Origin of the sequence: Methanococcoides orientis, assembly GCF_021184045.1 — an archaeon.
Classification (GTDB): domain Archaea; phylum Halobacteriota; class Methanosarcinia; order Methanosarcinales; family Methanosarcinaceae; genus Methanococcoides; species Methanococcoides orientis.
On record NZ_CP073710.1, the window covers coordinates 1,726,360 to 1,783,399 of the forward strand.

65 protein-coding genes, 3 tRNA genes and 1 pseudogene (1 of these 69 cut by a window edge) are annotated in these 57,040 nt (G+C 44.7%); 45 read left to right on the forward strand and 24 right to left on the reverse strand.

Annotated elements, in window-relative coordinates; all coding sequences use genetic code 11:
- The 10 genes from J7W08_RS08300 to J7W08_RS08345 all read right to left on the reverse strand — a co-directional run.
- Nucleotides 1-489, reverse strand: the 5' portion of a protein-coding gene (locus tag J7W08_RS08300) for a replication factor C small subunit (RefSeq protein WP_233084045.1). It extends 483 nt beyond the left edge of the window; the window shows 489 of its 972 coding nt (coding positions 1-489); it begins with the start codon at nt 487-489; its stop codon lies beyond the left edge, outside the window.
- A 149-nt stretch (nt 490-638) separates the two neighbouring features.
- On the reverse strand, nt 639-971 hold the full coding sequence (locus tag J7W08_RS08305; RefSeq protein WP_233084046.1) for a DUF4870 domain-containing protein: 333 nt from the start codon (nt 969-971) through the stop codon (nt 639-641).
- 16 nt (nt 972-987) lie between these two features.
- Entirely contained in the window at nt 988-1,785 is a 798-nt protein-coding gene (gene rnfB, locus J7W08_RS08310) for an Rnf electron transport complex subunit RnfB (protein WP_048195472.1), read from the reverse strand.
- Nucleotides 1,782-2,372, reverse strand: coding sequence for an Rnf electron transport complex subunit RnfA (gene rnfA / locus J7W08_RS08315; RefSeq protein WP_048195474.1), 591 nt, complete (start codon nt 2,370-2,372; stop codon nt 1,782-1,784). The genes rnfB and rnfA overlap by 4 nt, the downstream gene beginning before the upstream one ends.
- 1 nt (nt 2,373) lies before the next feature.
- Nucleotides 2,374-2,985 carry an Rnf electron transport complex subunit RnfE gene (rnfE, locus tag J7W08_RS08320; protein ID WP_048195476.1) on the reverse strand — a complete coding sequence of 204 codons (612 nt, stop codon included), beginning with the start codon at nt 2,983-2,985 and terminating at the stop codon, nt 2,374-2,376.
- An 11-nt stretch (nt 2,986-2,996) separates the two neighbouring features.
- Entirely contained in the window at nt 2,997-3,569 is a 573-nt protein-coding gene (gene rnfG, locus J7W08_RS08325) for an Rnf electron transport complex subunit RnfG (protein ID WP_233084047.1), read from the reverse strand.
- Entirely contained in the window at nt 3,562-4,491 is a 930-nt protein-coding gene (gene rnfD / locus J7W08_RS08330; RefSeq protein ID WP_233084048.1) for an Rnf electron transport complex subunit RnfD, read from the reverse strand. The genes rnfG and rnfD overlap by 8 nt, the downstream gene beginning before the upstream one ends.
- Nucleotide 4,492: 1 nt before the next feature.
- A complete protein-coding gene (gene rnfC, locus J7W08_RS08335; RefSeq protein ID WP_233084049.1) occupies nt 4,493-5,851 on the reverse strand; it encodes an Rnf electron transport complex subunit RnfC in 1,359 nt (452 codons plus the stop codon).
- A 13-nt stretch (nt 5,852-5,864) separates the two neighbouring features.
- Complete coding sequence (gene mmcA, locus J7W08_RS08340; protein ID WP_233084050.1) at nt 5,865-7,340, reverse strand: methanogenesis multiheme c-type cytochrome; 1,476 nt, start codon at nt 7,338-7,340, stop codon at nt 5,865-5,867.
- Between the two features lie 11 nt (nt 7,341-7,351).
- Nucleotides 7,352-7,753, reverse strand: a complete 402-nt coding sequence (locus tag J7W08_RS08345) for a hypothetical protein (RefSeq protein WP_048195484.1) — start codon at nt 7,751-7,753, stop codon at nt 7,352-7,354.
- Nucleotides 7,754-8,010: 257 nt separating this feature from the next.
- On the opposite strand from J7W08_RS08345, the gene J7W08_RS08350 reads away from it, so the two are divergent.
- Entirely contained in the window at nt 8,011-8,907 is an 897-nt protein-coding gene (locus tag J7W08_RS08350; RefSeq protein WP_310742483.1) for an FAD:protein FMN transferase, read from the forward strand.
- 136 nt (nt 8,908-9,043) lie between these two features.
- On the opposite strand, the gene thpR is transcribed toward J7W08_RS08350, so the two are convergent.
- A complete protein-coding gene (gene thpR / locus J7W08_RS08355) occupies nt 9,044-9,589 on the reverse strand; it encodes an RNA 2',3'-cyclic phosphodiesterase (RefSeq protein ID WP_233084052.1) in 546 nt (181 codons plus the stop codon).
- A 123-nt stretch (nt 9,590-9,712) separates the two neighbouring features.
- Between thpR and J7W08_RS08360 the strand changes: the two genes are divergently transcribed.
- The gene (locus tag J7W08_RS08360; protein WP_233084053.1) at nt 9,713-10,606 is read left to right on the forward strand and encodes a DNA integrity scanning protein DisA nucleotide-binding domain protein; all 894 of its coding nucleotides are present in this window, start codon (nt 9,713-9,715) and stop codon (nt 10,604-10,606) included.
- Between the two features lie 20 nt (nt 10,607-10,626).
- Here the strand turns inward: J7W08_RS08360 and J7W08_RS08365 are convergent, their stop codons facing one another.
- The gene (locus J7W08_RS08365) at nt 10,627-11,670 is read right to left on the reverse strand and encodes an mRNA surveillance protein pelota (protein WP_233084054.1); all 1,044 of its coding nucleotides are present in this window, start codon (nt 11,668-11,670) and stop codon (nt 10,627-10,629) included.
- Between the two features lie 49 nt (nt 11,671-11,719).
- Nucleotides 11,720-13,717, reverse strand: a complete 1,998-nt coding sequence (rqcH, locus tag J7W08_RS08370) for a ribosome rescue protein RqcH (RefSeq protein ID WP_233084055.1) — start codon at nt 13,715-13,717, stop codon at nt 11,720-11,722.
- Nucleotides 13,718-13,859: 142 nt separating this feature from the next.
- Between rqcH and priS the strand changes: the two genes are divergently transcribed.
- From priS to J7W08_RS08415, 9 genes are all read left to right on the forward strand, one after another.
- Nucleotides 13,860-15,032: a DNA primase catalytic subunit PriS gene (gene priS / locus J7W08_RS08375; protein WP_233084056.1), complete on the forward strand. Its 1,173-nt coding sequence runs from the start codon at nt 13,860-13,862 to the stop codon at nt 15,030-15,032.
- The gene (locus J7W08_RS08380) at nt 15,022-15,732 is read left to right on the forward strand and encodes a hypothetical protein (RefSeq protein ID WP_233084057.1); all 711 of its coding nucleotides are present in this window, start codon (nt 15,022-15,024) and stop codon (nt 15,730-15,732) included. Before priS ends, J7W08_RS08380 begins: the two co-directional genes overlap by 11 nt.
- A 29-nt stretch (nt 15,733-15,761) precedes the next feature.
- Nucleotides 15,762-16,040, forward strand: coding sequence for a 50S ribosomal protein L44e (locus J7W08_RS08385; RefSeq protein WP_048195501.1), 279 nt, complete (start codon nt 15,762-15,764; stop codon nt 16,038-16,040).
- Nucleotides 16,037-16,222, forward strand: a complete 186-nt coding sequence (locus tag J7W08_RS08390) for a 30S ribosomal protein S27e (protein ID WP_048195503.1) — start codon at nt 16,037-16,039, stop codon at nt 16,220-16,222. Before J7W08_RS08385 ends, J7W08_RS08390 begins: the two co-directional genes overlap by 4 nt.
- A gap of 11 nt (nt 16,223-16,233) precedes the next feature.
- On the forward strand, nt 16,234-17,034 hold the full coding sequence (locus J7W08_RS08395; RefSeq protein ID WP_233084058.1) for a translation initiation factor IF-2 subunit alpha: 801 nt from the start codon (nt 16,234-16,236) through the stop codon (nt 17,032-17,034).
- 7 nt (nt 17,035-17,041) lie between these two features.
- On the forward strand, nt 17,042-17,212 hold the full coding sequence (locus tag J7W08_RS08400) for an RNA-protein complex protein Nop10 (protein WP_233084059.1): 171 nt from the start codon (nt 17,042-17,044) through the stop codon (nt 17,210-17,212).
- A complete protein-coding gene (locus J7W08_RS08405; protein WP_233084060.1) occupies nt 17,205-17,978 on the forward strand; it encodes a proteasome assembly chaperone family protein in 774 nt (257 codons plus the stop codon). The genes J7W08_RS08400 and J7W08_RS08405 overlap by 8 nt, the downstream gene beginning before the upstream one ends.
- Nucleotides 17,979-17,987: 9 nt before the next feature.
- Entirely contained in the window at nt 17,988-19,211 is a 1,224-nt protein-coding gene (locus J7W08_RS08410) for a TIGR00375 family protein (protein ID WP_233084061.1), read from the forward strand.
- Nucleotides 19,212-19,262: 51 nt separating this feature from the next.
- Nucleotides 19,263-19,381 (forward strand) — tRNA-Ser (locus J7W08_RS08415).
- A 45-nt stretch (nt 19,382-19,426) separates the two neighbouring features.
- On the opposite strand, the gene J7W08_RS08420 is transcribed toward J7W08_RS08415, so the two are convergent.
- Nucleotides 19,427-19,768 carry a DUF3795 domain-containing protein gene (locus J7W08_RS08420; protein WP_233084062.1) on the reverse strand — a complete coding sequence of 114 codons (342 nt, stop codon included), beginning with the start codon at nt 19,766-19,768 and terminating at the stop codon, nt 19,427-19,429.
- 136 nt (nt 19,769-19,904) lie between these two features.
- Between J7W08_RS08420 and J7W08_RS08425 the strand changes: the two genes are divergently transcribed.
- Nucleotides 19,905-20,867: an ATP-grasp domain-containing protein gene (locus J7W08_RS08425; RefSeq protein WP_233084063.1), complete on the forward strand. Its 963-nt coding sequence runs from the start codon at nt 19,905-19,907 to the stop codon at nt 20,865-20,867.
- Between the two features lie 25 nt (nt 20,868-20,892).
- Here the strand turns inward: J7W08_RS08425 and J7W08_RS08430 are convergent, their stop codons facing one another.
- Entirely contained in the window at nt 20,893-21,741 is an 849-nt protein-coding gene (locus J7W08_RS08430) for a protease inhibitor I42 family protein (protein ID WP_233084064.1), read from the reverse strand.
- Between the two features lie 120 nt (nt 21,742-21,861).
- Nucleotides 21,862-22,569 carry a DNA alkylation repair protein gene (locus J7W08_RS08435; protein WP_233084065.1) on the reverse strand — a complete coding sequence of 236 codons (708 nt, stop codon included), beginning with the start codon at nt 22,567-22,569 and terminating at the stop codon, nt 21,862-21,864.
- Nucleotides 22,570-22,659: 90 nt separating this feature from the next.
- Here J7W08_RS08435 and J7W08_RS08440 point away from each other — a divergent pair, with 90 nt between their 5' ends.
- Nucleotides 22,660-23,769: a hypothetical protein gene (locus tag J7W08_RS08440; RefSeq protein WP_233084066.1), complete on the forward strand. Its 1,110-nt coding sequence runs from the start codon at nt 22,660-22,662 to the stop codon at nt 23,767-23,769.
- 15 nt (nt 23,770-23,784) lie between these two features.
- Complete coding sequence (locus tag J7W08_RS08445; protein WP_233084067.1) at nt 23,785-24,942, forward strand: ABC transporter permease; 1,158 nt, start codon at nt 23,785-23,787, stop codon at nt 24,940-24,942.
- Between the two features lie 490 nt (nt 24,943-25,432).
- On the opposite strand, the gene cofD is transcribed toward J7W08_RS08445, so the two are convergent.
- Complete coding sequence (gene cofD, locus J7W08_RS08450; RefSeq protein WP_233084068.1) at nt 25,433-26,353, reverse strand: 2-phospho-L-lactate transferase; 921 nt, start codon at nt 26,351-26,353, stop codon at nt 25,433-25,435.
- A 64-nt stretch (nt 26,354-26,417) separates the two neighbouring features.
- On the opposite strand from cofD, the gene J7W08_RS08455 reads away from it, so the two are divergent.
- The 8 genes from J7W08_RS08455 to J7W08_RS08490 all read left to right on the forward strand — a co-directional run bounded on the left by J7W08_RS08455 (nt 26,418) and on the right by J7W08_RS08490 (nt 30,417).
- On the forward strand, nt 26,418-27,614 hold the full coding sequence (locus J7W08_RS08455) for an HD domain-containing protein (RefSeq protein ID WP_233084069.1): 1,197 nt from the start codon (nt 26,418-26,420) through the stop codon (nt 27,612-27,614).
- A gap of 18 nt (nt 27,615-27,632) precedes the next feature.
- Nucleotides 27,633-27,983 carry a prenylated flavin chaperone LpdD gene (gene lpdD / locus J7W08_RS08460; RefSeq protein WP_048196265.1) on the forward strand — a complete coding sequence of 117 codons (351 nt, stop codon included), beginning with the start codon at nt 27,633-27,635 and terminating at the stop codon, nt 27,981-27,983.
- Nucleotides 27,983-28,552, forward strand: a complete 570-nt coding sequence (locus J7W08_RS08465; RefSeq protein WP_233084070.1) for a UbiX family flavin prenyltransferase — start codon at nt 27,983-27,985, stop codon at nt 28,550-28,552. The genes lpdD and J7W08_RS08465 overlap by 1 nt, the downstream gene beginning before the upstream one ends.
- A gap of 250 nt (nt 28,553-28,802) precedes the next feature.
- Nucleotides 28,803-28,880 (forward strand) — tRNA-Pro (locus J7W08_RS08470).
- A gap of 132 nt (nt 28,881-29,012) precedes the next feature.
- Nucleotides 29,013-29,291 carry a ubiquitin-like small modifier protein 1 gene (locus J7W08_RS08475; protein ID WP_310742484.1) on the forward strand — a complete coding sequence of 93 codons (279 nt, stop codon included), beginning with the start codon at nt 29,013-29,015 and terminating at the stop codon, nt 29,289-29,291.
- Nucleotides 29,292-29,332: 41 nt separating this feature from the next.
- Nucleotides 29,333-29,725 (forward strand): fluoride efflux transporter CrcB, encoded by a 393-nt coding sequence (gene crcB, locus J7W08_RS08480; protein ID WP_233084072.1) that lies wholly within the window; start codon nt 29,333-29,335, stop codon nt 29,723-29,725.
- Nucleotides 29,715-30,074: a fluoride efflux transporter CrcB gene (gene crcB / locus J7W08_RS08485; protein WP_233084073.1), complete on the forward strand. Its 360-nt coding sequence runs from the start codon at nt 29,715-29,717 to the stop codon at nt 30,072-30,074. The genes crcB (J7W08_RS08480) and crcB (J7W08_RS08485) overlap by 11 nt, the downstream gene beginning before the upstream one ends.
- A 22-nt stretch (nt 30,075-30,096) precedes the next feature.
- Nucleotides 30,097-30,417, forward strand: a complete 321-nt coding sequence (locus tag J7W08_RS08490; protein WP_233084074.1) for a DUF190 domain-containing protein — start codon at nt 30,097-30,099, stop codon at nt 30,415-30,417.
- Nucleotides 30,418-30,431: 14 nt separating this feature from the next.
- On the opposite strand, the gene J7W08_RS08495 is transcribed toward J7W08_RS08490, so the two are convergent.
- The 3 genes from J7W08_RS08495 to J7W08_RS08505 all read right to left on the reverse strand — a co-directional run bounded on the left by J7W08_RS08495 (nt 30,432) and on the right by J7W08_RS08505 (nt 32,252).
- Entirely contained in the window at nt 30,432-30,698 is a 267-nt protein-coding gene (locus J7W08_RS08495) for a YhbY family RNA-binding protein (protein ID WP_233084075.1), read from the reverse strand.
- Nucleotides 30,699-30,787: 89 nt separating this feature from the next.
- Nucleotides 30,788-31,489 (reverse strand): RAD55 family ATPase, encoded by a 702-nt coding sequence (locus tag J7W08_RS08500; protein ID WP_233084076.1) that lies wholly within the window; start codon nt 31,487-31,489, stop codon nt 30,788-30,790.
- A gap of 229 nt (nt 31,490-31,718) precedes the next feature.
- Entirely contained in the window at nt 31,719-32,252 is a 534-nt protein-coding gene (locus J7W08_RS08505) for a MogA/MoaB family molybdenum cofactor biosynthesis protein (RefSeq protein WP_233084077.1), read from the reverse strand.
- A gap of 322 nt (nt 32,253-32,574) precedes the next feature.
- On the opposite strand from J7W08_RS08505, the gene J7W08_RS08510 reads away from it, so the two are divergent.
- The 6 genes from J7W08_RS08510 (at nt 32,575) to pheS (ending at nt 38,211) form a co-directional block, all read left to right on the forward strand.
- Complete coding sequence (locus J7W08_RS08510) at nt 32,575-33,093, forward strand: 50S ribosomal protein L16 (RefSeq protein WP_233084078.1); 519 nt, start codon at nt 32,575-32,577, stop codon at nt 33,091-33,093.
- Between the two features lie 32 nt (nt 33,094-33,125).
- Complete coding sequence (locus tag J7W08_RS08515) at nt 33,126-33,737, forward strand: translation initiation factor IF-2 subunit beta (RefSeq protein WP_233084079.1); 612 nt, start codon at nt 33,126-33,128, stop codon at nt 33,735-33,737.
- A 113-nt stretch (nt 33,738-33,850) separates the two neighbouring features.
- On the forward strand, nt 33,851-34,087 hold the full coding sequence (locus J7W08_RS08520; RefSeq protein ID WP_233084080.1) for a DEAD/DEAH box helicase family protein: 237 nt from the start codon (nt 33,851-33,853) through the stop codon (nt 34,085-34,087).
- Nucleotides 34,088-34,127: 40 nt separating this feature from the next.
- A complete protein-coding gene (locus J7W08_RS08525; RefSeq protein WP_233084081.1) occupies nt 34,128-35,339 on the forward strand; it encodes a radical SAM/SPASM domain-containing protein in 1,212 nt (403 codons plus the stop codon).
- Nucleotides 35,340-35,407: 68 nt separating this feature from the next.
- On the forward strand, nt 35,408-36,706 hold the full coding sequence (locus tag J7W08_RS08530; RefSeq protein ID WP_233084082.1) for a tryptophan--tRNA ligase: 1,299 nt from the start codon (nt 35,408-35,410) through the stop codon (nt 36,704-36,706).
- A 23-nt stretch (nt 36,707-36,729) separates the two neighbouring features.
- Nucleotides 36,730-38,211: a phenylalanine--tRNA ligase subunit alpha gene (pheS, locus tag J7W08_RS08535; RefSeq protein ID WP_233084083.1), complete on the forward strand. Its 1,482-nt coding sequence runs from the start codon at nt 36,730-36,732 to the stop codon at nt 38,209-38,211.
- Nucleotides 38,212-38,281: 70 nt separating this feature from the next.
- Here pheS and J7W08_RS08540 read toward each other — a convergent pair whose 3' ends face one another.
- The 4 genes from J7W08_RS08540 to larE are packed head-to-tail and all read right to left on the reverse strand — an operon-like array spanning nt 38,282 to nt 41,252.
- Nucleotides 38,282-39,424 carry a DUF362 domain-containing protein gene (locus J7W08_RS08540; RefSeq protein ID WP_233084084.1) on the reverse strand — a complete coding sequence of 381 codons (1,143 nt, stop codon included), beginning with the start codon at nt 39,422-39,424 and terminating at the stop codon, nt 38,282-38,284.
- Nucleotides 39,425-39,429: 5 nt separating this feature from the next.
- Nucleotides 39,430-39,990, reverse strand: a complete 561-nt coding sequence (locus tag J7W08_RS08545) for a DUF531 domain-containing protein (RefSeq protein WP_233084085.1) — start codon at nt 39,988-39,990, stop codon at nt 39,430-39,432.
- 3 nt (nt 39,991-39,993) lie between these two features.
- Entirely contained in the window at nt 39,994-40,428 is a 435-nt protein-coding gene (locus J7W08_RS08550; RefSeq protein WP_233084086.1) for a GNAT family N-acetyltransferase, read from the reverse strand.
- Nucleotides 40,429-40,430: 2 nt separating this feature from the next.
- The gene (gene larE, locus J7W08_RS08555; RefSeq protein ID WP_233084087.1) at nt 40,431-41,252 is read right to left on the reverse strand and encodes an ATP-dependent sacrificial sulfur transferase LarE; all 822 of its coding nucleotides are present in this window, start codon (nt 41,250-41,252) and stop codon (nt 40,431-40,433) included.
- Between the two features lie 117 nt (nt 41,253-41,369).
- Between larE and J7W08_RS08560 the strand changes: the two genes are divergently transcribed.
- The 17 genes and pseudogenes from J7W08_RS08560 (at nt 41,370) to J7W08_RS08640 (ending at nt 57,000) form a co-directional block, all read left to right on the forward strand.
- A complete protein-coding gene (locus J7W08_RS08560) occupies nt 41,370-41,828 on the forward strand; it encodes a hypothetical protein (protein ID WP_233084088.1) in 459 nt (152 codons plus the stop codon).
- A gap of 43 nt (nt 41,829-41,871) precedes the next feature.
- Nucleotides 41,872-42,996 (forward strand): magnesium chelatase ATPase subunit I, encoded by a 1,125-nt coding sequence (locus J7W08_RS08565; protein ID WP_233084089.1) that lies wholly within the window; start codon nt 41,872-41,874, stop codon nt 42,994-42,996.
- A gap of 13 nt (nt 42,997-43,009) precedes the next feature.
- Nucleotides 43,010-44,605 carry a VWA domain-containing protein gene (locus J7W08_RS08570; RefSeq protein WP_233084090.1) on the forward strand — a complete coding sequence of 532 codons (1,596 nt, stop codon included), beginning with the start codon at nt 43,010-43,012 and terminating at the stop codon, nt 44,603-44,605.
- A 56-nt stretch (nt 44,606-44,661) separates the two neighbouring features.
- Nucleotides 44,662-45,234 (forward strand): hypoxanthine/guanine phosphoribosyltransferase, encoded by a 573-nt coding sequence (gene hpt, locus J7W08_RS08575; protein ID WP_233084091.1) that lies wholly within the window; start codon nt 44,662-44,664, stop codon nt 45,232-45,234.
- On the forward strand, nt 45,221-46,216 hold the full coding sequence (gene dph2 / locus J7W08_RS08580; RefSeq protein WP_233084092.1) for a diphthamide biosynthesis enzyme Dph2: 996 nt from the start codon (nt 45,221-45,223) through the stop codon (nt 46,214-46,216). The genes hpt and dph2 overlap by 14 nt, the downstream gene beginning before the upstream one ends.
- A 7-nt stretch (nt 46,217-46,223) precedes the next feature.
- The gene (locus J7W08_RS08585; protein WP_233084093.1) at nt 46,224-46,829 is read left to right on the forward strand and encodes an METTL5 family protein; all 606 of its coding nucleotides are present in this window, start codon (nt 46,224-46,226) and stop codon (nt 46,827-46,829) included.
- 149 nt (nt 46,830-46,978) lie between these two features.
- Nucleotides 46,979-47,770, forward strand: a complete 792-nt coding sequence (locus tag J7W08_RS08590; RefSeq protein ID WP_233084094.1) for an exosome complex RNA-binding protein Csl4 — start codon at nt 46,979-46,981, stop codon at nt 47,768-47,770.
- Between the two features lie 33 nt (nt 47,771-47,803).
- Entirely contained in the window at nt 47,804-48,079 is a 276-nt protein-coding gene (locus J7W08_RS08595; RefSeq protein WP_233084095.1) for a DNA-directed RNA polymerase subunit L, read from the forward strand.
- 87 nt (nt 48,080-48,166) lie between these two features.
- Entirely contained in the window at nt 48,167-49,321 is a 1,155-nt protein-coding gene (gene pscS, locus J7W08_RS08600) for an O-phospho-L-seryl-tRNA:Cys-tRNA synthase (protein ID WP_233084096.1), read from the forward strand.
- Between the two features lie 130 nt (nt 49,322-49,451).
- Nucleotides 49,452-49,523, forward strand: a tRNA-Gly gene (locus J7W08_RS08605).
- 429 nt (nt 49,524-49,952) lie between these two features.
- On the forward strand, nt 49,953-51,308 hold the full coding sequence (locus J7W08_RS08610; RefSeq protein ID WP_233084097.1) for a tetratricopeptide repeat protein: 1,356 nt from the start codon (nt 49,953-49,955) through the stop codon (nt 51,306-51,308).
- A 144-nt stretch (nt 51,309-51,452) separates the two neighbouring features.
- On the forward strand, nt 51,453-51,920 hold the full coding sequence (locus J7W08_RS08615) for a tetratricopeptide repeat protein (RefSeq protein ID WP_233084098.1): 468 nt from the start codon (nt 51,453-51,455) through the stop codon (nt 51,918-51,920).
- Between the two features lie 59 nt (nt 51,921-51,979).
- Nucleotides 51,980-53,242: a rhodanese-like domain-containing protein gene (locus tag J7W08_RS08620; protein ID WP_233084099.1), complete on the forward strand. Its 1,263-nt coding sequence runs from the start codon at nt 51,980-51,982 to the stop codon at nt 53,240-53,242.
- 14 nt (nt 53,243-53,256) lie between these two features.
- Nucleotides 53,257-54,201: pseudogene (gene egtD, locus J7W08_RS08625) on the forward strand (L-histidine N(alpha)-methyltransferase).
- Complete coding sequence (locus J7W08_RS08630) at nt 54,198-55,379, forward strand: aminotransferase class V-fold PLP-dependent enzyme (protein ID WP_233084100.1); 1,182 nt, start codon at nt 54,198-54,200, stop codon at nt 55,377-55,379. The pseudogene egtD and the gene J7W08_RS08630 overlap by 4 nt, the downstream one beginning before the upstream one ends.
- A complete protein-coding gene (locus tag J7W08_RS08635) occupies nt 55,376-55,792 on the forward strand; it encodes a SufE family protein (protein WP_233084101.1) in 417 nt (138 codons plus the stop codon). The genes J7W08_RS08630 and J7W08_RS08635 overlap by 4 nt, the downstream gene beginning before the upstream one ends.
- Before the next feature lie 623 nt (nt 55,793-56,415).
- Nucleotides 56,416-57,000 (forward strand): metal-dependent hydrolase, encoded by a 585-nt coding sequence (locus J7W08_RS08640; protein ID WP_233084102.1) that lies wholly within the window; start codon nt 56,416-56,418, stop codon nt 56,998-57,000.
- Nucleotides 57,001-57,040: the final 40 nt, after the last annotated feature.

A 57,040-nucleotide genomic window follows, 5' to 3' on the forward strand; every position in this document is an offset into this window, starting at 1 on the left:
GAATCGGTAAACAGCACATCTTGACTGGATAGGTTCGATTATCTTTGAAGAATAATTGCAAGACAGGATAAAACGACAGTTACTGGTATAGCGCTCCATCGTACGACGCAGTGCAGACTGTGCATCGGATGTCAAAGCATCTGCTTCATCAAGGAAAATGATCTTGAAGTCGGCACCACCAATAGGAGAGGTCTTCGCGAAGTTCTTTATCTTCGTCCTTACGACATCGATACCGCGCTCATCTGACGCATTGAGTTCCGTGAAGTTCTCGCGCCAGCCATCCCCGAACAGTTCCCTTGCAATGGACACAGCCGTTGCGGTCTTTCCAACCCCGGGAGGACCTGAGAACAACAAGTGAGGAAGATTTCCGCTCTTTACATATGATATCAGCCTTTCCGTAGTTTCCTTTTGACCTACAATGTCTTCAAGCTTAAAAGGCCTGTATTTCTCGATCCATATCTCTTCTTTTATTTCGAACCCTCCAGTCATAACTGATAATCTATGATATCGATGCAGGAAGAATAAGGTTGATGTTACTTTTTAATCTTTCGTGACGTGACAGGAAAAAGAAAATAGAATATAAGGATCATGCTTCCTGAATACATGACCCTTAACAATGAGAACGGAATGAACCGTACTCACTTATATACATAGTTGTAAGCGATCTTGCCGATAACCGGAACCTTGACCTTTGAACCTCTCCAGGCAATGAACATGAGAGAAAGCCAGACGAAGAGGGAAAAGAATCCTCCAAAATCAGCAAGCAGCCAACCGACGTATGGTATCCATGCGACCAGGAAGACGATTGCTGTCAGGATCATAAAGACCATTGCTGACTGGATCGCGTGGAAACGGACAAACTTATTCTCCTTCTCAATGAAGAGGAAAAGCACACCAGTCATCCAGAATCCCAGATAGCACAGTATACCTACAATGTTCTCGTTAAGTCCGATGGAAGTCTTGTATGTCATATAATCACTCCACTCCTTATCTCATTTCAATACATTTCTGCGGGCATTTCTCAACACAGATGCCGCAGGCTGTACATTTGTCCTGATCGATCTCTGCAAGGAACTTCGTTACTGTAATAGCATCTTCCGGACAGTTCTTTTCGCAGATCTTACAGCCGATACATCCAACTTCACAGACTGCCTTTACAGTCTTACCTTTGTCATGTGAATTACACTCCACGTGGACCTTCTCGGAATCCTTTGCAAACATGAGCACATCGTTAGGGCATGCCTCGATACAAAGCCCACAGCTCTTACAGAGGTTCTTGTTCACAATAGGAAGACGGTCCTCGCCAATCGTAATAGCATCGAATGGGCATGAACGCACACATGTTCCGCGACCCATACATCCGTAATTACAGCCCTTCTCACCGTCAGAGAGCATGATCACAGCAGTACAATCCTGGATACCTACGTAATCGAACCTGTCAACGCATTTGCTACCACCATTACACCTGAGGAATGGGTACTCCTTCTCTGCTTCTGAAACATCCTGACCGAGAATTCCACCGATCTCCCTTGCAGTCTCAAAACCACCCACAGGACAGCCATCAAGAGGAGCATTCTCCTCCACGACACGCTCTGCAAAGTCTGCACATCCTGCAAACCCGCAGGCACCACAATTAGCACCTGGAAGGACCTCTACGACCTCTTCAACAAGAGGATTGGTTTCCACCTTGAACAACCTTGAAGCTGCGATCAGCATGATACCGATCACAAGACCAAGACCACCGAGGGTTGCCATTGCCTGGATAAGTAAAGTAGTGAGGCTCATATTGGGATCACTCCGAAATAGTTAACAAATGCCATTGAGAGCATTGTTGCGATGAAGAAAGCCTGAGGGAGACCGCGAATAGAAGACGGAACACTAACAAGAGTGCTACGCTCCCTGATACCGGACATCATCAACATGACAATAGTGTAACCAAGACCTGCTGCAACTCCGAACACAACACTCTGTATGAAAGAGTATTCGTTCAATACATTGAGCAACACAACACCAAGAACCGCACAGTTGGTTGTGATAAGCGGGAGGTAGATACCAAGTGAACGGTATAGTGAAGGAATGTTCTTCCTTACAACGAACTCCACAAGCTGTACAAGAGCTGCGATCACCACAATGAAACTGATCAAACTAAGGAACTCAAGCTTTAACGGTATCAATACGTAAGAGAATATAAGATACGATACCGTTGCTGCCATTGCCATTACAAAAATAACAGCACCTGACATTCCTGCAGCACTCTTTGTATCCTTAGTAACACCCACGAATGAACACAGGCCAAGGAACTGGATGACGAGGAAGTTCTTTATGAACACACCATCCATGAAAATCTGGAAAAGACTTGCATCAGCTGCCATTTTAGCCACCTCTTGCGAGCTTTTTTGCTCTTCTATAATTGACTATTGCCATCAAAACACCTATTGTAAGGAAAGCTCCTGGTGAAAGGATCATGTAAGTGATAGGGTTAATTGGGATCTGGATGACTTCCAGACCAAAGATCACTATCTGACCGGTTCCGAGAAGTTCCCTGATACCTCCGATGAGCACAAGGACAAGAAGGAAACCAGTTGATATTCCCAGTGCATCAATGAACGAATAGAACATGTTGTTCTTATTAGCATATGCCTCCGCACGCCCGATGATGATACAGTTGACAACAATAAGGGGAATAAAAACACCCAGTGCCGCATACATCGGTGGGAAATAAGCCTTCATTACCATCTCTACGATCGAAACGAACGTTGCTATTATCAAAATAAATATTGGCAACCTCACAGAAGCAGGGATCTGCTTCCTCAGGCCGGAGACCAGCAGGTTGGAACAGATAAGTACGAAAGCCGTTCCGGCTGACATACCAATTGCATTTTCAATAGACGTGGTAACCGCCAATGTAGGACAAAGACCCAATACCAAAGCAAATATAGGGTTATCTTTTGTAATTCCACGAATAAATTCACTTAAAGCATTCATCATATCACCTATTAAGCCTCTGCTCCCTGTATAACTTCAACCTGGGCATTCAGGGCATCTACTACTGCCTGAGATGATATCGTGGCACCGGTAATTGAATCAATTGCACCACCAGACTTTGACAAACTCAGGTCTGCTACTTTTACGTTTTTGAACTGATCCTTAAAAGCGGGTTCAGTTATCTTTGAACCTAATCCAGGAGTTTCTGTGTGGGACATGACACTCATACCACTCATCTCATTGAATGAAGCATCAACACCACCGGCAATTTCCAATAGACCTTGTGCACCGGGATGTTGCCTGAAGAAAGCATACCCGATAAGATTTCCGGAACCGTCTTTAGCACGATAGTAAAGTATTTCCCGGTCGCCCTCATCATTAATGACCTCATCACCGTATACTGCCTCAAATTCTGCTGCCTGAGGCATTAGCTCAGCAAGTGTTGCAGTCCTTGCTTCTTCATAGTTCTTCTTTAATTGTTCACTTGTAGGCACATATGTTACAGCCAGAAGCGCTGAAGCGATCACTGATATCAGAACCAGCTTACCTATGATAACTACTACATCCTTGTTTGAATCAGTCATCTAATAACACCTCCAGACGGTCCTTGAAAGGAACCTTTGAAAGAATACTCTTGTACTTGCGCTGCAAGAAAGTCTCTGAACCATAAGATCCTGGAAGTGTGTTGTTATCGATCAATGCTGAAACACAATTTGCAAGGAACAGACCATAGAAGGTCGCATCGACATAATTTGCAAAGTGACCATATATTACTACCAGAACACCACAAACGACCCCATAGATCACACGCCCGTTCTTTGTAACAGGTGAACTTGAAGTGTCCGTTGCCAGGAACAATACCCCAAACAGAACAACACCAAGAACAACGTATGATAAACTGTCTCCCAGAAGAACTGCGAGCAATACAGTGGTCACGAAGAAGGAAACTGGAATCCTCCATTCAACATAACGAAGTAATATTAGTATGCCACCTGCAAGCAACAATGCAAGTGGAGACACGCCTGCCATTACACCTGCACCATGCTCAAGTACAAGATCTGATAAAGCCGTTGTCTGCGGATAAGATGCAGGGTTCATTAGTGACCACCATGCAAGACTCAGGAATACCCATGCAGCGAGTACAGGGTTGAACACATATGATCCGATACCACCAAACGCATGCTTGCCTATTCCGACCGCAAAGACAGAACCTATCATCGGGATCCAAACTGGAACTTCCGGTGGGACCACCATGGCGACCATTAGACCAATAAGAATGGCATGCCCATCTGCAATCGTTATCTTCTGGCCAAATGCTTTCTGTATTGCAACCTCTGTCACAACTGCTGCCAGAATACCTGCAATGACCAATCCTATTGCAGGAAGGCCAAATAGATACACGGATAGCAGGACAACAGGTACAAGAGCAATAATCTTGGCCCACATGATCTTATTAAAAGTAATATCCTCTTTTTTATGAGGAGGAGCTGAAATCGTAAATGTCATCTTATTCGCCTCCACCGCAGCCACACCCTAACTTAAGGTTAGTAGATGATTCTTTTGGAGCAAAGTCTTCATACGCCTTTTCGATAGAATTCTTTGCATATTTTATAAGCTGAAGAACATGTATCTTTGAAGGGCATACAGCTGCACATCTGCCACATTCAACACAATTCATAATATGCATCTGACGACATTCATCAAAACGTCCCTGGTCAGATAGTGCTGCGATCCTGCTAGGTATGAGGTTCACAGGACATACATCAACACATCTTGCGCAGTGAGTACAATCTACGAATTCACCCCTCACCACATCATCGGCTGACTGGACAAATATGGATGTCGTTGTCTTGCTAACAGGTACTTCATCAGTATACTGTGCTACACCTGTGATCGAACCATTTGCGATCAGTTTACCAGGTTCACCAATGTAGCCACCACATGCATCAATTACATCTTTGAAAGTGGTGCCGATCCTTACAAGGATCTTCTGTGGATTCTTCACCTTTCCAGAAACTGAAACCACGGTTTCGATATATGGTTTTCCGGCATTCACTGCATCATAAAGTGCTTTTGCAGATTTTACACTGCATATAGCAATACCGACATCAGTAGGATCACAACCAAAAGAAACTTTCCTACCCGTTACATTATAAGTGAAAAGATCAAGGATCTTCTTTCCATATATGTGGTCCTGTGATGCGACCACAATATCCGAAGACATCTCTTTAAAGTAATATTTGATCTTCCTCTTGCCGATAAGCGGAGCAACAGTAATGTTCTTTCCATCGAATTTCAATCCGTTAAAAGCACTGATGGATTCAAGATCATCATTCCTGAGGACGATCGCACCTTTTGAAGCTCCTGCAGCCTTCATCAGTAATTTCAATGCATCAAGCATCTGTGATGAATACTGTGAAGGAGTGTCGTAGTGTCCGCCGATCCATTCTGAAGACGTAGCATTTACCAGGACGAGATCTATCTTCTTACCTTCAGGTTTCAGGACCATATGTGTCGGGCATCCATAATGCTCAACAATACCAGCGTCCTTTATCAGATCTGCAAGTTCAGAAGCCTGAACATCCTTTGACTTAAGATCAGCACATTCTGCTTCTTCAGATGGCTGGATCACAACACTGTTCACCTTGTTACCGTTGGGGTGGGGAGCTTCCTCGATGGAAATAACTTCCCCAGATACACTTGAATGAACAGATGCGGAATTATATGCTCCGCATTCACCTATCTTCTGCCCTTCACAAACCATATCCCCTTTCTTCACAAGTGGTTCACATGCTGTACCATCATGCTGCTTTAAAGGAATAATGACCTTCTCAGGCATATTTTTCATAATATTGACCTTTGTCACAAACACCAACTCCTTAGAACGCAGGCTCCCTTTCAACTTCAGGAGGTTTTGCTCCTGGTATGGTCGCATCGATCGTCTTTAATGTGAAATCTGTCGGAGGATCCGTCTGTGCAGGATCGGAATCATAGCCGATCAGCTCCCAGTCAATTGCTGTAGCAGTTGAACCATGGCAATCAGCACATTCTAATGGATCTGCCATTCCTACCTCTGAGCCTGCGATGTTGTGGCTCAACCTGTAGTGAAGATCAACGGTCCTGAGCACAGCATTCGGATAATCAGCTTCACCATCAGCATCACCGTCATAATTCCTCATCTCATCGACTGTCACCATACCATCCTGATCTGCATCAGCAGCTTCCACATATGCTACAGCTATCGGGTCACCGATCTCCTTGCTTGTGTCAGGTGACTCTGCAACCTCAGGATTCACACCCTCATCCCACCAGATACCGGTTACGATATTGAAAGGTGCAAGTTTCACATCAGCATCATCCTTCCCATCAGGAATGTTCAGTTCATCCTCACCGACGCCATTGGACCATGCAAGCACAGGAATTATTGTTTCCGTCTTGAAGGAATCAACACGTTCACCGTTCGACCAGTCAAATGACTCAAGTGTCGTTCCACCTGGAAGTTCTCCTCCCGGAAGTGCAGGAATATGACAGGACTCACACTCTACGGTCTCAAGGTGAGCATCAGCGATAGGTCCATGTGAGATACCTGCATGACAATCTGCATCATCACAGCTGCGAGTCTCAGCTTCCAATTCATGGATATTTTCAACATCCGCCTTTACCAGAAGGCTTGAATGTGAAATCTCATGACATTCAGCACATTCTACCTCAGCATGTACGTCAAATTCCTCATAATCAGGTGCAGACCACATTACTGCTGTAGTAGGGATATTTGCCTCATGGCAATTCTCCGCACATGATTCTTTTGCAGGAGCACCATTGACGGTGTCGTGGAACAACAATAACAGTGGAAGTGGAGTAACAGCATTTGAGAAATAGGTGAACTTTCTGATATTATCTTTCTGCACTGCGGTATTTGCATCCACCATAGCTGCTGCATTTGCATTTTCAAAGTCCCCTTCAGCGAACTTCATAGCACGTGCTTCAAAATCATACATACCATACTGTTCATGGCAGACCATGCAGTCCACATCTACGCCATACTCTTCCAGTGCCCCACCGCCAGGATGATAAGCACCATAGCGCTCGACCCATTCGTCTTCGCCCTCTACCTCAATATCAAAGTTTGTCAGTGGATCCCATTCATCGATATCTCTTTGAATATGGGTGTTGGTCTCCACATGATCCGATACCGTGAAGTGACAACCTCCACAACTTGAGTCCGACCATTCTCCTTCAGTCATATAGTGATGAGCGATCGCTTCATTGCCACTATAACCCATGCTTGCGAAAACGCCTGCAAATGCGAAGATGAAAATGGCGGCTGCCAATAGTATTACCTCTAATTTTGCCATATTATCCCCTCTTAATCCTCTGCCACGTCCTCCAATTCCTTGAGGACAACACCGATAATCGTAGTCAGATGCTGCTCTTCCAGAACAGTCATATCATCAGAAACGTATTTGTGCAGCTCAAAGCTCTTGGGGATCTCTCTTACATTAAAATCAAAGACCTTATCCAAAATACCTTTCTTTGGCGTTATGCCTAAAAAGTTTACATCAAGACGATTTCCAACCTTGTGTGCCTTCACTTCTACCTTGTCCAATGGAGAACCGGACTTCACGTAGATCATGTGATGATCGCCACCAAAGTGTTTTTCGATCCCCTTCCAACCATATTCTTCTATGATCTGATGAATTGCAACAGCGAGATACTTGTCTTTACCAGTATTCCCACCCGATGCAACTCCTGCACTAGAATTACTCATACAAACACATCCTATCATGAATAATAATTAACATCTGTCGATTAATATAATTGCCAGAATCATTGATTGCGAATATTTATAGGTTTCGAAATAAGCTTAATATTAAGCATATCTATCCCTACAGCATGGACAAAAAAACAGTTCTATTGCTAGTATTAATCGTTATAGTTTCCATTTCATTCACAGTATTATATGAGGGGCAGGAGAACAGTTTACCCATTGAAAATAAAATATTTTATACTGACTCCCGCAGTATAATGGACACAACAGTTACAATCGCCATCTACGATCTTAATGAAGAACATGCGGTACAGACTATTGACAAAGCTTTTGTAAGAGTTGGCGATGTCGATGACGTAATGAGCAGTTACAAAAACGATAGCCAGACAAGTATCCTGAATGAAAGATCAAGACTTGAAGGCGCCTCATCAGACCTAATTTATGTTATTGAACGGTCCATGTATTATTCTACTATAAGCAACGGTGCATTTGACATAACAATAATGCCAGTACTTGACCTCTGGGCAAGCAAGTTCAGTCCCGGCGGAACATACCAGCCACCTACCCAGGAAGAAATTAATACCACTCTCGAGCTTATTGATTACAGAATGATAAACATCGAGGATGGAAATATCTCCATGGAACCAGGCATGAAGATCGCCCTTGGAGGAATAGCAAAAGGATATGCTGTTGACCAGGCCATAGAAACGTTAACATCACAAGGCATAACAAGCTGTTTTGTTGATGCCGGTGGAGACGGACGATACATTGGCACAAAGCCCGATGGAACTATGTGGACAGTAGGACTCCAGAACCCCGACAAACAGGGAGATTTCATCACAGTAATGCAGCTTGAAGATCTGGCTGTTGCAACAAGTGGTAACTACGAGCGTTACTTCAGTGATGCTGCAAAGGTATCCCATATATCCGATCCAAGAACCGGATACTCAGTTAACGAATTGATCAGCGCAACCGTCATTGCAGAAACAGCCATGGATGCCGATGCCCTGGCAACCACTGCGTTCGTACTTGGAGAAGATGAAGGAATGGAGCTCATCGAAACCCTTGAAGGAGTCGAATGCCTGATAATCACGTCAGATAAAAGGATACTTCGATCAACTGGCTTTGCAGAATATGAAACAACACTGGAATAATTGAAAAATCAGGAAGTAACAGGAACAGTGGCCAAACGCCACATTCCTGTTATCATTAATATCAGATCAAATTCGATCAAATTATAGCATATTTTGCCATAGCTATATTATTACTCTAGCATTATCATTACTAGTATTACCCTAACATGACCTCATGAAGTGTCTCATATATAGGACCTTGTGGCGTCAGAGTACTTTTCTTTAGACTTATCCTGTCAACTACCATCTTGCCAACTTCTATATCATCAAGCTCATCAAGTAATCCCAGAAATTCATCCATCTGCCCTGCAGGCATAAATTTCACCCTTGCAAGAGTGGCATGTGCGGTGAACTTCTTCTTATCCTTCTTGAACCTGAACTTTGAAAGCTTTGATTCCACCTCATCATGGAGAAGCTCAAAGTTCCCCTCTGCACCCAACCAAACAACCCTTGGAGCTTTAGGCTTTGGGAAAACCCCAACACCACCGATAAGGGCACCAAAAGGTTTGCATTCAATAGACTCCAGAGCTTCTGCAACCTCCGGGATCATTGATTCCTTTACCTCACCAATGAACTTCATGGTAATATGTACAAGATCAGGGTCGACCAATTTCAACTTAAGCCCGGAAAAACGTGTTTGTATGACCCGGACCTCATCACGGAACTCCTCTGGCAGATCAACTGCAACAAATATTCTGGCCATATAAACAAAATAGACGATATGCCTGTTAAATAGTGCCGTTGAACACAGGTGGAAATGTTTTATAGATAATATATATAATCGATAATTGCCATAATTAATAATACAGAATATCTGAGGGAATGGATGGATACTATCAACACACCAAACATACTGGCAGGACATGCAGTTCAGATCGCTAAAGAACTGGGAGCTCCAGCCATAATAGTATCCGGAGATATTGATCTTGAGAATATTGAAACAGAGATTCCCATTTATTATGTGACCCGACGCCAGAAAAGCATAATTGATAACCTGATCTCGGACACCACTGATGAAGGCGAAAAGCTGAAAAAGATCATTGAGCCCATTAACAGGGAAACTTCCGGAAATGTCCGCTATATAGAAGAAGCAGCTGCTATCGAACATATAATCGGCGAACTAGAGGAAGGTACTATCGTCGGAGTTATCCAGACAAAGGAATCCAGCGCAATAGTCATCCACGAGATATCACAAAGCCCCCTTATCAGAACACTTCAGGAATGTGAAGAAAGAATAGAACCTGAGGTCATGCGTGCAGCACTCACCATAGCATTTGACATTGCTGCAAGCGGAAGAGAAGGACACAAAATAGGAACCGCTTTTATCCTGGGCGATACTGAAGAGGTCATGCAGCGTTCCCATCAAATGATACTAAACCCTTATGCAGGCCATAAGGACGAACATCGGAACATACTGGACAGGATGAACTGGGAATCGGTCAAGGAATTTGCCCTTCTTGACGGCATTTTTGTGATATCAGAGGAAGGCATAGTCAATGCTGCAGGCAGATATCTCGATGTTGATGCAAAGGACATCGGTATTGAGAAGGGACTTGGGGGAAGACATGTATCAGCAGCCGCGATCACAAGGGACACTTTTGCAATAGCTGTGACAATATCCGAATCCGGAGGAACTGTCAGGGTATATATGGATGGAAAGGAGCTGCTTTGCCTTGATTACATCGAAAGACCTGCATTACGCGGCAAATCACAGTATTGAGGACCTACCTTGATCGCATCTTAAATCTTAAATCTCAACAAGGCTGCTATACCACCAAGAGAGTGCAATTTCTGCCCGGGCTCGAACTCTGTACTGAACACAACCATAGAACCCTGCGCATGCTCGACTTCCTGTATCATAGCATCAATATTACCCTCTTCCCGTTCCAGGCGAAGCAATTCATCAGCCACCAGAAGTTTTTCTACAGCACCATAATCTATTGCTGTTTTCACCTCATCCATACCATATGCGACCTTGCCGCCAAGAGCCATTTCCTTCAGGAACTCATCCATAAGTGAAGATTCCCTGGCGATCCTGGACTCTTCCATGATCCTGTCAACAGCACCCCTTCTGAGCACTTCCTGAAAACCGGACATGCCTATGGAAGATGTATCCTCAACAAGGATACCTGCTGCCAGCTCGGAATTGTTTGAAGAGATGTACTTCATAAGATCATCCTTGGTAAACCCCGGGCCTGCAACAACAACCGACTCGGTTCCGCACATGGCATGATTTAACTGCTCCAGGATAGTGCTGAAGAACACTTCACGAAGCGTCCCTTCACCTTTTCCGGATGACTGCCGGATGTGGGAATAGATCTCTATACCATAATGACGCACAAAACCAATATCTGCATCCCCTTCTTCAATGGCAACAATAATGACCTTGGGTCTTTTGGATGTAGCTTCTGCTTCGTTCACACGCTCTACCTGATCTTTTTTCCAGTGCTTTATTATAGAGAGGGCAGTTCCCTCCTCAAGATTGAGAGTATGGTGATAACCAGCATCCATCCCATGCTCAATAAGACCATGGACCCTGAGACGATTGGAGAACTTATGGAACTCAAGATCATCTACCCTGATACCAAGCCTCACATTCTTTTTCTCGACCTTCTCCGGCCTGAGCTTATCACTGGCAGCCTCAGCTTTCCTTTTAGTAAGAGCAAATACAAGGTCGCCTTTCTCGATGATGTATTTCAAATGCCATAGATCATCCAGCGTCTCCGGAGTAAGGGCTATCTCACCCTCCTTATTTCCCCTCAGGTCTCTTTTTGTTACCCTCATGATAATACCCAGCAATTTAGACAGTCATATACCCATACTCATCAAAAGTTCACTTTTTGATATCAGATTCCCCTGGCGGAAGCATCCTTGCAATGCTATCAGGAGATGCTATCTGTTTGACAAAGGAAGGGTCCTTTAGTTCATCCACATAAATGCGATAGACCTTCTTTGCAATATCGTTCTGGTTGAACTTACCGGGAAGTAGTTCGACCACATATTTACCAGAGCGTGCGATAGCCGACACCGGTCCTCCTATGACACGGGTTTCCGCACCAAGCTCCAGGCCAACAGCAACACCCACAGGAACATCCTTGTAGTAATTGCGTTCACCACGGATAACAAAGGAACCTTTCTTCAGGTATTCACCGGATTCCGGGGTCTTGGAGACCTGTTCAGGTTTTATCCAGTAACAATCACCGCTGAACTGGCCTGCTTTCCAGATACTGGAATAGGAAACCACGAACCGTGCAGCTTCCTCAAGGGTCGTTTCCGGAACATCCTTACCTTCGGTCTTGATAATTGTGATAGGAGCACCGGGCACTTGTGTATGGAACACGATGTCTCGCTTTTCCATATACTTTTTCACAAGTTCCTCATTGGTATCGGCATCCTTCCCACCAACAACAAGGAAACCATCGGATGAAAAGAACCACCTGAACCGGTCGTACCAGTGTTTCTTGAAGAAAGCCTTCCTTCTTTTGGATACTTTTTTCTCCCTTTTCTGCATCGCAACCTTTGTATCCTCGATCGCACGCAAGGCACCATCACGTTTTTTGGTTAACTTTTTAGCTTTATCATAATAGATCTGAGCATTTTGCGGAACGGTCTTACGAATGTTGATACTCGCATTGACACCGTCAAGGTCAACTACGACAAATCCTTCCGCTGAATCGATACTTACGATAGAACGTGCTGCAGGCAGGTCATCTTTTGCCTTTTTTAGTATGGAACGGATCTCTGCCCATGAATAACCTTTATCTCTTGCATTCTCCAGAACTGCAAGCACCTGCTCGATGTTCTGATAGTGCTCATAGATCTTCTCTGCAATGGTGGTGTATTTTTCGGAGTCCTTCTCGAATTTTTTGATAGCTTCCTGCTGTTTGCGAAGCCTTCGTTCAAATACATCGACCTTTTCCTTCTTTTTAGAAATTACTTCCTCAATAACTTCCTCAGATGCTTTTTTGCCGAAGAACTCATCAAGGGCCTGATTGAAGGACGGGAAATATTCCTTCTCCGATTCAGAATACTGTTCAAGCTCCAGAGGGACGACATCAATTGCCCCTAGTTCGCCTTTAATTTCCTTTTTGACTATACATGGTTTCAGCTTATGTTCCACAATTGGTGAGAACACGGTCTTTACAGATTCACAAAGTGCCTTTATATTATCTGGCGTAGCATCCTTTGCTGCTGTTTTCTTATCAACGCCTGCTCTCAGACAGACCTCTTCTGCAAGAACACCACCAAGATTGTAACTGGTTGCTATGGTCCTGACAACATCCGCAGTGGAAGCTGCAAACAGATCTGCCATCCCAGCCTCTTCAACATCAAGCGGACTTAGCTGTGCTTCAGGGTATTCATATATCTCACCACTGCGAACTCTGCGCCCCCTGAAGGTCACGGGATTCATCGGTAGAATGATCTTACGATCACTGTCAAGAAGAACGATATTACCTCTTGAGAACAGTTCACATACAAGTATTGTCTCAATACCACCACGGATCACACCGATTTCAATGATCCTGTCAAAGTCATACTGATTAACAGAAGTTATCCTGCCACCCGTAATATGCTTCCTCAATAACATCGGGAATGCATGGGGTAGTTTTGGGCTTGGGCGCAAATACTTGCTCATATGTGCCCTCTTGCCGGCCTGTATAACCAGATTGTCACGTCCTTTTCCGAATATGAAAAGATTTATCCTGATCTCACCCGGAACTGGCTGGTACACCTTAGCGATTTTTGCATCGATGAGAGAACCTTCAACATCGACGTTACCAAGTTCGGATACAAGAGCAGCAACATCTGCACTCGTCATCTCCTGCTTCATAGATGCTTATAGAGTTCGACCGGACTTAAGGTTTATCCATATTGACAGCACCTGACAACAACAGATTGAAGTAATAAAGAAATAGGATTAACACATCAATTGGTTGGAGTCTTAAGCAGACAATATTATCAGGAAACAAGCAATGAACTTTAAGACAAAGTATTTCCTCAAGTCGAAATTCCAGGAATACTACAAGACAGCGGAAATACATATCCCGTCCAGGCTGGAAGCTCGCGAATGGGGATTCATCTCTTTTGACGAGATGCCGGAAACCGTGATGAGAAGACACAAGTCATTTGGATCACGAGGAGAGGTTGAGGAATACCTTGCAGGCATGGCACCTGCACATGCATACCATTCTGTTGCATACTATACATACCCCAGTGCACCTACCATGAAAGAGAAGCAATGGCAGGAAGCAGACCTTATCTTTGACCTTGATGCGGACCACATACCCGGTGCACCCAACTCATATTCAGAAATGCTTGATCACGTCAAAAAGGAGACATTAAAGCTATATGACCTTCTGATAAATGATTTCGGCTTTAATGAAGATGATATCAGGGCGGTATTTTCGGGTGGAAGAGGTTACCATTTCCATATAAGTGACCCGCGTGTTCGCTCCCTTGGAAGCGCAGAAAGAAGGGAGATCGTGGATTATATCAGTGGAAGGGGACTCAATATTGAGAAGATATTCTACAAGAAAGCGGTCAGCGGTGATGCAGGTAGTGAGAATGCCAGGATGAACATGCTTTCCCCGGAAAGCGAGGGAGGCTGGGGAGGAAGGATCAACAGATATCTTGTATCCTACCTCACCGATCTTGCGAGTAAGGAAGATGCAGAAGAGCTCTTCAGCGGTTTCAAGGGCATCGGCAAAAAGACCGCACAAAAGATGATAGATATATTAAGGGATGAAGCACAGGTCGAGTTGCTACGCAGAGGGAACATGGAAGCCCTTTCAAAGGTCAATAAGGATATTATACAGACCCTCGCATTGCAGGCAGTAAATGACATGTCTGCAAGTGTGGATGAACCTGTGACCGGTGACATAAAAAGACTGATACGCCTGGGAGGTTCCCTTCATGGTAAATCAGGAATGCGTGTTACCACACTGTCCATTTCAGAGCTTGAGAAGTTCGAACCATTGACCGATGCTGTCGTGTTCTCGGACAAGCCGGTAAAATTAAAAGTGATAAGACCTTTTGCAGTACAAATGAAGGGTAATGACCTCTACGTAGAGGAAGGTACACAGGAATTACCTGAATATGCAGCCGTGTATCTTATGTGCAGAGGTGCAGCAGAATATGGATCGTAATGAGCTCAAAAGCATACTCCGGGAAGAAAATAGTTCGGCTTTAAGGTCGTTGCCGAACGGGTTCTACCGTCTTGTGGATGATTATATCCATGAGCTTGAGGAAGAGATCCGAAAGATCAACAATCCACGCTCTGCTGAATCGAAGATACTCGAGGATGAGCTCCAGAGTGCCATCAATGATGTGGAGACCATATTCATCCGCAGGGTTCGAAAGGTCACTTCAAGGGCCACTTCCAATGCATTCTCAAGCAGCTCACCAAGACAGGACCTTGACAAGCTTCTTCCTGCAGAACAGGCGGTATACGAAGCAACGCTTTCGGCAATACAGGTAGCAAGGAACGGATTACTCGAACCGATACTTGATCCTTCGTCTTCAATATCCCCTGCAGAAGAGCGGGAAGCTACAGAACAGGAAGAATCCTCACAAGGAGTCACAGATGAACCAGCTGGCACGGGAACAGCACAAGAAGCATCAGCATCTGCAATTGACACCGGTGACGATGTCAGGGACAAGGCAGAAATAGCCAAAAGGAATATAAATGAAGAATACTTTGTTGTCCGAATATTGAAAGACCTACCGACATTCAATGCCGTAGATAATCGAAATTATACTACCCATGCAGAAGATGTCGTTGTTTTACCCGCAATGAACGCAAATGTTCTGGTAAAACGAGGTGCTGCTCATCTTATCACAAAATAAAACATTCAACTTGATAAAAGGTGTAAATAATGAAAATTCCAAAGAGGTTCAGAACATATTGCCCATCCTGCAAAAAACATACTGAACACATTGCAGAGAGAGTAAAGAAAGGCAAGGCATCAGCTATGACACACATTGCCAGACAGAAGAAGAGGCAATCAGGCATCGGAAACAGTGGTAAATTCTCAAAGGTTCCTGGAGGAGACAAACCAACCAAGAGAGTACAGCTCAAATACCGCTGCGCCGAGTGCAACAAGTCACACCAGAGGCCATGCTTCAGAGCAAAGAAATTCGAGTTTAAGGAATGATAACAATGACACAACCAAAAAGCAGATTCTTACGTGTAAAATGCAACGACTGCTCCAACGAGCAGGTTATCTTCGGTAGTGCAAGCCGCAAGGTCACATGCCTCGTATGCGGAAGAACACTCGCAGAATCCACCGGCGGAAAGTCAACAATTACAACACATATCCTGGAAGTCCTTGAATAAAGTGGTGTAGAATGGATAATAATAACTGGCCAGAAAGCGGCGACTTTGTAGTTTGTACTGTAAAGAACGTAGTCGACTTTGGGGCCTATACAACCCTTGAGGAATACGGGGGTAAAGAAGGGTTTATCCATATCTCCGAGATCAAGGCCGGATGGGTCAAGTATGTACGTGATTACGTAAGGGAAGGTCAGAAGATCGTCTGCAAAGTGCTGGACGTAGACCCTAACCGACGTCACATTGACCTGTCTTTAAAGGATGTCAACGAACACCAGAAACGTGCGAAGATCCAGGACTGGAAGAACGAACAGAAAGCTGAGAAGTGGCTCCAGTTCGTTGCTGAGGACACCAAGACAAGCGCGGAAAAGATGGGCGAAATAAGGTCCATTTTTATGGAAGAGTTCGGAAGCTGCTATACTGGCTTTGAAGAAGCTGCCATCAACGGCAAAGAAGCTTTTGAAGGCATGGCCATCAGCAAGAAGCTGGCCGCAAAGATAGCAGACATCGCTCAGGAAAATATTAAACTTCCATTCGTAGACATCGCAGGATACGTGGATCTTACCTCCAATAGCCCTGATGGGATCGATATTATCAAGAAATCCCTCAAATCAGCTACCAAGATCAAGAAAGATGATGATGTCAGGATAGACGTCACATACACAGGCGCACCAAGATACCGAATAAAGGTTATCGCACCTGACTACAAGACCGCGGAAGCTGTTTTGAAGAAAGCTGCTGAGAAAGCTATTGACTATATCGAAAAGAAGGAAGGAAAGGGAATTTTCCACCGACATATCGAATCAACAAAGGCGTGATGTTCCATTGGGAAACAAGATCCGAAAATGTGTTCAATGCAATGTTTACACATTGAAAGAGAACTGTCCGGAGTGTGGAGAACCTTCAGGGAATCCACTCCCGGCACGATTTTCCCCGCTTGATCCCTATGGCAAATACCGCCGAATCTCCAAAAGGAGGGAAACGGAACATGCGTGAAACAACTGTGATCCGCCTTAAAGATGAGATCCAGCTAAACGACCCCATACTACTTGTTGGCCTTCCGGGAGTCGGGCATGTTGGAAAGCTTGTTGTCGATCACCTGATCGAGAAACTGGAAGCAGAAAAAATATTTGAGATTTATTCCCCTCATTTTCCACCACAGGTAATGGTAAGCGAGGAAAGTACGGTCAAACTTGTCAATAACGAAGTGTACATTTGCAAGACTGACGATAGGGACCTTGTACTCCTTGGAGGAGACCATCAGAGCACAACTACAGATGGTCATTATGAACTTGGAGGCATCTATATCGATCTTGCCGCCGAACTGGGCGTATCTAAGATATTCACCCTTGGAGGATACCCAACAGGCAAGCTGGAGCACACCGATGAAGTAATGGGTGCTGCCAATGATCTAGAGCTTATCGAGGAACTGAAGGAATTAGGCGTTACTTTCAAACCTAACGAACCCGGAGGAGGTATCGTAGGTGCATCAGGTCTCTTACTTGGACTCAGTAAGTTCAAGGATATGAAAGCTGCATGTTTAATGGGATTGACATCAGGATATCTGGTTGACCCGAAAAGTGCACAATCACTCCTAGCTATCTTAAGCAAGCTCCTGAACATAGAGGTCGAGGTGGATGAACTCGAAGAGCGTGCAAAGGACATGGAGAAGATCGTTGCTAACCTCATGGAAGCAAAGCAACAGCAACAGGGCGTATTGAGAGATACGGCCGTTGAAGAAGACCTAAGATACATCGGCTAAGGTGGGAACATGCAGATCAATGCTGATCTCCACCTCCATTCTAAATATTCCATGGCGTGCTCCAATAAGATGGAGCTGCCAACAATTGCCGTAGAGGCTAAGAAAAAAGGCATCGACCTTGTGGCAACAGGCGACTGTATCCACCCGAAATGGCTCGATGACATTAAAACAGCAGCTACGGATGATGAGACAATTCTCATCAATGGTACTTATTTTATTCCAACTACAGAGATAGAGGACAAGAACCGCGTCCACCACCTTCTGATCCTACCTTCCATCTCAAAGGCCGAAGAGCTGGCAGAAACCATGTCAAAATATGCCGACCTGGCAGTTGATGGCAGACCCACGGTAAAACTCGACGGCAGCGAGATAGCACAGATCGCAAAGGACATCGGTGCAATGATCGGACCCTGCCATGCATTCACACCATGGACAGCCCTGTATGCATATCATGACTCCCTCGATAGCTGCTACGGTGACCTCACCGACTACGTCTCCTTCGTGGAGCTGGGACTAAGCGCCGATACCGATTACGCAGACCGCATCAGTGAACTTCACAGACTTACCTTCCTGACCAACTCGGATGCACACTCCCCCTGGTCCAACAAGCTGGCACGAGAGTTCACCAGATTTGAGGTTCCATCCATCGATTTCGAGGGACTGGAAAAAGCCATCCTCCGCAAGGAAGGCTACAAAGCCACCCTGAACGTAGGGTTCTTCCCGGAAGAGGGAAAGTACAACGAATCCGCGTGCATCAAGTGCTTCACCCACTACACCCTTGAGGAAGCCGTCCAGAATAACTGGCGCTGCCCCCAGTGCAGGGGACAGGTCAAAAAAGGCGTATACGACAGGGTGAACGAACTTGCCGACCTGGAAACCCCGGTACACCCCGACCACCGTCCTGACTACCTCCACCTGGCACCCCTTGCAGAGATCATCATGATGGCACTGGGACATGCCAGCATCACCACCAAAGGCGTGAGAACAGCCTGGGAATCCCTTGTGGAAAAGTTCGGCAACGAGGTCACGGTCCTCCTGGATACAAACCCCGACCAGCTTGGCATCGTAGACAGGAGAATAGTGGATGCCATACTTGCATTCCGCAACGGCGAGGTCATCATCCACCCCGGAGGCGGAGGCCAGTACGGATGGATAGGACTGCCGGACTCCGAAAACAAGCCAAAGGAAGACCCGACAAAACCAAAGAACCAGAGTTCCCTTTTCGACTTCTGACCCACTTTTTCGACACCTATATAAGCCATAAACGCTTTCAGAAACAACAATGCCGGGGTGGCAGAGCGGACTAATCCAACGGTGAATTAACAGCCGCGGAGTCTATACGCGGCAGGCTCGAGACCTGTTTCTCCTAACGGAGTGCTTGGGTTCAAATCCCAACCCCGGCGTCTTGTTTTAATGTGTTTTTTGAGAGGACAAACTTCCACTGAGATTCAATCCAGCTTCCCATAATGATTCTTCCACCTGTCAGCTCTTTTAATGAACTCCCCATACCCTTCCTTTCGGATGAACTCGAGGGATTGCCTGCACTTCCCGCGTGAATAGCCTTTCTTGTACCACTCCTGAACGATCTCACAGGACTCCCATTCCGGGCAATCGGCACAGGTCCCATACCCCTTATCCCTGAAACAGCACAGCTTCATCTTGCACTTAGCCCTGTTGATGTCCCTTTCCCCACCTTCATAACCCAGCCTGCATCCGCGGCAGTTCTTGTTCTTTAATTCGCGACAGGTCTTGCAATAAGCTCCACAGCAACCGATCTCAATTTTAGACATTGACCTTAACTTCCCAGATTCCCGAATTAATATACAAATCATTAAGAAACACGATTATTAATAGATAACCAACCACGATCCAGCCAAATTCCTTATATCTACAAAAGCTATTCCCGCATAAAAACGAGGGAAAAACGTGAAAGGATGGATCTTATACAAACATTCCGAATTGGAATTAAAACCTGAAACATACGAGATCAATCGTCTTCTTGAAGTTGCTGAAAAGAACAATATTGAAATGAAGGTGTTAACGCCGGAACAGTTCGAACTCATTGTCACAAGAGATGATCGCAAAGGTGTCCTTTTAGACGGGGAAACGGTCTCACTGCCTGATTTCATTCTTCCCCGAATGGGAGCAGAAACATCATATTTTGCACTGGCCATCATAAGACATCTGGAAAGACTTGGAGTACATACTTTCAATTCATCCCACAGTATTGAAACAGTAAAGGACAAACTGTACTCCCAGCAGATACTTGCAGAGGCGGATATCGCATTCCCAAAGACCATGCTTGCAAAGCATCCCATTGATGTGAACCTTGTTGAAGAACAATTTGGATTCCCGTTAATTGTAAAAACACTTTCAGGGTCAATGGGAAGTGGCGTATTCCTTTCCGAGAACAAATCCAACTTCATAGACCTGATGGAACTCATACGTTCAACAAGGAGCAACGTTAATTTCATCATTCAGGAATTTGTCAAATCCAGTATGGGACGTGACCTTCGTGTAATCATCATTGGAGGACGTGCCGTTGCCTGTATGGAAAGAGTCGCCCAGGAAGGAGATTTCAAAGCTAACTTCTCAAGAGGAGGAATGGTCAGATCCTTTGAGATGACACCAGAAATTGAATGGTTAGCTACCGAAACTGCAAAGGTCTTTGGTCTTGAGATATCAGGGATAGACCTTCTCTTTGACGGAGAACACTTCAAGGTATGTGAAGCGAACTCATCACCGGGCTTCGAAGGAGTGGAAAGCTGCTGTGATACGGACATAGCACAGGAAATGTACGACTTTATCAGGGTAAGGCTCGGAATGTTCCCGGAAGAAGAAGAAGAAGAAGAAGAAGAAGAACTCAAAAGAAAGAAGAAGAGTCTCTGAAAAAGAATGAGGTTTCCTTAAAACCTCACTCCATCACGTTGTCCATAGTGAACTCGAAGGTATCCGTCACACCGTTCACATCCACCGTATAGACACCTGCTTCAAGACCATACACTTCCAGAGGGATGTTCACCTCAAAGGGCACAAGTGCCTGTGTGCACATGGCATCTGTCGGCCTCTTGGTCTTCAGGGCCACATTGAAGGTGTTCCCATCCCTTGTGACCTCGATGTTTTCCTCATCGATCACAGTGCATCCATCAGGAAGGTATCCTGTGGCACTCACACTTACCTGCAGTGGGAATGACTCCATCATGAAGATTTCGATGTCATCGACCATAGCATCACGAATGATGTATTCAGTGTCATCAACGTCGGTGATCATATCATCTCCATCAGCATCATCCTCGCCGTCATGTTCACCTGAAGCAAGGACAGTTACGGTCATGCCGAATGTATCTTCATCACCGGTTGTGTTTTCCCAGGATCTCTTGTAGATCGCAGAGATCTCGTAGGTCCCTTCGTTTTCTGCCTGGAACTTCCACTCATGGATGCCACCTGCTCCCACCAGATCTTCATCCTCCTGAGCAATTACAAAATCGTCTTCCACCAGTGTCAGACCTTCAGGGACCGTGACCTCCCAGGAATAACCTGTTGTCGGGTTCTCTTTAAGCTTCAGCACAATGAGATCATTTTGTTCCATTGTGACCTCACTTGCATTTGCATCCTCAGTTAACACCGCCCCCGATTCAACGATCTCTACATCATCAGTAAGATCAATAGTTCCATTTTCTGTGCAGCCCATGGAAAAAGCAGCCATTGTAACCGCCACGATGGTTATCAGGACCAGAATGCCCATACCTGTATATTTTGACATGATAATTTATCTCCTGTATCTATGCAAATGAATAACTCGTAGCTATATAGCCATTACTTAAGCTACGAATCGATTTGAAGTCATCCAATAACGATTATACAGTAAGTAGAACACAAAACCTCATTTGTGAAGGCGCTTCTGGACAGCTTCACTGGTAAGCTCTTTCAGTGCATCGGTACCTATCCACCTGGCACTGGCAAGATTCGAACCGGTAAGTCTTTGTGACACTTCAATAGCTTTTTTGTTCAACTCGATGTTGCGTTTGCCGATCTGCCTTAAGGCCCAGTTGACGGCCTTTTTCACAAAGTTCCGGGCATCGTTGGATTCCCTTTCAATTATCGGTAAGAAATCCTCGAAAACAGAATCATTCGCCTTTTTGTCCGCCACAGCCATTCTTGCCATGAGGACAAAACCGGAGCGTTTCACAAACTCCTCTTTTCGGGAGCTCCACTCGATGGCTTTCCTGGAAGAATGAGAGGTTTTCTGGAACAGGTTCATACAGCACTGGTCGCAGATCTCCCAGTAATCAAAGTCCCTGACCCACGCTTCCATCTGTTTTTCGCTGACCTGCTTTGGATCATCCACCATGGAAGCGAGGATCATGGTCTCCCTGTACCCCTTATCCCATAGCATGAGAGCCAGTTTGTGATCCTTACCGGTCTCTTTTGCAAGGTGTCTGAGCTCTGGAATTGATACACCGTAGCACTTTTCAGGCGTGATCCAGAAATGTGCCATACCCTCTATGGCCTCGGGATCACTCAGTTCTTCCAGTTTAGCGATGATACTATCAAATATCTCTTCTGTTGTACCCACACGAACAGTCCCCATGTTTTTAGTTTTTCACATAATACATTGTATGTATGCTTCTTAAATATTATTAGAGGATACTTTTTTATTAAGTAAAAAGGGGAAAACGACATGAAAGGTGGAATAAGCAAACTGGTTATCTTTGCTCTGATAATACTGTTCGCAACAACAGTCCTTGCATCAGCGAACACCGGGAATGATGCTGATACAATGATCGAGATCGAAGAGATATACAGCAGCATTGATTCCTGTGATATAACACTTTCATCTTCTTCAGCATTAGAAAACCTCATCCTTGAAGTACAGCTTGTGCGTGAAGAGAGGATCATCGATATTGCCACCATACCTATTGACAGTATCAGCGTGAATTCCAGGGTCATAAAAGTTGTCCATTGGGAAACAAAGACTGCCGAAGATGGTGCATATGAAGTACGTGCACAGGTCCTTAACGATAAAAAGGAGCTAAATTCTACCGAATATGAGTTTGTTCACGGAAGGCAGGTGATCCCGGAAGTCGTAATAGAAGGCACTATTGCCAATTCCGAAGGGGTGACTGCAGTCATAAGACCAGTTGATGCAAGCCTCGTAGATATAGAATACATGCTTGTGGACGGTTTTGATGTCATCTACCGTGCAAAGGATGAGAAGGTGTCCGTGCATACAACTCCCCTTACAGTCCATAAGAGATGGAACACACTTCTATTGAACAATAAGGAATACACCGGACTTGTCAAGGTCAGGCCATCCAATGAAAAAAGCGCTATTGTGGTAACAGACAGTTTCACTTCAATGGACGATGCAAAGATCACCGATGTGTACAAGGATGAGATCGGTGCAAGTGCTACCATTGCAGGAAATTCACAGGTGCCTTTTGACGGGTATGTCCAGTTCACAGTTTATGATGAGAACGGAGAGAATGTCGTCGAATCCGCGATCATGAGATCACCCATACTGCTCACAGATGATGACGAAACAGTAGAGACCATCTGGGATAACAGGCTCCGGGAAGGAAAGTACAAACTTGTTATCGAGATCATAGGTAATGATGGAGACGGTCTCGACATTCAGGAAACCATTATCGACGTGGAAGAAAGTGTGACCATATCAAATAATATTCCTGAAGAAGCGGAAGAGGATAACAGCATACCATCATTTCTGGTCACAGAAGCTGCTTTTGTTCTTGCCACTGTGGCATTTGTGTTCCGCAGAAGACATGCATAATAGAAGGTAATTCAAATGCCATATGAGCTGTTCATTGCCCTCAGACATCTCAAAAGCAGGCGTCGTCAGTCACTCATATCCATAAGTGCCATTGGGATCGCGGTCACAATACTCGTGATCTCGAACGCTTTTATGGCAGGATTCACAGAAGAGATCTATGATGTGACCGTCGAGAACCTCCCACATGTGGTGGTTACCCCTGCTGAGGAAGAGGAATACATCCATTTTTACAATAGCATCATACCCCGCATAGAAAGGATCGAGGGGGTGGTGGGAACCTCGCCTGCCCTGGATGGAGAAGCTAGTCTTCGATACAAGGAGAAAACACTCAACATCTTAATGAGAGGAATAGAGCCTGAAAAAGAAGATTCCGTATCCCACATCTCAGAGGACATGATAGAAGGGGATCTCTACAAGCTTATCCACTCCAAGAATACAATTGTGGTAGGTGACAGCCTTGCAGAGGACCTTGAAGTGAACATCGGCGATGAGATATCCGTGAACTTCCCCACAGCAACACCGGCATCCTATGAAATAGTAGGGATCTTTGACACAGGAACACCTGCCGATGATGTACTTACATACACATCCCTGAAGACAGCACAGGAATTCTATGATAGTGGTGATGCCATCAATGTGATAAATATCCGTCTGGCAGACTACAATGAAGACAAGAAGGTCGCAAAAGAGATCGAAGCTCTCGGTTACGAAGCATCTGGCTGGACAGAGACAAATCCGGAGATACTCCAGACCATCACCATTGAAACAACATCCAACAACATAATACTCGCACTCATACTCCTGATAGCATCGTTCGGAGTGGTCAGCACACTGAACATGGTGGTAATGGAGAAGGTAAAGGAAATAGGAGTCCTGATGGCTATGGGAGCACCTGCTTCCGTCATACGCAGGATATTCATACTGGAAAGCGGCATCCTGGGGTTGATCGGTGCTCTCACAGGCTGCCTGCTTGGAACTGCCATTGCCCTGGCGATCGGAAGCTATCCGGTTCCTGCTGATTTTTATGGCATCGAGAAGATACCGGTTATCATCAACATTTCAGATATACTTATAACTGTTTTAGTCGTGTTTTTGCTCAACCTGATCGCAGGCGTTTACCCTGCCCAGCGCGCAGCCGGGCTGGATCCATTAGAGGCAATTTCAACACATTGAAAATAAACAAATTGGTTTCAGTAGTAACGCCGTTACTTCATTATAATATTAAGAATTGTATAGTAAATAAATATCCAAATAACCTGTTCTGCCGTCAAGTGTATATACAATTAGGAAATAGTCCAAATTGTGTAATGAGCGGGACCCTAATTTCTTTTCAAGTACCCCCACTCCCCAACCCGCTCATGCCACCTTTCATCAATTTTTTACCGAATAAACTGTTTTTTTGTAGATGTTCCTGAAAATACTGTAACAAATTATTGTATATTAGATTTGTATATTATACGAAGGTATAATTTGCCGTAAAGTGTATATACAATTACCAAATAGTATTCTTTGTGTAATGAGCGGGACCCTAATTTCTTTTCAAGTACCCCCACTCCCCAACCCGCTCATGCCACCTTTCATCAGCATAGTACTCAAATGACTGTTTTTAGAGATGATGTCAATACACTAATGCGGTACTGTATATTACACAATAATATAATTTTTAGATATTATTAAAAATATCAATTATCTTTTCTGAAAGATCTTTGCTAATTCCCACCGACCTCATCATAGTATCCGTAAAGAAGACATCGATCCCCAGGTCTTTTATGGCATCTCCTGCCGATTCATCCCTTACATCAAGGACCATTGCATCAAGGAGACCATTGTAGCACTCTGCAACCCCTACGGAAGAAACATCGAAGCCACAGGCACTCATCAATTTTCCTGCAGGCCCGCTTATTGGTTCTTTTCCTATGATAGGACTTACTGCAACCACTTTCTTCCCTTTGAGGATGTCACGCATACCAGGTAGGTTAATGATCGGACCAATACTTGTGATGGGATTACTGGGACCTATCAGGACATCATCCTCCTTTTCAAGAGCTTCAATTACACCCGGAGATATGGATGCGTCCTCAATGCCATCCTGTGAAACCTCTAAGACCTCAGGACCACCATGCTGTTTTACCCAGAAATCCTGAAAATGGATCCTGCCGGATGGCGTTGTTATCATTGTGGACACAGGATCATCCGACATTGGCAATATACGGGATTTGATCCCAAATGAAGAAGCCATTTTCTGCATAGCTTCCGTAAGGGAAAGGTCCTGCCTTAGCAGTTCAGACCGCATGATGTGCGTAGCCCTGTCAAGATCCCCGATCATCATCCCTTCGTCATGACCGGCAAGCTTCATCGCCTCATGGGTACTGAATGTATCATCCCTGACACCCCACCATTTTCCCTTATCGATCCTGTCAGAAAGCAAATAGAGCACAGTATCAATATCAGGTGTGATCAGATTTCCTGAGACCCACAGGTCTTCAGCTGTGTTCACAACCACGGTGACATCACCTTCAGGAAGGACATGTCTTAAGCCATCGATCAATTTGGGAGTTCCTGTTCCACCGGACAATACGATCATAAAACAACCTCTGTTTCCATCAAATAACGGAACAGCATTATACCATGAAGACTATTTAAACCATATGAAAGTCATTCGGGATCCGGTACACGGGTACATAGAACTGGACCAGCTTGTATTATCATTGATAGATACACCCCAAATGCAGCGTTTGAGGAGAATTCAGCAGTTGGGTCTGTCCAATCTTGTATATCCCGGAGCAAACCATACTCGTTTTGAACATTCCCTTGGAGTAATGCACCTTGCAACTACCCTGACATCACAGCTAAACTCTATCGAGAAAGATGAAAAGGATGAGATCCGTGCAGCTGCACTTCTCCATGACGTCGGCCACGGGCCACTCTCACATGTCACAGAGAGTATCATAAAACAATATACACGCCAGAGACATGAAGATGTGAAACCAATCCTCAAAAAAGGCGAGATCGCAGAGATACTGGACGAACACGGACTTGATCCTGTGACCATTGCAGACCACATAAAGGGTGAAACTTCACTGGGAAAGATAGTTAATAGCGAAATCGATGTGGACCGTATGGACTACCTGGTCAGGGATGCACATTATACAGGTGTTGCATTCGGACTTGTGGACCATGCACGCCTGATACATGAGATGCAGTTCTACGAGGACAATCTGGTTGTCGGCCTGGGAGGTCTGAAGGCTGCAGAATCGCTTCTTGTTTCACGTTTTCTTATGCACCCCTCGGTCTATTACCACCACGTATCCAGGATAGCCGAAACGATGTTCACGAGGGCGGTCCAGGACCTCATCAACAAGAAAACACTCGACCCGTTCAAACTGCGCCAGATGGAAGATGCAAGGTTGTTCGAGATGATCAGGGCAGACGAGGGATATGCAGGCGAACTTGGAAAACGACTTGATGAAAGAAGGCTTTACAAACGTGCCCTTCATGTTGGCATTGATGTTGTTGGTGAGAACGTCCTTCGTTACAGGGGAAAGGTAGACCGAGTAGAAAATGAGATCGCAGAGATGGTTGGCATCGACAGCAGCGAGATCCTGATTGACATCCCAAAGCGACCCGAGATAGCAGAAATGAAGGCATTGATCAAGGTCGACGGGAAGATGCTGAGACTTGATGAAGCATCCAATATCGTGGCTACAATAGAGAATGCCCACCAGGATAACTGGAGAATGGGAGTATACACGATCAAGGAACACAGAGAATCTGTCAGGAAGGCTGCACAGGAATTCTTTGACACAAAGAAGGGAACAAAGCAGTTCAGACTTACAGACCTATGAGGTGATACTTTGCAGGAAATGAGAACACAGACAAGCAGAGGAGAACTTTTACTTGAACACCGACTCATCGGCGAAGACCTTGTGATAACACTTACAGGTGGCAGAGGACATATTGGAGCTGTAGCCGTGGGCTACTATGACAGAATACCCGGACATGCATCCTCATCGGTGATAACCCTGCCATCCCACAGGGATGACGCCATAGCTCTTGATGCTGCAAGACGTATAAGTTCGGCCACACATAGCACAACAGTTGTTACCGTAGGAATAAATTTTGAGAATATTACACTTGAAGAGATCGAAGAAGTGCTGTCCGCTTCGAACGAACTGATCAATGAATTCATAGGATCAATGAAGGAGAAACAATAATGGAGAGGGAGAGGAAGAAGGAGATAGTTATCGGGATAAGCGGAGCCTCCGGCGTACAGTATGGTGTCCGGTTGCTTGAGATCCTGGCAGATATGAATATAGACACCCACCTGATACTCACAAAGGCTGCAGAGAAGATCATCGAAGTAGAGACCGACCTGACAGTGGAAGGTATAAAAGAACTGGCAACATCGGTCCATGATGAGAATGACTTCACCGCACCCATAGCAAGCGGATCCCACCCCTTCGCAGGTATGATAGTGGCACCTTGCAGCATGAAAACACTCGCTTCAGTGGCAAACGGGACCTCAGACAACCTCATTGCACGCACAGCTGATGTGTGCCTTAAGGAAAGGAGAAAGCTCATCCTGATGGCCAGGGAAACCCCACTCAGCGGCATCCATATTGAGAATATGCTAAAAGCACATAATGCCGGAGCGATCCTGCTACCTGCATCTCCTGCATATTACAACCGACCGGAGTCCATAGACGACCTAATCAATTTCATGGCAGGACGGGCACTTGACCTCATAGGTGTCGACAATGATGCCTACAAACGCTGGGAGTGAGATGCCACCACTCCCCGCAATCCAGAGGAAAAAATCGAGGATTTCTGACCGCATATACAAAATTGCGGTCAAACTGAATATAAAGAAACAATAATTGGCAGTAATTTTTGTACAAAGACCATTGAGATTTGCCAATAAAATGCCAAATATGCGAAACCTGATAGTTAAGTATATCTACTATGACTTCTATTTAGGGAATCGTGCCTCCGAAGGCATGCGTGCGAGGTCTTTTGCATGCAATGAACACGATGGGATAGTAGGGTAGCCTGGTCGATCCTCGAGCGTTTGGGACGCTTGGACTGCGGTTCAAATCCGCGCTATCCCACCAAAATTCAACTTTTTTAATTAACTTATAATTGACAACTTACTATTGACATTTACAATATACTACTGAAAAGTAATTTTAGACGTATTTGGATTAGTTTTATTTAATATGCAGTAGTCAGAAATTCTCATGGTTATGGCAAAAATAAAGTTATTTGCAAATCTCAGGGAATCAGCAGGAGAGTCTGAAATGGAGATGCAAGGAGAGAACATACAAGAGATCCTTGGCGGTCTGCTCACAAGATACCCACAACTTCAGGAACTGATATTCAATGATGTCGAAGGGAAAAAGGAACTTCGAAGTTACATCAACATACTCATAAATGGGAACAATATCCTGCACCTTGAAGGACTGGATACCATTGTCAATGATGACGATGAGATCGCAATATTCCCACCTGTATCGGGTGGCTGATCTTTTTAAGACGCTTCCTGCATTGAACTTCAATTTCATAAATGACACTCCCGGAACGAACACAGGACCTAGCAAGTATAGCATTCGGAGGATTTTTAGGTGCTGTATCCCGATATGCAGTCTCAGCCAGCACCATTTCACCCAATGGAACACTGGTCGTGAATGTGGTTGGAAGCCTTCTTCTGGGAATGATGATGTATGATTATGATTACCTTGGCCACATCAGTCAGAGGACACGACTGACATTTGGAACAGGGTTTATGGGAGCCTTTACGACCTTTTCTACTTTCGCCGTTGAAACCTACAACCTCGGAGGGACCTCTGCGATATTTAATATCGGAATCAATCTCGCACTGACCATTTTGGCAGTTTTCCTTGGAAGAGCCATTATTATCTACCTGTTCAGGAGGAAAGGAAGTGCCCATGGGAATTGAAGCAGTACTGCTTGTGGGGCTTGGAGGTTCCATAGGAGCCTGCCTGAGGTATCTTGTTTCGGGGACCGTACCGGTTATGAAAGGACTTCCCACAGGAACCCTTCTTGTAAATGTTATCGGAAGCACCATACTATCCACACTGACATTTCTCTCAGTACCATACGCCAGCTTTCACCTTATCAACATAGGCATCCTCGGCTCCTTCACAACATTCTCAACCTTTGCATATGAAAGCTTCAAGCTGCTAGAAGAGGGTCGTACACCACTATTTGCATCCAATATAACACTCAACCTGTTGCTTTGCCTTTCAGGCGTTTACATCGGGCAGCACATAGCAAGTTTAATCTAATTTGAAAAATAGAGATAAACATATGACATCAGCTATTCTCAGGATATACCTTAGTGAGAACGATTCCTGCGATGGAAAACCTGCACATGAGAAGATACTTGAGTTTATGAGGGATTCAAAGATCTCCGGTGCAACCGTTCTTCATGGCATCGAAGGATATGGAGTTCATAGCAAGATACATACAACAAGCATTCTGAGACTCGGCACAGACCTGCCAATTGTTGTGGAAGCAGTCGATTCCGAAGAAAAGATAAGAAAGATTCTCCCTGAACTTTGCAGGATGATCCCAAAAGAACTTATCACCTTGCAAAAAGTTGAGATCATTTCAGGGGAGAATGTCTGAAGAAACTCTGAAATTTAACGGTAAAGTACTACTGAATGTCCCCTTACATCAATGATCGTTGACCTTGTAGCATCTGCAAGCTTTTCAGCAATGCCATCAATTCCATCTTCTTCTTCGTAAGAAGCACTCTTTAAGACCTTAACTTTGACAAGATGCCGGTCTTTAATGACCTTTTTCAGTTCGATTATCAGCTGGTCAGAAACCCCGCCTTTGCCTACATTTAGTATAGGCTTTATGTGGGTTGCTTCAGACCTCAGTTTGTACAGCTTTTCTTTATCCATATGAACCTACACAAAATTTATGCCAATTATACCTTGCGGCAGTATTTGCATATGATAATGCAAAATAACCAGTTAATTGAAGAAAAGAATTATTCAGGCTTCTCAATAGTTACATTACTGCCGTCGACCTCAAACTCATACCAGGGAGTAGGTTTTGGAGTAATGCCCAATATCCTGATAGAATAACCGGCATCATTTTCCCTTATTTCTATCATACCATCAAAAAGCTGTTTCAGGGTAGCTACGGTCTGTGCATCATGCATTTCATCTTCCACTATGAAGATGCCAAAGGAATTTGATGCTTTAACACGACCTGTGAAAACATGTAAGAACCTGAACAATGTCTGAAGATTGGAATACATCAGGATAGTAGAAAGGGAATTGATACAGAATCTCAAACCAGGAGCCTTTTTCTGGACAAGGAACTCCTCGAAATACTGACCGATCCTTACCCCGATACCAGTGAGATCCACAGGACTAGCTGCCCTTTTTATATGATCTTTATCCGATGCAGAGATACCAAGTGTTTTCGTGACACAATCCACAACACCGAGATCTGCATTGTCAGTATCCAGACCGTTATTTGAGAACCAGTCCAATACACGCTCCCCGGTCTCACGAGTAGAGACAATAATGGAAGAATCACCCTGTTTAAGCCCATTGCATATAATAGTATTAACGAGATCATCCTTTCCACTCATAGGAGGACCGATAAGCATCAGGTTGGTGCCCTCTTTAACACCACCGATCAGATCGTCAAGTTCTTTGATACCAAACAAATATTCAGCCATGTAAACCTTCCTACAACGGACTTGTCAATGCGAATGCATGAGATCACCGGATTTGACCTGACTTTGCATTACTTCAGAGTAAATTAAGTGAGATTTGATCCACATTCAAATCGTACCTGTTATATTATATCCCTTATGGATACGTCATAAGGGATAATCATATTAATAATATATCTTTGCGGGGACTATATAAATATAGATATTATGTGAACTCGCGTACTATAAATATTCACCTTATGTGTTTTACAACATGACCTGCTTCCGGAAGGATGATCTCTGAGAGTGCAAGTTCAACTGCACCAGGTGATCCGGGAAGACAGAAGATCGCTTTATCCCTTATGATCCCGGCAGCAGCGCGGGTCAGTATAACTGCAGAACCTATCTGTTCAATGCTCTTGTATCTGAAAAGTTCCCCGAATCCGGGCATCTGCTTCTCGAACATCGGCACCAGGGACTCGACGGTAACATCAGTGGGAGTCAGACCGGTGCCACCAGTAGTGACAATAATGTCGGCTTCTTTTTGCAGGGCATCCAGAACAGCTTTCTTTATATCCGAGTTCTCATCGGAAACAAGCTCATAACCCAGTACATGATGACCATTCTTTTTCACAAGTTCCACCATCAATTCGCCGGATATATCCTCAGCATCTTCGGGAGAGCGTGCTGATCCATATTTGGCAAACCTTGAGGTAGATATTGAGATCAAATAAAAACCAAGACTTTTCCGGGCATCTTTCCTGTGCTCATGAGTAACAGAGTCCATATGACAAATTATAGGCATGCAATATATATTGATTTCCAGAAGATACCTTTTTCAATATAAATACTAAAGATGCTCCCAAAACCTGGATATATAAGATGTAATTTAGTATAGCACGGGAAAAAAGGAAAATACATTTTCTATTGATAAGACTTATAAACCCCTAAGTAGTAGGGGGATGCATCATTGACACATTTACAACTTAAAGATTTTCAAGACGCGTTGCCAACATATCCAGAACAACGATCTGGCGACCAGATCAAAAAAGCAGGAAACCCAATGCGTTCTTAAGATCACACAGATCATATTAAGGAGGTTCAGTCTCATGGTAAGAAAACCAGCAAGTATGTACAGAAACGTAAAATCACGCTCAAACACAAGACGAAAATATATGGGCGGTGTTCCAGGCAGTCACGTAATCCACTACGATGATGGAAACAAGACAGCTGAATTCCCGGTGAAGGTCACACTGATCTCAGATGAAAGATGTCAGATCAGGCACACAGCTCTCGAAGCTGCACGTATCACTGCAAACAGATCAATGACAACAGCAGCAGGTCGAGCAGGCTACCACATGAAGCTCAGAGTATACCCACACGAAGTTCTCAGAGAGAACAAGCAGGCTACCGGAGCAGGAGCAGACCGTGTCTCAAGTGGAATGAGAGCAGCATGGGGAAAGAATGTAGGAACAGCAGCAAGAGTTGCTGCAGGACAGAAAGTATTCACAATATCTGTTAACAAAGAGCACTTCCCAATGGCAAAAGATGCTCTCCGAAAAGCTGGCCAGAAACTGCCAACCCCTGTAAGGATCGTTGTCGATCAGGGTATGGAACTGGTACAGTAAACAGAACACTTATCAAAAAAGAGGGTATCAAAATGGATGATTACGAAGCGCTATTGGAAAGGGCAATTGAAAACCTGCCAGATGTGGAAACTACGGATGTTCGTTTCGTAATTCCCGAACCCAGGATATTTGTGGAAGGTAAGACCACCGTCCTTGAGAACTTTGGGAACATTGCGGACGTACTGAACAGGGATCCGGACCACCTTATGAAATACCTCACAAGGGAAATGGGAACTGCCGGAAAGCTTGATGGAAACCGTGCAATATTCCAGGGTAAATTCCCAAGAGAGAATATCAAATCAAATATCGACGCCTACGTTGAAGAGTATGTCATATGCTCCGAATGTAATCGCCCGGATACCCAGCTTGTCAAATCTGACAGGATAATGATATTAAAGTGCTCAGCTTGTGGTGCACACCGTCCTGTTAAAAAGAGGAGGACCACAATTGCAACACCCCGCGATGCAGTCGAAGAAGGCGAGGAGTACGAGGTCAGGATCGATGCCGTTGGTTCAAAAGGAGACGGAATCGCTAAACTTGCCAAGTTCACCATATTTGTCCCAGGCGCTGCAAAAGGCGATGTCGTAAAGATCAAGATCAAGAGGATCAGCGGGAACCTTGCATTTGCAGAACGCGCTTCTTAAGCAGCGTTCTTTGATCATAAACATTATTGATCTAGCCCTTTCCAAACTGTCTGCCCGGGATAAAACTGTCCAGGGGCAGATAACAAAGGAAACAGGATATAAAGAGGGTTTAGATGGACCGGAAACCAATTTCAATACCAGAGTTCGATGGACTTGTTGAAAGCGGTTTTCCAAACAATAATGTTGTATTCTTTACAGAGCAGAACGAAACTGGCAAAACCGGTTTCGGAGTTCATTTTTTTGCAAATAACAAATACCAACAATGCCTAACCGATGGTCTATACAAATATAAAAGAAATCTCTTAGAGACCATTATTAATACATATCCAAAAGGCATCCATAGATCATGATGCAAAAGGTTGTAAGACCTGACATAGAGAGGATTTTGAAATGGCTAACACGGACAGAAAAACAGAAATGGACCAAAGTGAAGAAGACATTACAGTACTTTCACTCCCGGGCCTTACCATTGACCTGAAGCATCAGAACGGATTCCTACAACTGGAAGCAAAAGGCCATTTGCGTGGTGTTTGTTCCCCTTTCCTGAAAAAATTCAATTCTACCCTTGAAGCAGAAAAACCAGCCCTTGTTGAAAAAGACAGGGTCATAGCATCCACATGGTTACCACCAATACCGGGCAAGGTCTTCAATAGGCTCCTCTATGCCGAAACACAGATCGCGCTTGGAAAGTATATTCCAGAAACGGTGTCCTTTGAGATCACAAGGCAGTGCAGATGTAAATGTGACCATTGCGTGATCAGCGGCGGTGAAGGCGACCTCGATGTCGATACGGTAAAACGGACCATCGATGAGGCTCTTGACATGGGAGCCGTGGTCATCACATTTACCGAAGGAGATCCCCTTCTTCGAGAAGATATATTCGAACTTATTGATTACGTTGACAAGGACCGTGCCATTGTCAACATGTACACACCTGGCACAGATATGACACCGGAAGTTGCTGAAAGACTAAAGGAGGTCGGACTTCACAACCTCCTGGTAAGCATATATTCCACCGTTCCTGAAGAGCACGATGACATCCGAAAGCTGGAAGGTGCTTTTGAAAAAGCGACCAATGCCATTAGATATGGACTTGACGCAGGGCTGCTTGTTACAATGTGCACCCACGTTTCCCCGAAGAACATGGAGAAACTGACATCAATGTACCAGTTCGCAAAGGAGCTTGGAGTGCATGAGTTCTCATTGTGGGAATCCGTACCAAAGAAACCCGAAGACCCTATCATAACAGACGAGGACCGGGAAGTCATAATGGAAATGTACCGTAGGATAAATGCTACCGAGGACGGACCCAGAATATTCGCAAACACATACTTTGAAGGCGAGATGTTGGGATGTATGGCTGGCCAGCGCTGGTTACATGTCTGCGTGGAAGGATCAGTAAAACCCTGCCCATACATACCATTCAGTTTCGGGAACATCAAGACAGATGATCTCAGGACGATCTGGAGCAGGATACGCAAGGTCAGTGACTTTAAAGGAGAGCGACACTCCTGCCTGATGCAGGAGAAGGACTACCTGAACCTTGTATCGAAGATACCTGAAGATGCCGGAACACCATACGACTTCGATCTTATCAGGTAACCGATATATACGTTCAGCTATTCAAGGATAATAACAAAATCTTAAGCGGAATTTGACAGAGGCAGCACATGAATATGAAACTTGATCCATGGGGTTCAGTCAATATTGACGATTACTCAAAATTGTTCGATGAATTCGGAATCCTTCCATTCGAGGACATTTGCTCTGAACTCCCTGACCCACACAGGTACATGCGCAGGAAGATAATCTTCGGCCACAGGAGCTATGACCTGATAACAGATGCAATGAAGAACAAGGACCCTTTTTCGGTCATGAGCGGTTTCATGCCCACCGGAGGCGGCCATCTCGGACACAAAATGGTCATGGAAGAGATCATCTGGCACCAGAAAATGGGAGGTGATGCTTTTGTGGGCATCGCAGACAGGGAAGCCTACTCCGTAAGAGGTGTTTCATGGGAAAAATGCCGTCAAATCGGAATTGAAGATTACATCGTAAGCCTGATAGCCCTTGGTTTCGAGCCAAACGGCCACATTTACTTCCAGTCAGAATCCGAGAATGTCAAGGAACTTACGTTCGAACTCGGTTCAAAAACGAACTTCTCCGAGCTAAGCGCGATCTATGGATTTAGTGGAGAGACAAGCGTGTCACACATGACAAGCACCCTTTCCCAGAGTGCGGATATACTCCAGCCACAGCTCTCAGAATATGGTGGTCCAAAACCTACGGTAATTCCAGTAGGTGCGGACCAGGACCCACACATGCGCCTGACGCGTGGTATCGCACACAAGATGAACATGTTCAGGATCGAAGGCCGCGAGGATAAGAAAAATAACAAGTACTTCAGTGTTCGTAGCAAGGCTGCTCCTGAAGGCGCACTTGCGGATGTCGCGGAAAGACTGCCATGGGATACAAAACTTTTCGAAGGACATGTTGATGTCTTCGGAACTGATGATTATAACAAACTCCTGAATACTGTAAGGGAAGTTGAGATCGAATACGGAGGCTATGCTTTTGTACCGCCATCTTCCACCTACCACAGATTTATGTCAGGACTGCAGGGAGGTAAAATGTCCAGCAGTGTCCCTGAGAGTATCATTTCACTAAAGGAAGATCCAAAGGCCGCTGCAAAGAAAGTAAAACGTGCCAAGACCGGCGGCAGGATGACACTTGAGGAACAGAAAAAGCTTGGAGGAGATCCAAATAACTGTTCTGCCTTTGAACTCCTTATGTTCCACCTCGTAGAAGACGATAAGGAACTTGAAGAAATCTACGATGAATGTGTTTGCGGAAAACGTATGTGTGGCACCTGCAAATCCCTTGCTGCAGAACTGATGACCGAATTCCTGACAGAACACCAGGAAAAGCGTGAGCTGGCAAAGGACCGGCTGGATGATTACGGACTATAAACCCAAAAAGGACCCTGACCGACATGAGCAACTATAAACTTACTACAAATGAAAAAAATGTGCTGCTCGCACTGGATGAACTTGCATCCACAACCCCGGAAGAGCTTGCAGAAAAAGCATCCATGAAAGTGGAAACTGCAATGCAATCCGCCTTTTTGCTCTCAGAGAACGGACTGGCAGAAGTGAATGATACAGTTACCGAACTGTACTTACTGACAGACGAAGGTCGTACCTATGCAAAAGAGGGACTCCCTGAGAGACAACTGATCAGTGCCCTGTCCGAGCCAACACCTATCGATGACCTAAAGGAAAAGCTTTCACCAAAGATGGTGGGAATTGCGACCGGATGGCTACGTAAGAAAGGCTGGGCCAGCATTGAGAACGGAATGATGGTCCCATCAGGCAATGCAGAAGAAACTGAGGACGAGAAGATACTTGCCAGTTTCACAGAAAAAGCAAGTACTCTTGAAGAACTTGGAACAGACGGTAAGACCATAAAGGACCTGATCAAACGCAAGCTTGTTTCAAAGGCCGAGGAAAAGGACCGGACAGTCTCCATCACAGATGCAGGAGTCGAACTTGTAAAAGCAGGCATCACCATTGAAGAGGAGATCAACCAGATCACATCCCAGTTATTGAAGAGCGGGGAATGGAAGAACAAGAATTTCAGGCCTTATAACATCCAGACACCCCCAAGACCGGTCTATGGTGCAAAGGTACACCCATACCAGCGTCTTATCGACCAGATGCGCCAGATCTTCCTTGAGATGGGATTCACCGAGATCAAAGGAGATGTCGTACAAAGCTCATTCTGGAACTTCGATGCACTATTCCAGCCACAGGACCACCCTGCCAGAGAGATGCAGGACACATTCCACCTTTCAAGCCGTTCAGATCTTCCTGAAGACTACACTAAAGGTATAAAGGACATGCACGAGCATGGCGGTGACCTCCAGTCCACCGGATGGGGAGGAAAGTGGAGTGAGGAGATTGCAAAACGCGATGTATTGAGAACCCACACCACTGCTGTTACCATCAAGTACCTTGCAGACAACCCGAACCCGCCGTTAAAGGCATTCTGTATTGACAGAGCATACCGCCGTGAGACCATCGACCCAACACACACACCAGAGTTCGAACAGCTTGAAGGCGTGATCATGGACGAGAACATGTCATTTGCGAACCTTCTTGGATGCCTTGAAGAGTTCTACCACAGGATGGGATTCGAGGATGTAAGGTTCAGACCCGGATACTTCCCATACACAGAGCCAAGTGTGGAACCTGAGGTATACATTGACGGCCTCGGCTGGGTAGAGCTCGGCGGAGCCGGAGTGTTCCGTAAGGAAGTAACAGAACCTCTGGGGATCAAAACTCCTGTACTTGCGTGGGGTCTTGGTGTTAGCCGTGTGGCAATGCTTAAGCTCGGACTCAAGGACCTGCGTGAGCTCTACCAGTCAGACATCGAATGGCTGCGCAAGAGCCAGGTCTGCCAGTTAAAAGATTAATAGAACACATTACATGAGCGGCCTCTGTGCCGCTTAAACCTATTTTTCAATTGATCTTTGCGGATTGGGGTTAACCCCGATTTCTGATCTTAAGAAATATCCTGGCAAAGAGCGAACGCTTCATATCCACAGCATTTGAAGGACAGAGCTCACGGCAGCAGTAACAGAGAATGCATTTTTTGTTGTTGATCTCCAACTTATCACCTTTACGTTCGATAGCATGTGGAGAACAGTTCAAAACACATGTCCCACATAAGGTGCATCTTGAAGTGTTGATGGAAGGCTTGATTATGAAAAGCTTGCCAAGTCTCTTGAGGAGAAATGGAGGCACTCTTCGAAGATGGGTTGTGGCTGACAGCCTGAACTTCATGCGCACATCGTCAAGAGGAACTCCCAGCACTTCCGGGTCCTGAGTTCCGTATCCCCTACCAATTGCTGCTTTGTTGGTAGGGACTTCCATAGGATCAAGTCCTATAACCTGTGAACCTACAATATCAAGAGACACGCAGTCATAACTTGCCATCACTACACCAACATTCACAGGCGTCCCGCTTGAAGGACCATTGCCTTCCATCCCAACTACAGCATCCATTAATGTTAGGTCGGGAACCCTGGCAGAATAGATGTCCACTACAGCCTCAGAGAATAGGTCCACTTTGCCAAGAAGATGGGCCTCTTTCCTTAACTTTAAGGGGATAGCACCGAACATGTTCTTGACAGAACCTGTATAAAGGGTCAGTTCATGGGTCTTGAGCTTTGAAAGCGAGATCACAACGTCGGCATCAACCACCGGTTTAGCAAGATAAATCTGATGGAAATGCGAAGGATTGGCAACATCTACTATCTCATACCCAGAGGTCTCAAAGCTCAAAACTTCAGCAGCGCCTGCTTTGAGGGCAGCTTCCCTTATACCGGACATATCCAGGGCTTCATCAGTTATCCCCGGGTGAGTTATGCCTGAACCATCGCCTACTATGGGAATGCCCCCTGCATCCACAACAAGCTCACACATTGCAGACACAATTGAAGGATGTGTGGTGACCGCTTTCTCAGGAAGTGCTGCAGCAAGAAGGTTGGGTTTCAGAAGTACCCGGGCACCGGGGAAGACAATTTCACCAAGTCCGCCTATCAGATCGATCGCTTCACTAACGGCTTTTTTGGTATTTGAATAATCTTCACAGCGCACTATGGATACCTGAGCTCCCGATCTCATGTCCTTTAATAACCCCTTTCCCTGCAAGTATCTTTTAGTTTCTTTCTGGTATTAACTATTCCCATGATATAGGAGGGAATGGTACCGATAGCAGTGCATGTCTCTAGAGAGATCCCTTCACACGTAATGTCAAGATGGTGATCCGAAAAGGAGAACAATTTTTTGGGCAGACCTTTCCTGCCAAGTCCTACAAGAAGAAGATAGGACTGATTGTGCTCCACCCCATCCGCAATCTCTTCAGGAGTTACAGCATATTTTTCCTCCGGTTTTGAACTGGTTATCACAGCAGTTCCGAACTGGGACTGGAAGCCCTTCTTCGGCAGGTCGAAGACGAACAGGCGGTTGCTTTCATGAAGCAATTTCAGGTATTTACCTGACTCACCGATGGTCGTCTTGTCCATTACATATTCCACAAGTTCTTCCGGAGTCATCTTGAAAGGGAAATCAAAAAGACAAAGGGTAAAACCATAAGCATAACAAATTGGTGCAGCCCTTGCAATTGCACGGTAATGGGCATCCAGCACCTTAATTTTATCATAAGTATTCACAATACCAAGCGTTAACACAATTCAGACCTCATCCGTTTGAATGCACATAACGTGCTGTTTACATCTATCAAATCTATCACATTCCCTACAATCATCCCATAAATTAACTTTCTCGGACATCGGAAGCTCAATAAAACCTAATTTCCTGAAAAAGATAGGTGAAGTGGTCCTGACGTAGATCCTTTCTTTATTTACACTTTCAAAAATGGAGGAAACCATCTTCGAACCGATCCCGTTACCACGATAATTGGGATGAACTGCTATAGAATGGATCTCACAGCAGCCCCTGTCCGCTAAAGCTGCAACACCCACGATCTTGCCATTGGCCTCTGCAACAATAAAATCATCGATAGGGACTTCATCCATATCAAGGAAATATGTTGAAAGAAGACACTCCACCGACTCACCGTCCTTTTCACCGGCTTCCCTGATAGCCACGTCAATATATTCAGACATTCTTATAATACCTCGTCCATGCTGCCACTTCTGAAACCTTCCATGTCAAGCGTAACATAGGAATAGCCCAGTTCTTTGAAACGAGATAACAATTCGTCCCTTTTTTCATGAACAACAGGGAAATCAGCAGGTAATACCTCAATACGTGCAATGCCATCATGTTCGCGAACCCTGACATGCGTGATCCCAAGAGACAGAAGGAAGTCTTCTGCACTTTCAATTCTCCTGAGAGATGCATTTGTTACTTCTGCACCATAAGGCAGTCTTGACAGCAGGCATGCATTAGATACCTTATCAGCAACTTCAAGTCCCAGATGGCGTGCTATCTGACGCACTTCTTTTTTAGTAACGTCAAACTCCGTATAAGGAGTTAAGACCAGGTCTCCTGCCTCATTTATTGCAGCCCAGCCCGGTCTGCGACCGGTGATCTCGGAGGCATTGGTCCCTTCGACCAGCACATTCAGACCTTCCCGGTCCATCACATCTTTCAATGTTTTCATGACGAGCTTCTTACAATAATAACATCTATCCTGATCATTCTGCCTGATCATTTCATCGGAAAGCATGTCATGTTCCAGTACAGTATGACGTATACCGATCTGTTTGGCAGTCCTTTTTGCATCCTCCAGCTCACTTTGGGGTATCGCACAGGAATCAAGGGTTACTGCAAGAACATTGTCCCCCAGAACTTCAAAAGCAAGGGCTGCCAGAGTTGTACTGTCCACACCTCCGGAGAATGCGACCAGTACTTTTTCTTTTTCAGCTATCGCCCCTTTGATCCTTTCGATCTTTTCGGAAAGGGATGATCCTTCAGGTATGCTCATGACAATTCCAAAGGTCCATATGGATAAATAAGTAGTGCAAGCTGCAAAATAGAGCAGTATACAGATAAAGTTTTATTAATTCAAACATATAAATGAAGTGACTTACTTATTATTATAATGAGGACTCTGGGGATGAGACCTCATTTACAAACAAGAGAGAAAGGTGAAAAAGTGGAAAATGAATGGCAGATCGACTTGAAATTACCGGATATCGGAGCCATGGCCACACTTATGGCAACCTCCATATGCTCTGCAATACTGGGTGCTGCAGAGATCGCATACACCATGATGTGGATTACCGCCGCTTATGAGCGCCACGGAAAGAGCTTCTTCATAGACCTGATAAACGCAAATGACCTTACATGGACCGCCGAATTCATAGTTGTGGCAGGATCATTATTGCTACTTTCATCAATGGTCTTCCTGATAACCATGTTCTATTCCCTGATAGAACTAAATGCATTGAACAAACCGGAAAAGACGGTCAGGATGAAGATCGTGTTCATACTGTTCAGCATTGGCATAGTACTGCTGTTCCTGGCACTTACTTCTGCCCTGATCCTGAGATACATGTGAACAGAAGAAAACAGGTGCTAAAAAATCACAGGATGGAAATATCATGAGCTTTACCAATATCACAGGCAGCATAAAGGAAGTCCCAAAACCTAAAGAAGAGAAGAGGACAAGGTTTGAGGACATACAGAAAACAGCGACCAAAACAAAGAGGGTGATGTACCCGATCTCTGCCATTGTAGGGCAGGAGATGATGCTTCGGGCACTCATCCTGAACGCCATTAACCCTTCAATTGGCGGAGTGCTGATAAGAGGACAGAAGGGAACCGCAAAATCAACCGCTGTAAGAGGACTGGCGGAGATCCTTCCGGAGATAGAGATCATTGAAGGATGTAAGTACAACTGCGACCCCCTCGACCCTGAAAAGTTCTGCTGGGAATGCAACGATAAGCAGAAGAAAGGAATGATCAAGATCGAAAAATCACCCATGAAGGTAGTGGATCTGCCGGTAGGTGCCACAGAGGACAGGGTAGTAGGCAGTCTTGACATCGAAAAGGCGGTCAAGGAAGGAGTGCAGGCCTTTGAACCAGGCATCTTGGCAAATGCCAACAGGAACCTCCTGTATGTGGATGAGATCAACCTGCTGGATGACTTCGTGGTGGATGCTTTACTGGATGCCGCTGCTATGGGTGTGAACACCGTTGAGAGAGAAGGTGTAAGTGTCAGCCATCCTGCCAACTTCATCATCGTTGGAAGCATGAACCCTGAAGAAGGGGAACTTCGACCACAGCTCCTGGACAGGATAGCCCTGCAGGTGGAAGTTGAAGGTATTGCTGATATCGAGCAGCGCATAGAGATCATTGAAAGAAGGAACCAGTTCAACAAGGACCCACAGCAGTTCAGAAGGGATTTTGAGAACGAACAGGAGAAGCTGCGTACAAAGATAATCAAGGCAAAGCAGTTGCTCGGAAGGATCACTACCACACGTGAGAACCTCAGGACGATCGCACAGATATGCGTAGCATTCAATGTTGATGGTCACAGGGCCGACATTATGATCGAGCGCACTGCACGCACAAATGCTGCTTACGAGAACCGTGAAAGGATCACAAATGACGATATTATCGAAGCCGCTGAGATGGTTCTCCCCCACAGGATGCGAAAGAAACCTTTCGAAGAAGAGGAGTTCAGTGCAGAACAACTTCGTGCTGTGGTAAATGGAAATATCTGATAAGGGATAACGGATGAAGGATAAATCTGCTGCTATCCGTATGCGAAAAGAACTTGACCGGGATTATGATATAAAGGTCTTCAATCCCGGAAGGCCTGTTCTCAGCATAAGGTTGCCACTGGAGGAACTCTCACAGATCAGCGGAGAGAATACATTAGCAGTGCATGATGAATTGCTTTCCAAGACTGAAACATTTCATCCGGAAGATATAGAAGACGTTTTTATTATTTCGGACAATGACCATGTTGTTGTAGACCCCATATCTTTTTTCAGTTCAATTAATGAGGAGGTCAGCGCTTCGAAAGCTCCTGCTGAAGAACTAAAAGACGAAACTGATTCCCTACCCATTGCTGACCCGATCGAAATTATGAACATCGAGGTTACCGAAGAGATCGAAGAATGCAGTAATGAAAACATCCAGGTTCATCTTGTTCCAACAGAATACGAACCATGTGTTGAGAGCGGACCGCGAAGGACAAGGAAAAAGGCTCCGGTACTTGTCAAAAAGACAAACAATAGTAGCAGCAGTAACGATGAAATAAAGGCCGTGGCAAGGGCTCCCGAGACCGCATTACAAACCGTTTCTAAAGACACTATGCTGACCGAGGTCCAGCAGCCGGAAGAGAAACAAAAGGATGAGAAAGTACAGGCTGATCCGGATGCAAGCAGGTCAGAAGCAAAAACCCCTTCATTAAAAGAAAAAACTGCAAACGACGAGAAGAAAGATCCTTTAGAGGATGAGAAGGTCGTTAGCAAGATACTCACCGATTTTGCTAGGAACAAACAAAAGAAGAAGGTCGTTTCGGGAAGGCTAAAATCCGGCAGGCGTGCGGAAGTGCTCACCAAAAGCAAGCGTGGCAGATATGTAAGATACAGGATGCCGGGTGACAAGATCACGGATATTGCTATTGCTCCCACAATCCGTGCAGCAGCACATCATGCTGTGGACGGGAAGATCGTCGTTAAAAAGAGCGATATCCGGGAGAAGATCAGGCGAAGGAGAATATCCACGCTCATTAACATCGTCTTTGATACGTCCGGCTCCATGGATGAGAGCGAGAAGATAAAGATCACAACAGATGTTGTCCTTGCATTGCTGAAAGATGCATACCAGAGAAGGGACCGTGTCTCACTGGTCACCTACAGCGGAAGGTCAGCAGAACTTGTGCTGCCTTTCACATCGTCGGTGGAAGCTGCAAAGAGGTATCTGGAAATGGTCCCGTTCGGAGGCACGACCCCAATGGCATCAGGAATGCTTACCGGGCTTGAGACACTGCTTCAGGAGGTTAAGCGAGAACCTGCTGCAGTTCCTATTATGATACTTGTCACAGATGGTACGGCAAACGTCCCGATGCACCTTGGAGGCAACATCAAACGGGAACTTATGCAGGTGTGCAGGCGGGTCGCAGACCACAAGGTCAACATGCTGGTAGTTGATATCAGCAATAGTGGCAGCGTACTTGCCGAAGGTCTGGCAGAGGTTGCCGGTGGCAGGTATTACCATCCAGTACTTTTAAGTAAGGAAACACTTTATTCTGCAATAAAAGAGGAACGTGACGATCTGACGGATATTGCATCTTCTGCTTCGCCTGAAGTGATGAGAACATGATCGTAACGGACCAGGGCTGTTAATTGGCCTGACCTAAATTTAAAGGGCACGATAATATGTTAGAAGTTCTTCAGGAATCACTCCGGAAAGCACCTATTGTGAACAGAGGCGAATACCCTTATTTTATTCACCCGATATCAGACGGCGTACCATCACTCGAGCCCGAACTGCTCGATGAGATCGCTGAACACATGATCAGCATCGCAGGTACCGATTACGACAGGATAGTCTCTATCGAGGCAATGGGAATTCCCCTTGCAACTACCCTGTCCCTGAAGACCGGCATCCCGTTATCGATCATAAGGAAGAGGCAATACGGCCTCGAAGGAGAGGTTATCCTTTCCCAGAGCACCGGCTACTCAAAGGGAGAGCTTTACATCAATGGTGTGAACAAGGGCGAAAAGGTGCTTGTGGTCGATGATGTGATCAGCACCGGAGGTACATTAAAAGCACTTCTGCCGGCCCTTGAGAAGATGGGAGCACAGATCACAAACGTGATCGTTGTTATCAGCAGGGGCGATGGTGCCATTCAGATGCGTGATATGGGCTATGAGATCAACACCCTGGTCAAGATAGATGTTGACCAGAACGGGGTCTCAATTCTGGAGGTGGCTGGTGAGCAGCAGTGAGCCCTTCGACTTTCAGATCGAACATATTATTGATATTATAAGGGATGTACAGCCTGCAATTATCGGATTGCAGTTCCCAGAGGGATTTAAAAGACGTGCACCTGCAATTGCATCACAGATAAGTGAAGCTACAGGTGTTGACATACTGATATCTGCAAACCCCTGTTACGGGGCATGCGATCTTGATGTTGCCATCCTTGACAATGTTGACCTTTTGTTCCATTTCGGCCATGCTCAGCTGGATGATAACAAATACAGTGAGAAGGTCATTTTTATCGAAACACGCTCTGATACAGACGTGACGGAAGTCGTCAGGAAAGCTGTTCCTGAACTAACCGGAAAACGTGTCGGAGTGCTTACCACAGTGCAGCATATACAGAAGCTTCCGGATGTTTGCGACATCCTTGAATCCGAAGGAAAGGAATGCCTGATAGGGAGAGGAGATAGTAAGATAGCCTATGCAGGGCAGGTTCTCGGATGTAATTTCTCAGTTGCTGACGGGCTTGACTGTGACGAGTTCCTTTACATCGGTACCGGACAGTTTCACCCCCTTGGCGTTTCACTTGCTACCGGTAAAAGGGTATTGATCGCAGATCCTTTCTCAAATGAGGTGCGTGAGGTAGACCCAAGAAAAATACTGAAGCAGCGCAGTGCGGTCATTGCCAATTCACTGGATGCGGAAACCTTCGGGATACTTGTGTCAACAAAACCCGGGCAGGACAGGATGCCACTTGCCAGGCAATTGAAAGAGCTTGCTGAGAAGAAAGGCAAGACAGCTTACATACTTACAATGGACCTGATAACACCTGACCAGATGCTGCAGTTCAAGGTGGATGCTTTTGTGAGCACCGCCTGTCCAAGACTTGCAATTGACGAGGTTGGCAGGTTCTCTGCGCCTATGCTCACCCCGCAGGAGTTCGAGATCGTGGTCGGAGAGCGCGAGTGGGAAAATATGGCTTTTGATGAGATAAGGGGAGAGTAAAGCAGCAATGAAACAACGCAAGCTGGAGATACTTCTTGAGAAGGTAAGAAGTTTTGACTCCCCGGATGTCACACTTGAACAATATTCAACTCCATCCGTACTTGCTGCGGAACTTCTTCATTTCGCATTCATGAAAGGCGACCTTGATGACACTGTCTACGACCTGGGCTGCGGCACAGGGATGCTGGCAATTGGTGCTAAGCTCCTTGGTGCAAAAAGGGTCGTCGGCTTTGATTCCGATCCTGCTGCCCTTGATATTGCAAGGGAGAACGCAGAAAAGCTCGGAGTCGAGGTGGAATTTGAATGTCTTGATGTAAGACAGGTCAGGGGACATGCACATACCGTTGTGATGAACCCGCCATTCGGAGCACAGGTCAAGGGAAGCGACAGGCCGTTCCTTTCAACTGCCATGAAGGTAGGAGATGTTACGTATTCCATACATAATAGTGGAAGTCTGGCCTTTGTCAAAAAATTTATAGAACCTGCTATAATAACAGAATGGTATAATACAGGGTTTCCAATAAAACGAACCTTTAAATTCCATAAAAAAGATGTAGAAAGAATTGAGGTAGAAATATACAGGATAACAAAGGTAAGTGACCAGGACAGTTGAGCAAAATAACCTGGCATATCTAATCTACAAGAGGGATTCCTATTAGAATAAGAAACCGTAAGAAAACGACCAGAAGGAACATCAAATCTTCAAACGAAGAGACAAAGGTCGAAGAAGAAACAGTAAAAGCTGCCAGCGAAAAGGTAGAAGTGGCAGAGAAAAAGACCGGGGAGAGGGAACAGAGCAGGGCTCCTAAGAGAGAAAGCGCGCCCCGTAAAGACAGCAGAGATTCCAGAAGGGATAACAGAGATTCCAAAAGGGACAGCAGAGGACCCAGGAAGGATAACAGAGACTCCAGGAAAGACAACAGGGGGAGATCCAGACCTAAACAGGAACCAGAGCCTGAACCTGAAGTTGAGGAGCTTGAACACATATCTGCTGAAGAGAAGACCTTTGTACTGCCAGGAGACCTTATCGGCACTACAGAAGAGTTCGAAGGCGGAGACAACACATTTACAGTCAGGGGAGATATCCACTCACTAGCTACCGGACATGTAATGGTCAACAAGAAACGCAGGAAGATCACTGTCAAACCAACCACAAGCGTACCTCCAACTATTGGAAGAGGAGATGTTGTCGTTGGAACGATCATGAACGTGCGCGATTCCATGGCACTTGTGCAGATCGGCGCTATCAAAGGAAACGATGACCGTGAGTTCATCAATCCGGGTATCGCAGCTATCCACGTGTCCAATGTGAAGGAATCATACGTCAAGGAAATGTCACAGGAGTTCGCGGTTTCAGATGTTGTAAAGGCAAAGATCATCAACACTGACAACATGAGGATGACAACTGCCGGCGATGACCTTGGAGTTATGACCGCAACATGTTCAAATTGTGGCACCACACTTAATCTCGATGGCGAAAAACTGAAATGCCCTGAGTGCGGACATATTGAATCACGCAAGTTGTCTTCAGGCTACGGCACAGGTATAATTTGACCAGATCACATAATCATTGCAGGAGATCATTCAATGGAACTTAAGATCTTAGAGAAATCAGAAGATGAAATGAAACTTGAGATAGCAGGAGAAAGCCATACCCTCCTGAATATGCTCAAGATCATTCTTCTTGAGGACGATCGTGTCCATACGGCATCATATGACATGAAACACGTTACGATCAGTGACCCGGTCCTATTCGTCAAGACCGAGAATGCTGATCCTATAGATGTTGTCAAGGATGCTGTTGCAACACTTATCACAGAGTGCGACGAGTTCATCTCAGTCTTTAACAAGGCTGTTGCATGAACCTTTTTTCTTTTTGCAACTTACAGCAATAGTTGAAACTTTACAAAAAATACGGCTGAATTAACAGCCCGACCCTGATGTGAATATATGACACTTGATGATGCATCATTACAGAAATTTGGATTTATCGAACGCCCAGCCAAGGGTCTGATCAATATCGACCCCCTGCAGACCGGAGGAATACTGACAGAGGATGCCAGACGCGCACTTGTCGAATGGGGAGATGGTTATTCCATCTGCGACAACTGTGGCGGCGTCCTTGACCTTATCAAGAAGCCACCGGTGCAGGAATTCGTGCACAACGCCCTCCCGGAGTTCCTGGGTGTGGACGAAGCACGAGTCACCCACGGCGCTCGTGAGTCAAAGTTCGCTGTGATGCACGCAGTGGCACAGGAAGGCGACACCGTCGTTATGGACGGCCTTGCACACTACTCTTCAGTGGTAGCAGCACAACGTGCCCGCCTGGAGATCAGAAAGGTACCATCCACCGAACGCCCGGACTACTACATCGACCCTGAAGGCTACGGTACAGCTATCGAGGAGACCATCAGCGAGACCGGTAAGGCTCCCGCACTGGCACTCCTGACATACCCGGACGGAAATTACGGTAACCTTGCAGATGCTAAAAAGATCGCATCAGTCTGCCACGAGTACGACGTCCCTCTGCTCCTCAACTGCGCATACTCAGTGGGAAGAATGCCTGTAAACGGGAAGGAACTGGGCGTGGACTTCATCGCAGGAAGCGGACACAAGTCCATGGCAAGCTGCGGACCTATCGGAGTCCTCGGTGTCAACGGCGACTATGCCGAGACAGTGTTCAGGAAATCCCCCACCAACAAGAACAAGGAAATAGAGCTTCTTGGCTGCACAGCCCGCAGTGCTACCCTGATGACCATGATAGGATCATTCCCCGAGGTCGTCAAACGTACCCGCAACTGGGACAACGAGGTAGCAGAAGCCCGCTGGTTCTCCGAAAAGCTCGAGAACTTAGGCCTCATCCAGATGGGACAAAGACCCCACAACCACGACCTCATGTTCTTCGAGGCCCCCAACCTCTACGAGATCTCCACAAAGGTCAAAAAAGGAAGATACTTCCTCTACAAAGAGCTCAAGGCACGAAACATCCACGGCATCAAGGCCGGCCTCACCAAATTCTTCAAGCTCAGCACCTTCGGAGTCGGCAGGGAAAATCTCTCCTTCATCGCAGACTCCTTCGACGAGATCATCCAGAAATACGAGTGAGGGTAGCCTCACTTTCTTTTTTCATTCTTTCTGTTTTCACTTAAGTGCTAGTTGCAACACCCCACAAACCGCCAACAGCAAACCAAAACAGCTATAATCTAAAAAGAATAAAAGAAGAAAGTACAAGTGTGCGGCTGTGGTTTAGAGGCTATGACCTGAGCTTCCCAAGCTTGGAACCCGGGTTCGATTCCCGGCAGTCGCATGAGTTTCTGATAGTGATTTTATTTGTTGTTCTAGTGCGGAGACTCTTTTTTCGAGGTCGGAATTGGTGGGAAGTTGTACAACTTGCAGGTCAGCATCGAAGTTTTCGTCTAGAGAGATTACGAATAAAGGCTTCCCGTTGTGTTCTGTTTCAAAAATGCGACATCTTTTTGAAAATTTGATAGAAGCTATAAGAGAGCTTAGTTCTTAAATTTAAGTGACCTAGCTTTCTCCAATCACCATCGTTAAATCAATTCATACTATTGCAATATTTAATACCGTTAATTAATGTCTGTTTCATTGTAAGTAATTCATCATAATTTTAATGATCTAATATACTTTATCAAAACACGAGCATCATAAAATAATTGACCCTATGTATAAAGTTTATATGATATAAACTTTAATTGTAATTTGGGGGTTTCTAATTATGATTGATGTATTTTCTATTTATTCAACGTTGTCCTTAACATTATCTTCGATATTGCCTCAAGTTATTTTTGTTATTTTGACAATCTCTGGACCAATCTATCTAAAAATATGGATTGATAATAAAAATTTTAAACATAAGATAAACAATCAACTAAAACAAGACTTATCTGTTGACGATTTGAAGAAGATACTTTCAGAAGTCCCAGAAAAAAAATATCCTTACGGATATGCAAAAGCTCAGCAAATTCTTGGAAATAAATATCGCGATATTCCCAACATTGACTATAAAGAAAATAATCTTAAACTAACCATACAGGCATACAATGATAGCCTGAGAATTTTTAGGCCCACCATATATAGATATGGTATATTAAAGTCTACTAAATACAAATATGATTATGCAACTACTCAATTTAATCTTGGTCTTGCATATTTCTATTTATCTAAAATCCGAGATCAGAAAAAAAATATTAAGATGAGCATCAAAGCTTATACAGAAGCTCAAAAAGCCTTTGAAATTGAGAAATATCAGCTTGATTATACAAATACTCAAAGCAATCTTGGAATAGCATATATAAAACTATCTGAAATAGAAGATTCAAGTGGAAATAATGAAAAAGCTATGGATGCTTTCGAGGAATGTCTAGATACTTTTGATCAATATCTAAAAGAACATAATTCCAACAATCATGATTACAATGGAATTGAGTATGCGAAAGCTATGGTTAGCTATGGTCGTGCTATCGCTAAGAAGGAAATAACGAAAGAAAATCTCAACAAAGCGATTTATTGTTATGAAAAGGCACTAGGCATAATTACATTAGAAACATCTCCAATTCATTATGCATTTATTCAAATGCATCTTGGAGATGCATATGTTTCTTATTCTGATATTGAAGATAAAGAAAATAAACTCAAAATAGGCATTGAAACATACAATAATTCTTTAGATATATTCAATATAGATAACTTTCCAATACAATATGCAAAGATCCAACTACTCTTAGGAAATGCATACATATATTTATCTCAAATTCAAAATCGAGAATCTAATCTCAAAATAGCAATCAATAATTACAAACAAGTTTTAAATATATTTCAAGTTGCAAATTACCCAATACAATATGCAAAAGTCCTAAACAACCTTGGATATGCTTTTATTCATTTATCTGAAGTTCGGGACAAAGAAGATAATCTTAAAAATGCAACCAATGCATACAGAAATGTACTAAGTGTATTCACAAAGAGTAGATATCCAATACAATACGCCACAGCTCAAATCAACGAGGGTTTAACATATATTCATTTATCTAAAATTCGTAACAAAAAAGAGAATCTTAAAAAAGCCCTTTAGATTCTACAAGAGGATGATGGAAAGAATTTTTTAAAATCAGAAAATATATTACACTATTCCGAAGCAAAAAACTATATTGGAATTGTTTATAACGACTTAGCTAACATACAAGATGAAAAACAAGATAAGAAGAAATATCTTAATTTGGCCATCAGGACTTATAAAGATCTTCTTACAAATATTGGGGAAAAATACAGAAGTTGTTGTTTGGAAACCTACAAAAACCTTGGAATTGTATATCACGACTTAGCTAATATACAAGATAAAAATCAAGATAAGAAGAAATATCTTAATTTGGCCATCAAGACTTATGAAGATGCCTTAGAAAATGCAGATGATGAAGAATATCCAATCGAATGTGCAATGACTCTAAAAAATCTTGGAATTGCATATCATGACTTAGCTGACATAAAAGATTATGAATACCACATTGAAAAAGCTATCGACGCCTACAAAAAATACACATGTGTTTGTAGAAAAAATGGATATATAAGTGACGATTACTTACTGATTGTAGGCAGAATTGGAGATGCACTTCATAAATTAGATGAGATTCGAAACAAAACTAATATTGCACAACCTAAACAAACCAATTCGTCATATTTGCATTAATTATTCCCGCAATGTTAACTCCCAAAGAATAATATAATAATTAAGGTAAATTATATTGCATGGGGGAAATTATAACTGAAGATTTAGCTGAAAACTTGCATGATTATAAGGTAATCGATATCAGACCTATTGATGCCTATAATGGATGGAAGGAGCGGGGAGAGACAAGAGGCGGGCACATAAAGGGTGCGAAAACGCTGCCTTACAAATGGTTACACTATATCGACTGGATAGAGATCGTCATGAACAAGGGGATCATGCCGGAGGATCATCTGGTCATCTATGGGTATGATCCACAGAAGGCAGAAGAGGTGGCAAGGCAATTTGGGAAAGCCGGCTACCCTGATGTGACCGTTTACAACTCATTTTTTGAATGGGCGGAAAAGGATCTGCCAATGGAGCATCTTGCAAGATATCGTCAGCTGGTCTCGGCGGATTGGCTCGATCAGTTGATCACTACAAATGATGCACCGGAATATGACAATAATAAGTTCGTGTTATGTCATTCTCACTACAGGAACCCTGAGGATTATGAGATCGGTCACATTCCGGGAGCAATAGCCATTGACACCAATTCCCTTGAATCCGAGGTGACATGGAATCGGCGATCTCCGGAAGAGCTGAAGGAAACACTGGAGAATGCAGGGATCACGCATGACACCACGGTCATCCTCTATGGAAGATTCTCTGCACCAAGTTATGATGATCCGTTTCCGGGGAGCAGCGCGGGGCATCTGGGTGCAATGAGATGCGCATTCATCATGCTTTACGCCGGTGTAAAGGATGTTCGCATACTGAACGGTGGACTTCAGTCATGGCTTGATTCAGGTTATGATATCACCAAGGAGCCTGCCAGGAATGACAGAGTATCCTTTGGAATTGAAATTCCTCATAAACCGGAAATTATGGTTGATCTTGAAGAAGCAAAAGAGATCCTTGCATCTCCTGACAGGAACCTGGTGTGCATCAGAAGCTGGTGGGAATACATCGGGGAAGTAAGCGGTTATCACTATATCGAAGCGAAAGGAAGGATACCGGGAGCGGTATACGGGGATTGTGGGACAGATGCTTACCACATGGAAAACTACAGGAATCTCGATCACACCATCCGAGAAGCCCAGGAAACTGCAGAGATCTGGGAGAAGATCGGAATTAGCCCTGAAAAGCGCAATGCATTCTACTGTGGTACGGGCTGGAGGGGCAGTGAAGCCTTCTTTAACGCATGGCTCATGGGCTGGGACAAAGCAGCAGTCTATGATGGCGGATGGTTTGAATGGAGCAACAACGACCTTCCTTTTGAGACAGGGGTACCCGAACAATGATCATCGAAGATTTCATGCCACAGGTGGGGGACAGTTCCACCAGGGAAAAACTGGCAGCCTACCTGAGAGCAGACCCTAAAACAATTCCTTCAATGTTCTTCTACGACCATCATGGATCCGAATTGTATGAGAAGATCACTAAATTAGAAGAATACTATCCTCCAAAGATCGAGATCCCATTGCTCAGGTCAACTGCCCGGAAATTGAAACAACAGCTGAAAGACTGCGATCTTGTAGAACTTGGAAGCGGGGACTGTTCAAAGATCTCTGTACTTCTTGATGAGGTCCCGGAAGACATCCGTCAGACCATCGTGTATTACCCGGTTGACGTCAGCAAAAAGGCCATAGAGAAATCTGCCTGCAATCTTCAGGATTAGTACCCTGAAATTGAGATTCACGGGATCACCGCTGATTTCCTTGAGCATATTGAGAAGATCCCGGGGAAAAGAAAACGGTTCTTCTGCTTCTTCGGAAGTACCATCGGCAATTTTACCGAGGCAAGGGCAATGGAATTCATGGCAGATCTCGGAAAGGCCATGAATGAGAACGACAGGCTTCTCCTTGGAGTGGATATGGTAAAAGACATTGACATCATCGAGAGGGCCTACAATGACAGCCAGGGGATCACTGCAGAATTCAATAAGAACATACTGAAGGTCACAAATGACCACCTTGGGACCGATTTCGATCCGGAGGATTTTGAGCACGTTGCATTCTTCAACAGGGAACATTCCAGGATCGAGATGCACCTGAAAGCAAAGGATGATCTGGAGGTAGCAAGCCCAATTCTGGATGAGAAGATAATCTTCAAAAAAGGTGAGACGATCCACACCGAGAACTCTCACAAATACACTGTAGAGGGCATCAAAAGAATGGCAGAGGCTGCCGGACTTTCCGTAGAGAACATCTTTAGCGATGATAAAAAGTGGTTCTCACTTGTTGAAATGGTGAAAAGATGACCGATTTTGCAAAAGATTTCCCGATACTTTCACAGAAGGTGTACGGTAAAAGGCTTGTCTATCTTGATAACGCGGCAACGACCCAGAAACCGGACTCTGTGATCGACACGATGTCTGATTTCTACAAGACGGAATACAGTAACATCCACAGGGGCCTGCATTACCTGAGCGAAGTCTCAAGTGAGAAGTATGAGGAAGCTCGGAAAAAAGTAAGCGACTTCATCGGTGCCCGCGACCCCAGTGAGGTGACATTCACTTCCGGAACAACCGGCTCCATTAATCAGGTCGCACGGTCGCTTGAACCTTCCTTAAGGGGAAACGAAGTTCTGGTAACCGGAGTGGAACACCACTCGAATATCGTACCGTGGCAGCTTGCAGGAGCAAAAGTAAAAGCAATTCCCATGGATGAAGATTGCAAATCGCTGCTTGACTCAATGGAGATCACGAACAAAACAAAATTGATAGCCATCGCACATGTCTCAAATGTTCTTGGTTCTGTAAATGAGATCAAAGAGATCACTGAAATTGCAGAGGATCACGACATCCCGGTACTGGTGGATGCAGCCCAGTCAATACAGCATCTGCCTATTGATGTGAAAGACATCGACTGCGACTTTCTGGCATTCTCAGGCCATAAGATGTATGCATCCACCGGAGTCGGAGTGCTTTATACAAGCAATCGCTTCAGTGACATCATGCCGGCAATAGGCGGAGGAGGCATGATCGATAAGGTAACCTTTGAAGAAACAACATACCTGGCCCCCCCTTTGAGATTTGAAGCCGGCACTCCGGACATCGCCGGAGCAATAAGTATCGGTGCAGCAATTGATCACATGCAAAAAATAGGCATGAACAAAATAAAAGATCATGAGCATGAGGTCTATTCTTACGCAAGGGACAAACTGCTGGAAATGGATAATGTGACAGTTTATGGAAATACTAGCCAGATGTGCGGAGCTGTTTCATTCAACCTGGACAACATTCACCATTATGATACAGGATTGATACTGGACAAGATGGGGGTTGCCGTCAGGACCGGGCATCATTGCGCTCAGCCATTGATGAGATCACTCGGTATCGAAGGCACGGTCAGAGCAAGTTTTGCATTGTACAACACAAAAGAAGATGTTGACATGCTGATCGAAGGGATAAACAAAGTAGAGATGATGTACAAGTGAACGATGCTATCCAGGATGAGATCATAGAACAATTTGAAGGCCTTGAATGGTTTGACAAATATGGGCTCCTCATCTCTTTTGCCAAAGAGCTCGAACCCATGAGTGAAGAATTTAAGACCGAAGACAATGCGATAAGCGGATGCCAGTCCAAGGTCTGGATCAGAAGCCATACTGAAGATGGCAAATTGATCTTTGATCTCGATAGCGATGCGATGATAACGAAAGGGATCATTTCCCTTGTAGCTAAAGTGGTGAACAATCGCCCTCCTCAGGAGATATTGAATGCTGACCTGTATTTCATTGATAAGATCGGATTAAAGTCAAACCTCTCACCTGCGAGATCGAACGGACTGGAGTCGATCATCACCAGAATAAAAGAGGTAGCTAAAGAAGAGGCTGATTCGAACACTTAAAAAGAGTGGAATGATTCCAGAGCATATGGCCCTGTAGACATCCTTATTTTCCAAAGAATAACAAACCAATTTGGTGAGATCTTCACAGCGAGGTTTTACCCGAAACCGCTGTATTTGAACTCAATTCAATCCCTCATTTTCCTAATTGTTACTGAAAATGTACTTTTTAAAAGACGCTATTGCTGATTGATTATTACATACCAACCCAATCCTGTTGTCACACTTTAAGAGTTTAATAGAAGAAATTAATGGAAATTAAAGTTCTCAAAAACAGAGGTATGGGGGAAGACATTTACAGCCCTCCCGATTAATTTTGAGGGGATGGAGAGGAACTAAAAATGCCTTCCATGATAAAAAAATAGAGCTACTACCACCACCACCACGACTTTTTCTTTGAAATTGTACCCCCGTACCCCAAAGTCATGAATTGCAAATAGCTCTTAATATATAACACTAAATTAATAGCATATGAACTTTATGAATGAATTTCGTATGTGCGCATACTCATAATTATGACATTGTGAACGTTATTCGGATTTTTTGAAATGTGCCCCTAATAATTATTTTTAGGACAAACAGGCATCTCAGATAAATTTATACTCTCAGGTGTTCTATCTATTATTATGCCATATCCAGTTGCGCATGTTATGTTCTTCGTATTCTGTATCTGTGCAATAGCAGTCTATACTACCCTTGTGGCGCTCCTTCGCAGAGATATCTCATACCGAGAAATAGGCCATATACTGTTACTGCTACTGACCGGAGGATTCTTTGCACTGTACCCGGACATAATGGCTGTATACAATCTCATTGTAAATGGTACTCTGGCACACTGCTATATTGGAGCGATACCAACTCACTCCCTACTGTTCAGCTCCTCTGCGATCCTTATTGGAGCAATTATTGGATATGTGCTATATCGGAAACCGGGCAAGGCATTGTATACGGGCCTTTTTGCATTTTCTGCATCCCTCTCACATCTGTTACTAGATGATCTTGAAGGAACTGGGATACATTATTTATATCCAATATCCAGTCGGGAGATTAATTTGTTCTCATACATTGGCATAGGATTCACAAGGGACGATCTCGTTCATTCCCTGCTTGCAGCCCATGCACCGATCGTCTTTATCTTTGTTGTGATGATGCTGGCATTGCTTGCTTTGAGTCACCTTGGCTTTGAGTTCAGGTATCACTTCAAAAAGTGAGATTACACCTGCATATAGAAACATTCCTGTTGTCTTGATC

Bases quoted from the DNA above. Each gene is read 5' to 3' on its own strand.
- J7W08_RS08380 (WP_233084057.1), top strand. From the start codon at position 15,022: ATGGATCGTAATGAGCTCAAAAGCATACTCCGGGAAGAAAATAGTTCG.
- larE (WP_233084087.1), bottom strand. From the start codon at position 41,252: ATGAGCATACCTGAAGGATCATCCCTTTCCGAAAAGATCGAAAGGATC.
- J7W08_RS08390 (WP_048195503.1), top strand. From the start codon at position 16,037: ATGATAACAATGACACAACCAAAAAGCAGATTCTTACGTGTAAAATGC.
- J7W08_RS08540 (WP_233084084.1), bottom strand. From the start codon at position 39,424: ATGAGATCGGGAGCTCAGGTATCCATAGTGCGCTGTGAAGATTATTCA.
- J7W08_RS08360 (WP_233084053.1), top strand. From the start codon at position 9,713: ATGGATACTATCAACACACCAAACATACTGGCAGGACATGCAGTTCAG.
- rnfD (WP_233084048.1), bottom strand. From the start codon at position 4,491: ATGACATTTACGATTTCAGCTCCTCCTCATAAAAAAGAGGATATTACT.
- J7W08_RS08530 (WP_233084082.1), top strand. From the start codon at position 35,408: ATGAATATGAAACTTGATCCATGGGGTTCAGTCAATATTGACGATTAC.
- J7W08_RS08510 (WP_233084078.1), top strand. From the start codon at position 32,575: ATGGTAAGAAAACCAGCAAGTATGTACAGAAACGTAAAATCACGCTCA.
- J7W08_RS08490 (WP_233084074.1), top strand. From the start codon at position 30,097: ATGACATCAGCTATTCTCAGGATATACCTTAGTGAGAACGATTCCTGC.
- J7W08_RS08305 (WP_233084046.1), bottom strand. From the start codon at position 971: ATGACATACAAGACTTCCATCGGACTTAACGAGAACATTGTAGGTATA.
- J7W08_RS08595 (WP_233084095.1), top strand. From the start codon at position 47,804: ATGGAACTTAAGATCTTAGAGAAATCAGAAGATGAAATGAAACTTGAG.
- crcB (WP_233084073.1), top strand. From the start codon at position 29,715: ATGGGAATTGAAGCAGTACTGCTTGTGGGGCTTGGAGGTTCCATAGGA.
- J7W08_RS08640 (WP_233084102.1), top strand. From the start codon at position 56,416: ATGCCATATCCAGTTGCGCATGTTATGTTCTTCGTATTCTGTATCTGT.
- J7W08_RS08385 (WP_048195501.1), top strand. From the start codon at position 15,762: ATGAAAATTCCAAAGAGGTTCAGAACATATTGCCCATCCTGCAAAAAA.
- J7W08_RS08435 (WP_233084065.1), bottom strand. From the start codon at position 22,569: ATGGGGACTGTTCGTGTGGGTACAACAGAAGAGATATTTGATAGTATC.
- J7W08_RS08405 (WP_233084060.1), top strand. From the start codon at position 17,205: ATGCGTGAAACAACTGTGATCCGCCTTAAAGATGAGATCCAGCTAAAC.
- J7W08_RS08505 (WP_233084077.1), bottom strand. From the start codon at position 32,252: ATGGACTCTGTTACTCATGAGCACAGGAAAGATGCCCGGAAAAGTCTT.
- rnfB (WP_048195472.1), bottom strand. From the start codon at position 1,785: ATGAGCCTCACTACTTTACTTATCCAGGCAATGGCAACCCTCGGTGGT.
- priS (WP_233084056.1), top strand. From the start codon at position 13,860: ATGAACTTTAAGACAAAGTATTTCCTCAAGTCGAAATTCCAGGAATAC.
- J7W08_RS08420 (WP_233084062.1), bottom strand. From the start codon at position 19,768: ATGTCTAAAATTGAGATCGGTTGCTGTGGAGCTTATTGCAAGACCTGT.
- J7W08_RS08620 (WP_233084099.1), top strand. From the start codon at position 51,980: ATGGGGGAAATTATAACTGAAGATTTAGCTGAAAACTTGCATGATTAT.
- cofD (WP_233084068.1), bottom strand. From the start codon at position 26,353: ATGATCGTATTGTCCGGTGGAACAGGAACTCCCAAATTGATCGATGGC.
- rnfE (WP_048195476.1), bottom strand. From the start codon at position 2,985: ATGAATGCTTTAAGTGAATTTATTCGTGGAATTACAAAAGATAACCCT.
- J7W08_RS08570 (WP_233084090.1), top strand. From the start codon at position 43,010: ATGAAGGATAAATCTGCTGCTATCCGTATGCGAAAAGAACTTGACCGG.
- J7W08_RS08520 (WP_233084080.1), top strand. From the start codon at position 33,851: ATGGACCGGAAACCAATTTCAATACCAGAGTTCGATGGACTTGTTGAA.
- J7W08_RS08365 (WP_233084054.1), bottom strand. From the start codon at position 11,670: ATGAGGGTAACAAAAAGAGACCTGAGGGGAAATAAGGAGGGTGAGATA.
- rnfA (WP_048195474.1), bottom strand. From the start codon at position 2,372: ATGGCAGCTGATGCAAGTCTTTTCCAGATTTTCATGGATGGTGTGTTC.
- J7W08_RS08445 (WP_233084067.1), top strand. From the start codon at position 23,785: ATGCCATATGAGCTGTTCATTGCCCTCAGACATCTCAAAAGCAGGCGT.
- pscS (WP_233084096.1), top strand. From the start codon at position 48,167: ATGACACTTGATGATGCATCATTACAGAAATTTGGATTTATCGAACGC.
- rqcH (WP_233084055.1), bottom strand. From the start codon at position 13,717: ATGAAGCAGGAGATGACGAGTGCAGATGTTGCTGCTCTTGTATCCGAA.
- J7W08_RS08345 (WP_048195484.1), bottom strand. From the start codon at position 7,753: ATGAGTAATTCTAGTGCAGGAGTTGCATCGGGTGGGAATACTGGTAAA.
- J7W08_RS08560 (WP_233084088.1), top strand. From the start codon at position 41,370: ATGAGGACTCTGGGGATGAGACCTCATTTACAAACAAGAGAGAAAGGT.
- J7W08_RS08630 (WP_233084100.1), top strand. From the start codon at position 54,198: ATGACCGATTTTGCAAAAGATTTCCCGATACTTTCACAGAAGGTGTAC.
- rnfG (WP_233084047.1), bottom strand. From the start codon at position 3,569: ATGACTGATTCAAACAAGGATGTAGTAGTTATCATAGGTAAGCTGGTT.
- J7W08_RS08495 (WP_233084075.1), bottom strand. From the start codon at position 30,698: ATGGATAAAGAAAAGCTGTACAAACTGAGGTCTGAAGCAACCCACATA.
- lpdD (WP_048196265.1), top strand. From the start codon at position 27,633: ATGAGAACACAGACAAGCAGAGGAGAACTTTTACTTGAACACCGACTC.
- J7W08_RS08395 (WP_233084058.1), top strand. From the start codon at position 16,234: ATGGATAATAATAACTGGCCAGAAAGCGGCGACTTTGTAGTTTGTACT.
- J7W08_RS08440 (WP_233084066.1), top strand. From the start codon at position 22,660: ATGAAAGGTGGAATAAGCAAACTGGTTATCTTTGCTCTGATAATACTG.
- J7W08_RS08550 (WP_233084086.1), bottom strand. From the start codon at position 40,428: ATGTCTGAATATATTGACGTGGCTATCAGGGAAGCCGGTGAAAAGGAC.
- J7W08_RS08500 (WP_233084076.1), bottom strand. From the start codon at position 31,489: ATGGCTGAATATTTGTTTGGTATCAAAGAACTTGACGATCTGATCGGT.
- J7W08_RS08565 (WP_233084089.1), top strand. From the start codon at position 41,872: ATGAGCTTTACCAATATCACAGGCAGCATAAAGGAAGTCCCAAAACCT.
- J7W08_RS08455 (WP_233084069.1), top strand. From the start codon at position 26,418: ATGAAAGTCATTCGGGATCCGGTACACGGGTACATAGAACTGGACCAG.
- thpR (WP_233084052.1), bottom strand. From the start codon at position 9,589: ATGGCCAGAATATTTGTTGCAGTTGATCTGCCAGAGGAGTTCCGTGAT.
- crcB (WP_233084072.1), top strand. From the start codon at position 29,333: ATGACACTCCCGGAACGAACACAGGACCTAGCAAGTATAGCATTCGGA.
- J7W08_RS08585 (WP_233084093.1), top strand. From the start codon at position 46,224: ATGAAACAACGCAAGCTGGAGATACTTCTTGAGAAGGTAAGAAGTTTT.
- J7W08_RS08610 (WP_233084097.1), top strand. From the start codon at position 49,953: ATGATTGATGTATTTTCTATTTATTCAACGTTGTCCTTAACATTATCT.
- J7W08_RS08350 (WP_310742483.1), top strand. From the start codon at position 8,011: ATGGACACAACAGTTACAATCGCCATCTACGATCTTAATGAAGAACAT.
- J7W08_RS08515 (WP_233084079.1), top strand. From the start codon at position 33,126: ATGGATGATTACGAAGCGCTATTGGAAAGGGCAATTGAAAACCTGCCA.
- J7W08_RS08430 (WP_233084064.1), bottom strand. From the start codon at position 21,741: ATGTCAAAATATACAGGTATGGGCATTCTGGTCCTGATAACCATCGTG.
- J7W08_RS08525 (WP_233084081.1), top strand. From the start codon at position 34,128: ATGGCTAACACGGACAGAAAAACAGAAATGGACCAAAGTGAAGAAGAC.
- J7W08_RS08410 (WP_233084061.1), top strand. From the start codon at position 17,988: ATGCAGATCAATGCTGATCTCCACCTCCATTCTAAATATTCCATGGCG.
- pheS (WP_233084083.1), top strand. From the start codon at position 36,730: ATGAGCAACTATAAACTTACTACAAATGAAAAAAATGTGCTGCTCGCA.
- J7W08_RS08475 (WP_310742484.1), top strand. From the start codon at position 29,013: ATGGCAAAAATAAAGTTATTTGCAAATCTCAGGGAATCAGCAGGAGAG.
- hpt (WP_233084091.1), top strand. From the start codon at position 44,662: ATGTTAGAAGTTCTTCAGGAATCACTCCGGAAAGCACCTATTGTGAAC.
- mmcA (WP_233084050.1), bottom strand. From the start codon at position 7,340: ATGGCAAAATTAGAGGTAATACTATTGGCAGCCGCCATTTTCATCTTC.
- J7W08_RS08465 (WP_233084070.1), top strand. From the start codon at position 27,983: ATGGAGAGGGAGAGGAAGAAGGAGATAGTTATCGGGATAAGCGGAGCC.